At 42.4% G+C, this 57671-nt stretch carries 60 protein-coding genes and 1 pseudogene (1 of these 61 running past the window's edge); 1 reads left to right on the forward strand and 60 read right to left on the reverse strand.

The window, feature by feature from the left end:
* Positions 1-280, forward strand: a pseudogene (locus tag HNR31_RS03455) (ISNCY family transposase); the annotation flags it as partial.
* Positions 281-348: 68 nt separating this feature from the next.
* On the opposite strand, the gene dapA reads toward HNR31_RS03455, so the two are convergent.
* From dapA to fliF, 60 genes are all read right to left on the reverse strand, one after another.
* Positions 349-1221 carry a 4-hydroxy-tetrahydrodipicolinate synthase gene (dapA, locus tag HNR31_RS03460; protein WP_181554877.1) on the reverse strand — a complete coding sequence of 291 codons (873 nt, stop codon included), beginning with the start codon at positions 1219-1221 and terminating at the stop codon, positions 349-351.
* 5 nt (positions 1222-1226) lie between these two features.
* Positions 1227-2474 carry an aspartate kinase gene (dapG, locus tag HNR31_RS03465; RefSeq protein ID WP_181554878.1) on the reverse strand — a complete coding sequence of 416 codons (1248 nt, stop codon included), beginning with the start codon at positions 2472-2474 and terminating at the stop codon, positions 1227-1229.
* Between the two features lie 30 nt (positions 2475-2504).
* Complete coding sequence (gene asd / locus HNR31_RS03470) at positions 2505-3551, reverse strand: aspartate-semialdehyde dehydrogenase (RefSeq protein WP_181554879.1); 1047 nt, start codon at positions 3549-3551, stop codon at positions 2505-2507.
* Positions 3552-3685: 134 nt separating this feature from the next.
* Positions 3686-4285: a dipicolinate synthase subunit B gene (locus HNR31_RS03475; protein WP_181554880.1), complete on the reverse strand. Its 600-nt coding sequence runs from the start codon at positions 4283-4285 to the stop codon at positions 3686-3688.
* A complete protein-coding gene (gene dpaA / locus HNR31_RS03480; RefSeq protein WP_181555234.1) occupies positions 4286-5188 on the reverse strand; it encodes a dipicolinic acid synthetase subunit A in 903 nt (300 codons plus the stop codon).
* Positions 5189-5328: 140 nt separating this feature from the next.
* The gene (locus tag HNR31_RS03485) at positions 5329-5568 is read right to left on the reverse strand and encodes a YlmC/YmxH family sporulation protein (RefSeq protein WP_181555235.1); all 240 of its coding nucleotides are present in this window, start codon (positions 5566-5568) and stop codon (positions 5329-5331) included.
* A gap of 182 nt (positions 5569-5750) precedes the next feature.
* A complete protein-coding gene (locus HNR31_RS03490; RefSeq protein WP_181554881.1) occupies positions 5751-6995 on the reverse strand; it encodes a M16 family metallopeptidase in 1245 nt (414 codons plus the stop codon).
* A 13-nt stretch (positions 6996-7008) separates the two neighbouring features.
* Entirely contained in the window at positions 7009-7932 is a 924-nt protein-coding gene (locus tag HNR31_RS03495; RefSeq protein ID WP_181555236.1) for a polysaccharide deacetylase family protein, read from the reverse strand.
* Positions 7933-8136: 204 nt separating this feature from the next.
* A complete protein-coding gene (gene pnp / locus HNR31_RS03500) occupies positions 8137-10254 on the reverse strand; it encodes a polyribonucleotide nucleotidyltransferase (protein WP_181554882.1) in 2118 nt (705 codons plus the stop codon).
* Positions 10255-10427: 173 nt separating this feature from the next.
* Positions 10428-10697: a 30S ribosomal protein S15 gene (gene rpsO, locus HNR31_RS03505; RefSeq protein ID WP_181554883.1), complete on the reverse strand. Its 270-nt coding sequence runs from the start codon at positions 10695-10697 to the stop codon at positions 10428-10430.
* A gap of 90 nt (positions 10698-10787) precedes the next feature.
* Positions 10788-11771, reverse strand: coding sequence for a bifunctional riboflavin kinase/FAD synthetase (gene ribF, locus HNR31_RS03510; protein WP_181554884.1), 984 nt, complete (start codon positions 11769-11771; stop codon positions 10788-10790).
* Between the two features lie 9 nt (positions 11772-11780).
* Complete coding sequence (gene truB / locus HNR31_RS03515) at positions 11781-12713, reverse strand: tRNA pseudouridine(55) synthase TruB (protein WP_181554885.1); 933 nt, start codon at positions 12711-12713, stop codon at positions 11781-11783.
* A 54-nt stretch (positions 12714-12767) separates the two neighbouring features.
* Positions 12768-13133 (reverse strand): 30S ribosome-binding factor RbfA, encoded by a 366-nt coding sequence (rbfA, locus tag HNR31_RS03520; protein WP_181554886.1) that lies wholly within the window; start codon positions 13131-13133, stop codon positions 12768-12770.
* Positions 13134-13148: 15 nt separating this feature from the next.
* Positions 13149-13427: a DUF503 domain-containing protein gene (locus HNR31_RS03525; protein WP_181554887.1), complete on the reverse strand. Its 279-nt coding sequence runs from the start codon at positions 13425-13427 to the stop codon at positions 13149-13151.
* Positions 13424-15610: a translation initiation factor IF-2 gene (gene infB / locus HNR31_RS03530; RefSeq protein WP_181554888.1), complete on the reverse strand. Its 2187-nt coding sequence runs from the start codon at positions 15608-15610 to the stop codon at positions 13424-13426. The genes HNR31_RS03525 and infB overlap by 4 nt, the downstream gene beginning before the upstream one ends.
* Before the next feature lie 4 nt (positions 15611-15614).
* Complete coding sequence (locus tag HNR31_RS03535; protein ID WP_181554889.1) at positions 15615-15932, reverse strand: YlxQ family RNA-binding protein; 318 nt, start codon at positions 15930-15932, stop codon at positions 15615-15617.
* Entirely contained in the window at positions 15922-16212 is a 291-nt protein-coding gene (rnpM, locus tag HNR31_RS03540; protein ID WP_181554890.1) for an RNase P modulator RnpM, read from the reverse strand. The genes HNR31_RS03535 and rnpM overlap by 11 nt, the downstream gene beginning before the upstream one ends.
* A gap of 13 nt (positions 16213-16225) precedes the next feature.
* Positions 16226-17371 (reverse strand): transcription termination factor NusA, encoded by a 1146-nt coding sequence (gene nusA / locus HNR31_RS03545; RefSeq protein ID WP_181554891.1) that lies wholly within the window; start codon positions 17369-17371, stop codon positions 16226-16228.
* 39 nt (positions 17372-17410) lie between these two features.
* On the reverse strand, positions 17411-17884 hold the full coding sequence (gene rimP, locus HNR31_RS03550) for a ribosome maturation factor RimP (RefSeq protein ID WP_181554892.1): 474 nt from the start codon (positions 17882-17884) through the stop codon (positions 17411-17413).
* A 210-nt stretch (positions 17885-18094) separates the two neighbouring features.
* On the reverse strand, positions 18095-22408 hold the full coding sequence (locus HNR31_RS03555) for a PolC-type DNA polymerase III (RefSeq protein ID WP_181554893.1): 4314 nt from the start codon (positions 22406-22408) through the stop codon (positions 18095-18097).
* 110 nt (positions 22409-22518) lie between these two features.
* Positions 22519-24222, reverse strand: a complete 1704-nt coding sequence (locus HNR31_RS03560) for a proline--tRNA ligase (RefSeq protein WP_181554894.1) — start codon at positions 24220-24222, stop codon at positions 22519-22521.
* Positions 24223-24301: 79 nt separating this feature from the next.
* Positions 24302-25567, reverse strand: a complete 1266-nt coding sequence (rseP, locus tag HNR31_RS03565; RefSeq protein ID WP_181554895.1) for an RIP metalloprotease RseP — start codon at positions 25565-25567, stop codon at positions 24302-24304.
* A 14-nt stretch (positions 25568-25581) separates the two neighbouring features.
* Positions 25582-26730, reverse strand: a complete 1149-nt coding sequence (locus HNR31_RS03570; RefSeq protein WP_181554896.1) for a 1-deoxy-D-xylulose-5-phosphate reductoisomerase — start codon at positions 26728-26730, stop codon at positions 25582-25584.
* A 20-nt stretch (positions 26731-26750) separates the two neighbouring features.
* Positions 26751-27545 carry a phosphatidate cytidylyltransferase gene (locus HNR31_RS03575; protein WP_181554897.1) on the reverse strand — a complete coding sequence of 265 codons (795 nt, stop codon included), beginning with the start codon at positions 27543-27545 and terminating at the stop codon, positions 26751-26753.
* Between the two features lie 5 nt (positions 27546-27550).
* Complete coding sequence (locus HNR31_RS03580; protein WP_181554898.1) at positions 27551-28324, reverse strand: isoprenyl transferase; 774 nt, start codon at positions 28322-28324, stop codon at positions 27551-27553.
* A 159-nt stretch (positions 28325-28483) separates the two neighbouring features.
* Positions 28484-29041, reverse strand: coding sequence for a ribosome recycling factor (gene frr, locus HNR31_RS03585; protein WP_181554899.1), 558 nt, complete (start codon positions 29039-29041; stop codon positions 28484-28486).
* A 2-nt stretch (positions 29042-29043) separates the two neighbouring features.
* The gene (gene pyrH, locus HNR31_RS03590; protein WP_181554900.1) at positions 29044-29766 is read right to left on the reverse strand and encodes a UMP kinase; all 723 of its coding nucleotides are present in this window, start codon (positions 29764-29766) and stop codon (positions 29044-29046) included.
* Positions 29767-29835: 69 nt separating this feature from the next.
* Positions 29836-30717, reverse strand: a complete 882-nt coding sequence (gene tsf, locus HNR31_RS03595; protein ID WP_181554901.1) for a translation elongation factor Ts — start codon at positions 30715-30717, stop codon at positions 29836-29838.
* A gap of 158 nt (positions 30718-30875) precedes the next feature.
* Positions 30876-31583 carry a 30S ribosomal protein S2 gene (gene rpsB / locus HNR31_RS03600; protein ID WP_181554902.1) on the reverse strand — a complete coding sequence of 236 codons (708 nt, stop codon included), beginning with the start codon at positions 31581-31583 and terminating at the stop codon, positions 30876-30878.
* 160 nt (positions 31584-31743) lie between these two features.
* Positions 31744-32289 (reverse strand): hypothetical protein, encoded by a 546-nt coding sequence (locus HNR31_RS03605; protein ID WP_181554903.1) that lies wholly within the window; start codon positions 32287-32289, stop codon positions 31744-31746.
* A gap of 9 nt (positions 32290-32298) precedes the next feature.
* On the reverse strand, positions 32299-32550 hold the full coding sequence (locus HNR31_RS03610; RefSeq protein WP_220129393.1) for a hypothetical protein: 252 nt from the start codon (positions 32548-32550) through the stop codon (positions 32299-32301).
* 384 nt (positions 32551-32934) lie between these two features.
* The gene (locus HNR31_RS03615; RefSeq protein ID WP_181554905.1) at positions 32935-33696 is read right to left on the reverse strand and encodes a FliA/WhiG family RNA polymerase sigma factor; all 762 of its coding nucleotides are present in this window, start codon (positions 33694-33696) and stop codon (positions 32935-32937) included.
* A 38-nt stretch (positions 33697-33734) separates the two neighbouring features.
* Positions 33735-34046 (reverse strand): hypothetical protein, encoded by a 312-nt coding sequence (locus HNR31_RS03620; protein WP_181554906.1) that lies wholly within the window; start codon positions 34044-34046, stop codon positions 33735-33737.
* Positions 34046-34552 (reverse strand): chemotaxis protein CheD, encoded by a 507-nt coding sequence (locus tag HNR31_RS03625; protein ID WP_181554907.1) that lies wholly within the window; start codon positions 34550-34552, stop codon positions 34046-34048. The genes HNR31_RS03620 and HNR31_RS03625 overlap by 1 nt, the downstream gene beginning before the upstream one ends.
* Entirely contained in the window at positions 34545-35180 is a 636-nt protein-coding gene (locus HNR31_RS03630) for a chemotaxis protein CheC (protein ID WP_181554908.1), read from the reverse strand. The genes HNR31_RS03625 and HNR31_RS03630 overlap by 8 nt, the downstream gene beginning before the upstream one ends.
* A 20-nt stretch (positions 35181-35200) precedes the next feature.
* Complete coding sequence (locus HNR31_RS03635) at positions 35201-35644, reverse strand: chemotaxis protein CheW (protein ID WP_181554909.1); 444 nt, start codon at positions 35642-35644, stop codon at positions 35201-35203.
* Between the two features lie 43 nt (positions 35645-35687).
* The gene (locus HNR31_RS03640; RefSeq protein ID WP_181554910.1) at positions 35688-37736 is read right to left on the reverse strand and encodes a chemotaxis protein CheA; all 2049 of its coding nucleotides are present in this window, start codon (positions 37734-37736) and stop codon (positions 35688-35690) included.
* A gap of 5 nt (positions 37737-37741) precedes the next feature.
* On the reverse strand, positions 37742-38839 hold the full coding sequence (locus HNR31_RS03645) for a protein-glutamate methylesterase/protein-glutamine glutaminase (protein WP_181554911.1): 1098 nt from the start codon (positions 38837-38839) through the stop codon (positions 37742-37744).
* 6 nt (positions 38840-38845) lie between these two features.
* Entirely contained in the window at positions 38846-39715 is an 870-nt protein-coding gene (locus HNR31_RS03650) for a MinD/ParA family protein (protein WP_181554912.1), read from the reverse strand.
* Complete coding sequence (flhF, locus tag HNR31_RS03655) at positions 39712-40842, reverse strand: flagellar biosynthesis protein FlhF (protein WP_181554913.1); 1131 nt, start codon at positions 40840-40842, stop codon at positions 39712-39714. The genes HNR31_RS03650 and flhF overlap by 4 nt, the downstream gene beginning before the upstream one ends.
* On the reverse strand, positions 40839-42875 hold the full coding sequence (gene flhA / locus HNR31_RS03660; protein ID WP_181554914.1) for a flagellar biosynthesis protein FlhA: 2037 nt from the start codon (positions 42873-42875) through the stop codon (positions 40839-40841). The genes flhF and flhA overlap by 4 nt, the downstream gene beginning before the upstream one ends.
* A 25-nt stretch (positions 42876-42900) precedes the next feature.
* Positions 42901-43983, reverse strand: coding sequence for a flagellar biosynthesis protein FlhB (flhB, locus tag HNR31_RS03665; RefSeq protein WP_181554915.1), 1083 nt, complete (start codon positions 43981-43983; stop codon positions 42901-42903).
* Positions 43984-44757, reverse strand: coding sequence for a flagellar biosynthetic protein FliR (fliR, locus tag HNR31_RS03670; RefSeq protein ID WP_181554916.1), 774 nt, complete (start codon positions 44755-44757; stop codon positions 43984-43986).
* Between the two features lie 6 nt (positions 44758-44763).
* Entirely contained in the window at positions 44764-45033 is a 270-nt protein-coding gene (gene fliQ / locus HNR31_RS03675) for a flagellar biosynthesis protein FliQ (protein ID WP_181554917.1), read from the reverse strand.
* A 14-nt stretch (positions 45034-45047) separates the two neighbouring features.
* Positions 45048-45716, reverse strand: coding sequence for a flagellar type III secretion system pore protein FliP (gene fliP / locus HNR31_RS03680; protein WP_181554918.1), 669 nt, complete (start codon positions 45714-45716; stop codon positions 45048-45050).
* The gene (fliZ, locus tag HNR31_RS03685; protein WP_181554919.1) at positions 45709-46374 is read right to left on the reverse strand and encodes a flagella biosynthesis regulatory protein FliZ; all 666 of its coding nucleotides are present in this window, start codon (positions 46372-46374) and stop codon (positions 45709-45711) included. The genes fliP and fliZ overlap by 8 nt, the downstream gene beginning before the upstream one ends.
* Positions 46375-46395: 21 nt before the next feature.
* Complete coding sequence (locus HNR31_RS03690) at positions 46396-46755, reverse strand: response regulator (protein ID WP_181554920.1); 360 nt, start codon at positions 46753-46755, stop codon at positions 46396-46398.
* A gap of 22 nt (positions 46756-46777) precedes the next feature.
* On the reverse strand, positions 46778-48019 hold the full coding sequence (fliY, locus tag HNR31_RS03695; protein WP_181554921.1) for a flagellar motor switch phosphatase FliY: 1242 nt from the start codon (positions 48017-48019) through the stop codon (positions 46778-46780).
* Positions 48009-49010, reverse strand: a complete 1002-nt coding sequence (fliM, locus tag HNR31_RS03700) for a flagellar motor switch protein FliM (RefSeq protein WP_181554922.1) — start codon at positions 49008-49010, stop codon at positions 48009-48011. The genes fliY and fliM overlap by 11 nt, the downstream gene beginning before the upstream one ends.
* Positions 49011-49035: 25 nt before the next feature.
* Positions 49036-49458 carry a flagellar basal body-associated protein FliL gene (gene fliL, locus HNR31_RS03705; protein ID WP_181554923.1) on the reverse strand — a complete coding sequence of 141 codons (423 nt, stop codon included), beginning with the start codon at positions 49456-49458 and terminating at the stop codon, positions 49036-49038.
* On the reverse strand, positions 49451-49672 hold the full coding sequence (locus tag HNR31_RS03710) for a flagellar FlbD family protein (RefSeq protein WP_181554924.1): 222 nt from the start codon (positions 49670-49672) through the stop codon (positions 49451-49453). Before HNR31_RS03710 ends, fliL begins: the two co-directional genes overlap by 8 nt.
* 45 nt (positions 49673-49717) lie before the next feature.
* Positions 49718-50515, reverse strand: a complete 798-nt coding sequence (flgG, locus tag HNR31_RS03715; RefSeq protein WP_181554925.1) for a flagellar basal body rod protein FlgG — start codon at positions 50513-50515, stop codon at positions 49718-49720.
* Positions 50516-50546: 31 nt separating this feature from the next.
* The gene (gene flgD / locus HNR31_RS03720) at positions 50547-51005 is read right to left on the reverse strand and encodes a flagellar hook assembly protein FlgD (RefSeq protein WP_181554926.1); all 459 of its coding nucleotides are present in this window, start codon (positions 51003-51005) and stop codon (positions 50547-50549) included.
* A gap of 13 nt (positions 51006-51018) precedes the next feature.
* Positions 51019-52278, reverse strand: a complete 1260-nt coding sequence (locus tag HNR31_RS03725) for a flagellar hook-length control protein FliK (RefSeq protein WP_181554927.1) — start codon at positions 52276-52278, stop codon at positions 51019-51021.
* A 14-nt stretch (positions 52279-52292) separates the two neighbouring features.
* The gene (locus tag HNR31_RS03730) at positions 52293-52916 is read right to left on the reverse strand and encodes a MotE family protein (protein WP_181554928.1); all 624 of its coding nucleotides are present in this window, start codon (positions 52914-52916) and stop codon (positions 52293-52295) included.
* A gap of 5 nt (positions 52917-52921) precedes the next feature.
* A complete protein-coding gene (gene fliJ / locus HNR31_RS03735; RefSeq protein ID WP_181554929.1) occupies positions 52922-53365 on the reverse strand; it encodes a flagellar export protein FliJ in 444 nt (147 codons plus the stop codon).
* A 7-nt stretch (positions 53366-53372) separates the two neighbouring features.
* The gene (gene fliI, locus HNR31_RS03740) at positions 53373-54689 is read right to left on the reverse strand and encodes a flagellar protein export ATPase FliI (protein ID WP_181554930.1); all 1317 of its coding nucleotides are present in this window, start codon (positions 54687-54689) and stop codon (positions 53373-53375) included.
* 4 nt (positions 54690-54693) lie between these two features.
* Positions 54694-55464, reverse strand: coding sequence for a flagellar assembly protein FliH (gene fliH / locus HNR31_RS03745; protein WP_181554931.1), 771 nt, complete (start codon positions 55462-55464; stop codon positions 54694-54696).
* Positions 55448-56461 (reverse strand): flagellar motor switch protein FliG, encoded by a 1014-nt coding sequence (gene fliG / locus HNR31_RS03750; RefSeq protein WP_181554932.1) that lies wholly within the window; start codon positions 56459-56461, stop codon positions 55448-55450. The genes fliH and fliG overlap by 17 nt, the downstream gene beginning before the upstream one ends.
* 12 nt (positions 56462-56473) lie before the next feature.
* Positions 56474-57671: the 3' portion of a flagellar basal-body MS-ring/collar protein FliF gene (fliF, locus tag HNR31_RS03755; protein WP_181554933.1), read on the reverse strand. Its footprint extends 395 nt past the window's final position; the window shows 1198 of its 1593 coding nt (coding positions 396-1593); its start codon lies off the right edge, out of view — the gene reads right to left on this strand; its stop codon occupies positions 56474-56476.

Raw genomic sequence — 57671 nt, forward strand, 5'->3', positions numbered from 1 at the left:
AAAAGTCCGTCAAATGGCGGAACAAACAGGGATCTTTTTCGTTTCACCGATTAATCCTCGAAATGGTGATGAACGAAAAGATGCCTACGGCCGGGGGATTCCTTCGTTTTTGAAAACAGAATTCGGAAAGTGGTTGTTTCGTTTCCGTAACTCGATTGAGCAGACATTCAATCAATTAAAGAATGATGGACTAGAACAGCCACGTTGGTATGGGTTTCATCGCTATTTACTGCATGTACAATTATGCATTATTATGCACGATTTTGAGTTTTTACTCTAGTTTTGCAACACCATCAATCTTTATAAAAAAGACCAATCCGCCTTTGCGAGCGGATTGGTCGCGATCACTTATAGCATGTTTAATAGCTTCATCAATTGCACGCGCTCTTGTTCTGTTAATGGAACAAGCGGCAAACGTACAGAACCAACATCTAATCCTTTTAGTTGTAATGCGGTTTTGACTGGAGCAGGACTAGGTGCAGCAAATAAACCTTTCATAATCGGGAGCAATCTTTGGTGCCATTTTGCTGCTTCAGCAAGGTTCCCTGCTTCAAAAGCCGCCATCATTTCTTGCATTTCATTTCCGATAATATGAGATGCAACAGAGACCACTCCTGCTCCTCCGATTGCCATCACTGGGAGCGTCAAGCCATCGTCGCCGCTATATAGAAGAAAATCGTCATCTGTACGCGCGATAATTTCTGTCATCGCATCTAAATTGCCGCTTGCATCTTTAACGGCAACAATGTTTGGAATTTCTGCTAAGCGAACAATGGTATCCACACTAATGTTAATAACGGCACGGCCAGGAATGTTATACACCATGATCGGAAGTGACGTGCTTTCAGCAATCGCTTTAAAATGCTGGTAAATTCCTTCTTGGTTCGGTTTATTGTAATACGGTGCCACAATCATGACAGCATCAACACCGGCATCTTCTGCCTTTTTTGTCAGCTCAATCGATGCGCGCGTATTGTTGCTTCCCGTCCCTGCAATAACAGGCACTCGACCGTTGACGACAGAAACAACGTGACGGAATAGAGCCACTTTTTCTTCCGTCGTTAACGTTGGCGATTCTCCTGTCGTACCGGCAATAACGAGCGAATCAGTGCCGTTTTCAATTAAATAATTGACAAGCTGTGTCGTTTTCGCAAAATCAATATTGCCTTTATTATCAAAAGGGGTTACCATCGCCGTAGCGATTTTACCGAATGAAACCAATGTTTTCACTCCTCATTCGAATCGTATTTCACAAATTGTTCTTCAGAGAGATGAAACGCATCATGTAATGCGTTGACGGCTTTCTTTAAATCTTCTTCTTTTACTAATACCCAAATCGTTGTATGGCTATCAGCCGATTGTAAAATTTGAATGCCTTGTTCAGAAAGAGCAGTGACGATTTTAGCAGTGACCCCCGGAACACCAGCAATTCCCGCTCCCACTGTTGACACTTTTGCACACCCTCTTGTCACAACGGGCTCATAACCAATGCGGTGAAGGGCGCCAATCGCGCGATCTGTCATTTCACCAGCCACTGTATAGACGACGCCATGCGGAGAAATATTAATAAAATCAACGCTGATGCCTTCGTTTGCCATCGCTTTGAACACATCTGACTGAAGTTCGTAATGCCCTTCTTTTGCTTGTACCTTTATTTGTGTAATATTCGAGACATGAGCGATACCAGTAACAAGGCGTTCTCTTACATCGCTTCCTTTCTTCGATTTAAGCGAAGAGGTAACGAGCGTTCCCGGTGAATCGGAATACGTTGACCGCACACGGAGCGGCACTTTCGCCTGCATCGCAATTTCTACAGCGCGCGGATGAATGACTTTTGCCCCTTGGTACGCCATATTGCAAATTTCTGTATAGGTAACGACATCGAGAGGTCGAGCATTTTCAACAATACGCGGATCGGCTGTCATCACCCCTTCGACATCGGTAAAGATGTCGACATACTCTGCATTTAGGGCTGCACCGAGAGCAGCGGCGGACGTATCGCTACCACCGCGACCAAGCGTCGTAATATCACCATCTTTTGTTGCTCCTTGGAAGCCGGCGACAACGACAACATCGTATTCTTCTAACGTTTCAAGCAATCGTTCACAACGCATTTCAACAATTTTCGCATTTGTATAATCGCTGTTTGTTCGGAAGCCAGCTTGAGCTCCGGTAAACGCAATTGCCTTAATGCCGTGTTTATTTAGCAGATTCGTAAAAACAACGCTTGAAATAATTTCTCCGCAAGACATCAATAAGTCTTGCTCTCGCTTACTGACATAGGTATCCGTTCCACCAATTAAGCTAAGCAAGGTATCCGTCGCATATGGTTCCCCTTTGCGGCCCATCGCTGAGACGACAACAACTACTTTATACCCGTCTTCTAGCGCTTTTTCAATATGTTTTCGTGCAAAATCGCGTCCGTATTCATCACGGACGGAGGTGCCGCCAAATTTTTGAACAATAATTTTCATGTTAACACCTCGATGTTCTTCAATCATTCATTATTTGACAAGACCTAATTTTAGGAGACTTTCTGCAATTTGTACAGAGTTCCATGCAGCTCCTTTTAATAAATTATCAGAGACAATCCATAGGTGGAACGCGTCATCACGATCTAAATCTTTGCGAATTCGGCCGACAAATACGTCATTTTTTCCAACACAATCAGCCGGCATCGGATATAGTTGTTCAGTTGGGTCGTCTTGCAAAATAACACCTGGCGCATTTTTTAATATGTTCTTAATGTCTTCCGCACTTACGCCTTCTTTTTCAATTTCAATGTATACAGATTCAGAATGACCCGTGATCACCGGAATGCGTACGCATGTTGCGGCGATTTGTAATTCAGGCATGTGCATAATTTTTTTCGTTTCGTTCATCATTTTGATTTCTTCAAAGGTAAAGCCATTATCTTGGAATTTATCAATTTGCGGAACTGCATTGAATGCAATTTGATAATGCTTGCGGTCGGATTTTACCGGTAAAATTTCCGGTGTGAACGGTTCACCGTTAAGAATCGCTTTTGATTGGGCTTTTAGTTCTTCGATCGCTTGTGCCCCTGCCCCCGATACAGCTTGGTACGTGGAAACAATCACTTTTTTCAAACCGAATGCTTGGCGAATCGGTTCAAGAGCCACGACCATTTGAATCGTTGAACAATTTGGGTTCGCGATAATGCCATTATGCCATTTTACGTCTTCCTCATTTACTTCAGGCACAACAAGTGGCACGTTTTCGTCCATGCGGAACGCGCTTGTATTGTCAATGACAATGGCACCACGCTTAACCGCTTCTGGGGCGAGCGCTTTTGATACAGAGCCGCCAGCGCTAAACAGCGCAATATCAACCCCTTCAAAGCTCTCTGGTTTCGCTACTTGCACTTCGATCTCTTGACCTTTAAAGGTTGCTTTTTTCCCTGCTGAGCGCTCCGAAGACAACAACGTTAATGTCCCAACAGGAAAGTTTTTATTTTCGAGCGTTTGAATCATTTGCTGACCAACCGCGCCTGTTGCTCCTACGACTGCTACATGAAAACGTCTTTGTTCCATCGCTCATTCTCCTTCCACCTAATCACTCAATCACATTGTATAAACTGATAGTTTTTATTTTAACATATTAGATTGTAAAGGAGAGAAAAATTTTATATGCCTGTATAAATTTTCTTTTGTTTGATTTTTTATTATTAATCCTCATCACGAAACTTTTCGATGATGACCGGTTGCAGTTGTTTTCCTTCTAGAGCGGCGATGACCGTATCGCGCAAGAGCGACATTTTCGCTACCATCGAATTTGGTTTTGTATGTGGGGCGTCTTGACCAAACGGGATAAAATAAATATTTTTCGCAGCCATTAAACGCATTAAGTTAACACCATTTAAACCTAACGCATCGTTCGTGGAAATGCCCACAACAACAGGACGATGATTGCGCATCGTTGCTTTTGCTGCCATCAATACCGGTGAATCAGTCATGGCATTGGCGAACTTGCTCATAGAGTTTCCTGTCAACGGAGCAATGACCATGCAGTCAAGCGGAATTTTCGGACCGAGCGGCTCTGCTTTGACGATCGTATCAATGATTTCATTCCCTGTCATTTCCTCAAGTTTTTTGACCCACTCTTCTCCGTCTCCAAATCTTGTATTTGTCGTTTTTACTGTATGAGTGACAATCGGTAATACTTCCGCTCCTTCTTGCACTAACTTTTCGATTTCTGGCATAACCGCATCATACGTACAATGCGACCCGGTTAACCCAAATCCAATTCGTTTTCCTTTTAAACTCATTTACAAGTTCCCCTTTCTTTTTTGTAAATCGTTAAATAATAATTGAGAAAGAACATTTGCAATGATTTGTCCCGCTGTTTTTGGAGCCACTACTCCCGGCAGCCCCGGGACGAGCAACGCTTTAATTCCGCGTTTTTCTGCATAACGAAAATCGGTTCCCCCCGGCTTAGATGCTAAATCGATAATTAATGTATGGGCAGGCATCTTCGAAATGACACTGGCAGTGACAATGAGATGGGGAATTGTATTAATGCAAATATCAATATCTCTTACTTCTTTTTCTAAATCTTGTAAATAAAATGGTTGAAGTCCCATTTCTGTAATTCGTGCGATATGTTCGGAACGGCGTGCTCCTACTTTTACTTTTGCGCCTAATGCCGCAAACGTGCGGGCAACGGTCATTCCAATACGTCCTAAGCCGAGAACGGCAATACGGGACCCGTGGATCGTAAAATCAGTATGTTGGATGACTATCATAATCGTTCCTTCTGCCGTCGGAATCGAGTTATAAATCGCGACATCATCTCGTTCAAATAACAGCACATGTTTGCGATTAACGGCTTTCATTAAGCTGTCTAAATAACTGTTACTAATGCCGGAATAGACCGTACAATGTTTCGGAGTTTTTAGTAACATTTCTTCCGTAAAAGGGATGGGTTCGTTTGAAAACACAGTATCCACTTTTCCTTCTACATTCGTACCGTGAACGGGCAAAATAATGGCGTCTAAATCAACAAAATCAACTTCATTAATGCTGGCTTTTGTAGCCCCTGTAAAACTATGAGCTAATTGGTCGAAACCAATGAGGGTCAATTTCGCATCCAGTTCCGTTAATTTGCGAATGACTTCTAACTGCCTTGCATCTCCACCAATGATAGCGATATGCATCCCCGTCAACATCATATATAACTCACCTTCTTGTTCGAAAACTCGTTTTGACAACTTCTTTTTCTTTCACATCTTATGAAAGAGGCAGAATATAGGTGAATATCCTAAAAAAGAAAAAGCGGTTGCATCTTGAGATGCAACCGCTTTTTGCACTTCTATTCATCAGGAAAGTCAATGATAATCATATCGGCGCCAACTTTTTTTATATATTTCCATGGAACGCGAATTTCGTTTCCTTCTTTGCGAAAGCCGAACCATTTCCCTGTTGGAATGAGCAACGCTTGAATTTGCCCGGTCTGCTCGTTAATTTCTAAATCGGTTTGGCCTAATACCCCTAGCCGTTCCGCACGTCTAACATCAACGATTTCTTTTCCGCTTAATTCGCTTAGCCTCACCATCTGCTCCTCCTTTGTCCCTTTTTACCATTGTAAGAAAAAAACAATAAAAAAATGCCTGCAAGTTATTCTAGCAGGCATTTTTCCAACATCAAACCGAGCAGTTGTCCTGTTACCAGAAACGGAGGTTCGCCCATATCGGCTCTCCGATCGATAAGAAGAAAATCGCGTAATCATATGTGTTAGCTCTGACGTAGTTCACTTGGCAATTGTCCACTTGGACTAATTAAAGCAAGCGCATAGTCTTCACTAAAAATTTGCTGCGCAAGCTCATTCACTTTTTCTTTCGTCACATTATTAATCTCCTCGATGATTTCATCAAGAGAGCGATGGCGGCCTAGCAACAATTCGTTTTTGCCGTTACGGCTCATGCGGCTGTTTGTGCTTTCTAAGCTTAGCATTAAGCTTCCTTTCATTTGCTCTTTACTATTTTGCAGCTCTTTTTCCGTAATTCCGTCTTCTTTTAATTTGCGAATCGTCTCTTGAATTGTTTCGAATAAAAGATCTAGCTGGTTGTTACCAGTTCCCCCATAAATCGCAAGCAATCCCCCATCTTGATAGGAAGAATGGTAAGAGAACACCGAATACGCTAAGCCCCGCTGTTCGCGAACTTCTTGGAATAGACGGCTGCTCATGCTGCCCCCTAAAATGTTATTTAAAATAATGAGGCTGTAAATATCCGGGTGACCAACTGGCAATCCGTTAAACCCGATACATAAATGGGCCTGTTCGGTATCTTTTTGACGAGCTAATTTTTGCGGCTGAAATATTGGTGCTTGTTCCTGGCGTGTTTGTTGTTTTGCTGTGAAGGCCCCGAAATATTTTTCGATTTGGTTTATAAAGCTTTCCTTCACATTTCCCGCCACCGAAATTACCACTCGATCAGGAGTATAGTAATCTGCCATATATCTGCGGAGTGACTCTCCCGTAAACGTGCGCAATGTTTCTTCTGTTCCTAAAATCGGATAACCAAGCGGATGATTCGCGTAACACGCTTTGCTTAATAAGTCATGAACGATATCATCTGGAGTATCTTCGTACATTTTAATTTCTTCTAATACGACATTTTTTTCTTTTTGCAGTTCTTCATCGACAAACGTAGAATGGAAGAACATATCCGCCAACATTTCCAAAGCGAATTCGGCATGCTCATCTAACACTTTAGCATAATAACATGTATATTCTTTCGATGTAAAAGCGTTTACTTGACCGCCAATACTATCGAATGCTTCAGCAATTTCCCGTGCCGTTCGCGTTTTTGTTCCTTTAAAAAACATATGCTCTAAAAAATGGGAAATTCCATTGTTTTGTTCACTTTCGTTTCGTGAACCTGTTCCGATCCATACGCCAATCGCTACGGATCTTACAGTTGGAATTTGTTCTAGTACAATTCGTACTCCATTTCGACATGTATACTTGTTAATCAAAGCCTTGTTCCTCCTATTTTTTCACAATTCTTTTTTCATCTAATAGCGTAGATACATTGTCGATTTTGTATCCTTTTTGTTGAATCGAAACAATGAGTGGTTCAAGTGCCTCAGCCGTCGATAACGTAGGGTGCATTAAAACCATCGCGCCCGGATGAATTTTAGACATTACCCGTTTCACTATAACAGATGGAGACGGTTTTTGCCAATCAATTGTATCGACGCTCCACATAATTGTTTTCATGTTCAAATCATCGGCAATTTTCACTACATCATCGCGGTAACTGCCGCTTGGAGGAGCGAACCATTTGCATTTGACTCCTGTTGTCGCTTCAATGACTTTATTCGTTTTTTCCAGCTGTTCGCGAATCGCTTGATTGCTCATTGTTTTTAAATCAGGGTGACTGTATGAATGATTGCCAACTTCTTGCCCTGCATCTACAATCATTTTTGCCATATCAGGATGATTTTTTACCCAGCGTCCTTCCAAAAAAAATGTTGCCTTTACGTTATGCTTTTTTAAAATCTCAAGCATTTTCGGGATATATTCATTTCCCCATGCAACATTAATGAGGAAGGTGACCATCGGTTTCTCAGGATGCCCTCGATAAATCGCAGCAGGCGGCAAATCGTCTAGATGAACTTTCGGGGGAACTTGTTCATACACCAGCTTGCTCTTATCAAACGTCCCGTCTTTTTTCATATTTTGGTAAGAGTCGTTAATATTGACCTTTAATCCATTGTAGCCGGGGATGGCTTTCCATACTCTATCAATAACTGCATTTTGCGGAGCAATTTCATATTTTTTTGCTTTTGCTTCAATTTCCATGTATAGCTTATCTTTTGGCTTAGCTGCCTCAACGCTTCTTTCTCGCAACTTTGTAATATATTGATCAATAGCAGGCTGATTGACAATAGACAATGCAAACAAAAGCATAATGAACACCGAAACATATGGAACATATTTTCCTCTCACACCTGTCCCCTCCTTTTCTATTACAAATATGTAAGGCGAGGACAAGATAGAACTATTGCTCCGACAGATATGACAAATAAAAAAGCCGATGATTCCTCCAACTTTACAGCAGGAAGGCTCGGCTTTTTCTCATAACAAAGAAGCCTAGGAAAGTTCCGAGGCTCCTCATTTTATCCGTTCATTCCGTTCTTTTTGTTCGCGCAATACTGCTTTTCGCGACAAGTTGACGCGTCCTTGCTTATCGATTTCCGTTACTTTTACTAAAATTTCATCACCGATTGCGACGACATCTTCCACTTTGCCAATGCGCTCTTCCGCTAACTCGGAAATGTGCACAAGACCATCTTTTCCGTTAAACAATTCCACGAACGCACCAAATTTTTCAATGCGCTTCACTTTTCCTAAATAAATTTGTCCGACTTCGACTTCGCGAACGATATCTTCAATAATCTTTTTCGCTTTTTGGTTCATTTCTTCATTAACGGAGGAAATGAAGATCGTTCCGTCTTGTTCAATATCGATTTTGACGCCCGTCTCTTCGATAATCTTATTAATTTGCTTACCGCTTGGTCCAATGACTTCACGAATTTTATCCGGATTAATTTGCATCGTTAAAATTTTCGGAGCATATTTTGAAAGTTCTTTGCGCGGCTCGCGAATGGTTTGCAACATATGATTTAAAATTTCCATGCGGCCTTTTTTCGCTTGCTGCAGGGCTTCTTCTAAAATTTCGCGCGATAATCCTTTAATTTTAATGTCCATTTGTAAGGCAGTGACCCCTTTAGCCGTTCCCGCTACTTTAAAATCCATGTCGCCAAGATGGTCTTCCATGCCTTGAATGTCCGTTAAAATCGTATAATGGTCTCCATTTTTGACAAGTCCCATGGCAATGCCAGCGACTGGCGCTTTAATTGGCACACCTGCATCCATCATCGCTAGGGTGCTTGCGCAAATACTCGCTTGGGAAGTCGAACCGTTCGATTCCAACACTTCAGAAACAAGACGAATCGTATATGGAAACTCTTTTTCTGATGGAATGACTGGCTCTAACGCACGCTCTCCTAATGCTCCGTGTCCAATTTCGCGACGTCCCGGTCCACGCATCGCTCCCGTTTCACCGACCGAAAATGGCGGGAAGTTGTAATGATGCATAAACCGTTTCGTCTCTTCAATGCCAAGCCCGTCCAAAATTTGCACATCGCCAAGCGCCCCTAACGTACAAACGCTAAGCGCCTGTGTTTGCCCGCGCGTAAACAACCCAGATCCGTGCGTGCGCGGCAAAAGCCCCACTTCGGATGAAAGCGGACGAATTTCATCAATTTTGCGACCGTCTGGACGAATTTTTTCTTCAGTAATGAGGCGGCGCACTTCTTCTTTCACGAGCTTGTGTAAAATTTCATTCACTTGTTTTAACGTTTCTTCATCGGCCTCTTGTTCTTCATATTTGGCAACGACGCTGGCTTTTACTTCATCAATGGCAGCCTCACGCGCTAATTTTTCTGGAACTTGAACAGCGCGCTTAATATCCTCTTCAGCGAGCTGGCGAATATCTGCTTCAAGCTGAGGGTCAAGCTCGTAAAGAACCACTTCCATTTTTTCTTTGCCGACTTGTGCAGCAATTTCTTCTTGGAATGCGATGAGGCGTTTAATTTCTTCATGTCCAAACATAATCGCTTCTAACATGATTTCTTCTGGAACTTCATCGGCCCCAGCTTCAACCATGTTAATGGCATCTTTTGTTCCCGCGACAACAAGATGAATGTCGCTTTTTTCCGATTGTTCGACTGATGGATTAATGACAAATTTTCCATCAACTCGTCCCACTGTTACTCCAGCAATCGGACCTTCAAATGGGATGTCGGAGATCGTTAAGGCAAGCGACGAACCGAACATCGCCGCCATTTCCGGTGAGCAGTCTTGGTCAACACTCATGACCATCGACACAATTTGCACTTCATTGCGAAACCCTTCCGCAAACAATGGACGAATTGGTCGGTCGATGAGGCGGCTGGCTAAAATTGCTTTCTCGCTCGGACGACCTTCGCGCTTAATGAATCCACCGGGAATTTTCCCGACTGCATATAGGCGTTCTTCATAGTTCACAGTTAATGGGAAAAAATCAACATTTTTCGCCTCTTTGGACGCGGTTGCGGTGCTTAAAACCACAGTATCACCGTAGCGGACTAACACCGCCCCGTTCGCTTGTTTTGCTAACTGACCAATTTCCACAACAAGCGGCCGTCCCGCCCAATCTATGGAAAAAACACGTTTTCCTTGCTCCATATAGATGAGTACTCCTCTCTATGTACAAATCAAAAATATCAACGAAGAATTATCATTGGTTTTAGTATGGACGAATGTACAGCAATCTATCAATTATGAGGATGATCACCATTTCTAGAAATTTCTTTATGTAACTAGCAAAAAAGCGGGAATGCTCCCGCTTTTTTCTTACCTTAACGACGTAATCCAAGTTTGTTAATTAATTCACGATAACGTGTAATGTCTTTATTGCGCAAATACGTAAGTAAATTACGGCGCTTACCGACCATTTTTAACAAACCACGACGTGAATGATGGTCTTTTTTATGAACGCGTAAATGTTCATTTAAGTTGTTGATTTGCTCTGTAAGGATAGCGATTTGTACTTCTGGAGAACCTGTGTCGGTCTCATGAATTTTAAACTGATTAATGATTTCGTTTTTGCGTTCTTGTGTTAATGCCATCCTTGTTCACCTCCTCATTATGAAACACCAATTACCGAGCAAGCGTCGGTGACTCGACTTGCCAAGCAATGGTTATTTTACATACATTTATTAGAATACCTCTTTTCGTGACAAAATGCAAGTCTTTTCCGCTATATTCTTAAAATAAGCTTGTGCGTTCGCTTGATCTCTCTTAATTTGTGCAACTAATTGCTCAACACTGGAAAACTTTTGCTCGCTCCGAAGACGCATATGCCATTCAATGGTTACTATTTCTCCATAAATGTCTCTTGCAAAATCAAAAATATGCACTTCGATTGTTGGCCTACCTTCTTGCTTTTCATGGAAGGTTGGCTTATATCCTACATTGCATACCCCTTCAAATGTTTCCGTGCCGATCTTAATTTTGACCGCATATACGCCAAGCGCAGGCAAAAGATAATCATCGGTTAACTCAATGTTAGCGGTGGGAAATCCGATTGTTCTTCCACGCTTTTCTCCGCTAATGACAGTTCCTTCCACTTCATAAAAGCGGCCTAGCAGCTGCGAGAGTTGCTCGACTGCACCGTTTTTTAGAAGCCGGCGAATAGAGGTCGAGCTGATTTTTTCCCCTTTAAGTGTCAATTTCGGGACAATAGTTTGCGTAAATTGCTCGCGGGAGTGAAATGGCAATGTTTCCATTGTCCCTTTGCCAAGTCGTCCGTAAGTAAAGTCGAAGCCCGCGACAACATGTTTCACGTGAAAACCGATAATATATTGATCAACAAATTGTTGTGGAAGCAATTCGGCAAATGAAGATGTAAACTCGACAATATATAAATAATCGACACCTAAATGGGCGATCAGTTGCTCTTTTTGTTTTAATGGTGTAATGCAGTGAATATGTTGTTCTTTTTTTCCTAACACGACGGAAGGATGCGGGTGAAACGTCATCACCGCACTTTTATAGCCTTTTTCAGCAGCGAGGTTCACAGCTGTTCGGATCACTTCCTGATGACCAAGATGGATGCCGTCAAAGTAGCCTAGCGCCATTACCGTCGGTGGGAAGTCTTCTCTTTTCATATGATGAGGATGCGAGATGAATACCGTTTCCATGTTTCTTGTTCACCTTCTGTCTTTCGCTCTTTCCTCAGCAAACACTTTTAACGGTTTGATGAGGTGAGGTTTTGCCGGGTGTTTGATATAGAGAGCTAGCGCTTCTTTCCGTTCATTGATGACTACAATTGGTCCTTCTAACGATTGTAGCAAATGAGGAAGAGGTAAAATAGCTCCGTTTTTTACTTTCCCTGCTACTTTATCATTAATTTGATATTTCGGCAAATAGAAAAGCGCTTTTTCGATTGGTAACAAAATCTTCTCGATTTCGCCGCGCTCAATGTACTGTTCGATTTCTTCAAAGGTGATACAATCTTTTAGAGAGAACGGGCCAGATGCAGTACGAACTAAATGCGACATATGTGCTGGATACCCTAATCGTTCCCCAATCATAACGGCTAACGTACGAATATACGTTCCTTTGCTACATGTGACGCGAAATCGAAACGAAACGGTATCTCCAGAAAATGTTTCTCTTTCATCAAGCAACGTTAATTCATGAATGGTGACGATGCGTGTTGGTCTTTCTACTTCGATTCCAGCGCGTGCATATTCATATAATTTTTTTCCATTCACTTTGACAGCGGAATACATGGGCGGTGTTTGGGCGATTTCCCCCGTTAATTGTTCTAGGACGTGCTCGATTTCGCTTCGCTGAATGATGCGGTCTACTTTTTTCGTCTCGATAACTTCGCCTGAAGCATCTTCCGTTGTGGTGGCTGCTCCTAATGTCACTTCCCCTTCATACGTTTTGCTTGCCCCCGTTAAAAATTCAGCAATTCTTGTTGCTTTGCCAATGCAAATCGGCAATACGCCTGACACATCCGGATCAAGCGTGCCGGTATGACCAACCTTTTTCACCTTTAACAGGCGGCGAATTCGAAACACGCAATCATGCGATGTCATTCCTGCTGGTTTATGTAACAATAGCACCCCGTCCATTCGTGCACCCCTTCTACATACATAATGGAAATGGATAGACGAAATGTCTATCCATCATTCTTCATTTTTTTGTTCCTCTTTTTCTTTAGAAAGTTGCTGAATAAGGGATTCAATGCGATTGCCATAATCGATCGACTCGTCGATTTCAAAATAAATTTCTGGTGTTTTTCGTAAGCGAATGCGCTGACCGATTTCTGAGCGAATAAACCCTTTTGCTTTTGCTAATCCTTTCAATGTATTTTGACGCTGCTCTTCGTCACCTAACACGCTAATATACACTTTTGCTTGCTGTAAATCGCCTGTTACACGCACATCGGTTACGGTAACAAAGCCGATGCGTGGGTCTTTAAGTTTGCGACCGATAATATCGCTTAATTCTTTTTTCATTTGTTCACCAACACGTGTAGCTCGCAAACTCATGTGTTATCACCTCGATTAAAACCACTCAAATGTTGTAACCGTCCGCTCGATTTCCGGAAATGAATCGATCATCTCGAGCGCTCGCTGCAATTCCCGCTCGGTTGTCATTCGATTCGACGTAATGGCCACGATTCCGAGCTTCGTGCGTTGCCACATATCTTGATAATCGATTTCGGCTACTGATATATTATATTTTTGCTTGAGCCGTGTCATTATTCGTTGTAGCACGGCTCTTTTTTCTTTTAATGATTGCGCATCGTAAATGAGGCATTCACAGGCGACGTAGCCGATCATTTACGCTCTACTTCCTGCATAATGTACGCTTCAATGACATCGCCTTCTTTAATGTCATTGAAGTTTTTAATGGTTAAACCGCATTCATAGCCTTGTGCAACTTCTCTTACATCGTCTTTGAAGCGTTTTAATGTGTCAATTTGCCCTTCATAAATGACAACGCCTTGACGGATGAGACGAACACTGCTGTCACGCGTAATTTTACCGTCTGTTACATAGCATCCGGCAATCGTTCCAACCTTAGATACTTTAAATGTTTGACGAACTTCCGCTTGACCGATCACTTTTTCTTCATACTCAGGGTCAAGCATTCCTTTCATCGCTGCTTCGATTTCCTCAATGACTTTGTAAATAATGCGGTGTAAACGAATATCGACTTTTTCAGATTCAGCGACGCGTTTGGCGTTCGCATCAGGGCGAACGTTAAAGCCAATGACAATCGCGTTTGAAGCGGTCGCTAAAATAATATCCGATTCGGTAATTGCGCCGACGCCAGTGTGAATGATTTTCACGCGGACTCCTTCAACCTCAATTTTCTGCAACGCTGCTGCTAACGCCTCGACGGAACCTTGAACGTCAGCTTTCACGATAATATTTAACTCTTTCATTTCGCCTTGTTTGATTTGTTCAAATAAATCATCAAGGCTGACACGAGCTTTCACGCTGCGCTGCTCAAGAAGCTGCTTTTGCGCACGCGCTTCTCCAATTTGCCGCGCTTTTTTCTCATCTTCAAATACCATGAAGCGATCCCCTGCTTGCGGCACTTCATTAAGCCCCGTAATCTCGACAGGAGTTGACGGGCCAGCTTCTTTGACGCGGCGACCTGTATCATTGACCATCGCCCGAACGCGACCGTATGTGCTACCAACAACAATTGGATCGCCGACGTGCAACGTTCCTGCTTGAACAAGCAATGTTGCAACCGGGCCACGACCTTTATCTAATTTTGCTTCGATGACCGTTCCGGTCGCACGGCGATTTGGATTTGCTTTAAACTCCTCTACTTCGCTGACAAGAAGAATCATTTCTAATAAGTTATCGATTCCTTCGCCTGTTTTTGCTGATAATTTACAGAAAATTGTATCGCCGCCCCATTCTTCTGGCACAAGGTTATGTTCCATTAACTCTTGCATAACGCGGTCTGGGTTTGCTTCTGGTTTATCGATTTTGTTGACAGCGACAATAATTGGAACGTTTGCCGCTTTAGCATGGTTGATTGCCTCGACTGTTTGCGGCATGACACCATCGTCTGCGGCAACAACGAGAACAACAATGTCCGTTACTTTGGCACCTCGTGCGCGCATCGTTGTAAACGCTTCGTGTCCTGGAGTGTCAAGGAACGTAATTTTTTTATTGTTCACCACAACCTGATATGCACCGATATGTTGAGTAATCCCGCCTGCTTCTTGCTCGGTTACTTTGGAATTGCGGATCGAGTCTAAAAGCGTTGTTTTTCCATGGTCGACGTGTCCCATAATCGTAACAACTGGAGGACGTTCCACTAAATCAGCTGGATCGTCAACGATTTCTAATGATTCGAATTCCGTTTCGTCAATGACGACTTTTTCTTCGACTTCGACACCGTAGTCGGCGCAAACCAACTCAATGGCGTCTTTATCTAAATCTTGGTTGATTGTTGCCATAATACCGAGCATAAATAATTTTTTAATGATTTCAGATGGCTCCCGGCCAAGTTTTTTCGCTAGCTCTGCGACCGTTAATGAGCCTTCAAACGTAATTTTCTGCGGCAATTCTTTTTCCTTTTTCTTTTGCGGCTCTTGTGGCGCAGGTTGATGAGCTTTTGGTTTTCCTTTATTTTTCTTTTTATTGTGATTAAAAACTTTCTTTTCTTTTTGTTGTGTTTGCAAATCGTGTTTTTTTCCTTCCCGGTTTTTGTTTGCACCTTTTTTGATCGGCACTTTCGTTTCGATGACTTCATCATCATCGTCGAAGTCATCAACATATCCTTTTGGCTTTACAGGTGCTGTCTGCTTTTCTTTCATAACAGGTGGTTGTTTCTGTTCTTTTTTCTTATACGTATGATCCAATTTCTCAACGACTTCCGGTTCTAGCGTAGCCATATGATTAGAAACTTCAATATTCATTTCTTTTAATTTATGAATGATGTCCTTACTAGGTACGTTATTTTTTTTGGCGTACTCATATACACGCATTTTAGACATAGATTCACCCCCACAATGATCCATCGAGCATCGTTATTAATTTTTTGGCAAAGCCTTCTTCAGTGATAGCAACAACCACACGCGCATCTTTGCCAATCGCCTGTCCGAGCATATAGCGATCGGGAACTTTTCGAAGCGGAACGCCGTAGGAAGCGCATTTATCAGAAATTTTTTTCTCCGTATTCACCGATGCGTCTTCCGCCAACAGCACTAATTTCGCTCTTCCGCTGCGAATCTCCTTGATCGCCAGCTCCTCACCAGAAACAACTTTACGTGCTCGATTTGCTAAACCTAATAAAGATGTCCATTGTTTATTGCCCATTCTCTACTTTGTTCTCCTTTTCTGCTAGTTGAAGCAGCTCTTCATATAGTGAGTCAGCAATATCTGCTTTTAAATGATGGGCTAACACGTTTTTCTTTTTTGCAAGCAAAATACAGTCTTTGCTTAACGTAATATAAGCGCCACGACCTGCCTTTTTTCCGGTCGGGTCAATGGAGACGTCCCCATCTTTGGAACGAACAATGCGAATCATTTCTTTTTTCGGCTTCATTTCACCTGTCACAACACACTTGCGTAACGGAATTTTCTTTTGACCGGCCATCTGTGCTCACCTCTCACTCGATTTCTTCCTGTAAATCGAATGTTTGGTTGCTTTCATCTTCATTATTCATGTGTATGTCTTTTGAATCAAGCAAAGTGGATTGGGCGTACGGGTCAATTCCTAATTGCTTTGCCTCTGATTCGCTTTTAATATCGATTTTCCAGTTTGTTAATTTTGCTGCTAAACGGGCATTTTGTCCGCGCTTACCAATGGCTAGCGATAATTGGTAGTCTGGGACAATGACCGTTGTTGCTCTTTCCTCTTCATTGACAATGACGCGTAATACTTTTGCAGGGCTCAACGCGTTAGCAACGAATTCAACCGGGTCCGCTGACCAACGAACGATGTCAATTTTTTCGCCTTTTAGTTCATCCACTACTGCCTGAACACGTTGACCTTTTGGACCGACACAAGCTCCGACAGGATCGACTTCCGGATTGTCAGAGTGAACGGAAATTTTCGAACGGTCACCCGCTTCACGAGCGATTGATTTAATTTCCACCGTTCCGTCATAAATTTCCGGAACTTCAAGCTCAAACAGCCGCTTTAACAGTCCCGGATGGGTGCGCGATACGAAAATTTGCGGTCCTTTTGTCGTTTTTTCTACTTTCGTGATATACACTTTCAGGCGATCATGCGGCTTATAAGTTTCATTTGGCATTTGCTCGCTAGCTGGGAGCAATGCTTCGGCTTTTCCTAAGCTTACGTACGCAAATCTTGGATCCACTCGCTGCACGATTCCTGTCATAATATCTTCTTCGCGGTCGATAAATTCCGCATAAATGACGCCGCGCTCAGCTTCACGCACACGCTGGGTAACGACTTGTTTTGCCGTTTGCGCCGCAATGCGCCCGAAATCTTTTGGCGTCACCTCTAGCTCAACAACATCGCCTACTTGATAATTTGGATTGATGAGACGTGCTTCCTCAAGAGACATTTCCAATCGTGAATCGCTTACTTCTTCGACAACTTCCTTCCGTGCGAAGACGCGAATCGTCCCTGTTTCGATGTTAAAATCGACGCGCACGTTTTGCGCTTGACCGAAATTTCGTTTATAAGCCGACACGATCGCCGCTTCAATCGCTTCGACTAATACTTCTTGGCTAATGCCTTTTTCCCGAACAAGCTCCGCTAAGGCGTCTAATAATTGCGTATTCATGAAACGTAAAATCCCCCTTCTCAAACGTTTGGCTGTCCGTTAAAAAAAGATGACAGCAAGTCTTGCACTCGCAATTTTTTCATACGGAACCTCTACTATTTTTTTACGCGTTTTTTCTTTGACGGTGACAGTAGCGGTTGTTCCATCAAATGCAGTAAGTTCGCCTTCAAACTCTTTTTCTCCTTCAATCGGTTCGTATGTTTTAATATATACATTTTTTCCAACCGCCCGTTCAAAATCAGCTAGTTTTTTTAATGGTCGTTCTGCTCCCGGCGAAGAGACCTCTAGGAAATAGTTATATGGAATCGGATCGACGATATCTAATTTTTCGCTTAATTTTTCGCTTACGACACCGCATTGCTCGATATCGACGCCTTGCTCCGAGTCAATAAATACGCGGAGAAACCAATTTTTCCCCTCTTTGACATATTCGATGTCCACTAATTCGAGGTTCATGTCATTCAGAATGGGTGTAACTAGCTCCTCAACTACTTCTGTCACTTTTTTGCTCATTCTGTCCCTCCTAGAATTCGAGAAAATCGCCTAATCGTTATAATGAGAAAATCCCCTGCAAAACTGCGGGGAAACGATGAAAGCGATCAACATCCAATCAATGCGAAAGAGTGGGTTTCCCCACTCTTTTCCTACACATTATCTTTACCATTTCCACTAAAACTATAACATATTGGGAAATATATTGCAACGAAAAATCGCCATTGGCATCTAGAATAAAGATAGTTGATTATGGTCTGGTAGCGAATCTAAACAGCCGCGGCTTTCTAAATATTCGAGTAACGTCTTTGATAATTTGCCGCGCTGTTGTAAGTCCTCTTTTGATAAAAATTCGCCTTCTTCACGGGCACGAACGATGTTGAGCGCCACGTTCGTCCCAAGACCCGGAATCGCATTAAACGGCGGAATGAGCGAGTTGCCGTCGATGACAAATTCCGTTGCTTGAGAGCGGTACAAGTCAATATTTTTAAACGAAAAGCCGCGTTCGCACATTTCTAATGCAATTTCTAAGACGGTCAACAAGCTTTTTTCTTTTGCTGAGGCGTCCAAACCTTTTGCGTTAATTTCCTCAATACGCTTGCGAATGGCTGCAGAACCTTTAATCATCGCATCTAAATCAAAATCCTCAGCGCGCACGGTAAAGTAAGACGCATAGTATAGCAGCGGATGATGGACCTTAAAGTACGCGATTCTCACTGCCATTAACACGTACGCAGCGGCGTGTGCTTTCGGGAACATGTACTTAATTTTTTTGCATGATTCAATATACCATTCCGGTACGTCATGCTTGCGCATTTCTTCTTCAAACTCAGGGGTTAGCCCTTTTCCTTTCCGAACGGATTCCATAATTTTAAACGCCAAGGACGGCTCCAAACCACGATAAATTAAATACACCATGATGTCGTCACGACAACCGATCACTTCTGATAACGTACAAATTCCGTTTTGAATAAGTTCTTGAGCGTTGCCGAGCCACACGTCCGTTCCGTGCGAGAGCCCGGAAATTTGCACAAGTTCAGAAAACGTTTTTGGCTTTGTATCCTCAAGCATTTGACGAACAAAGCGCGTACCGAATTCCGGAATCCCGAGCGTTCCGACATTACACATAATCTGTTCCGGTGTTACCCCAAGCGATTCAGTACCACTAAAGATTTTCATTACTTCCGGGTCATCGGTTGGAATCGTTTTTGGGTCGATACCGCTCAAATCTTGGAGCATACGAATGACGGTCGGATCATCGTGCCCAAGAATATCCAATTTTAATAAGTTGTCGTGAATGGAATGGAAGTCAAAATGGGTCGTTCTCCATTCGGAACTTGTATCGTCAGCTGGATATTGAATCGGCGTAAAATCATAAATGTCCATGTAATCAGGAACAACAATGATTCCCCCCGGATGTTGCCCGGTTGTTCGCTTGACGCCCGTACATCCTGCCGCAAGCCGGTCAATTTCCGCGCCGCGAAGTTGAAGATTATTGTCACTTGCATATCCTTTGACAAATCCGTACGCAGTTTTATCAGCAACCGTACCGATCGTTCCTGCACGATACACATTGTCCTCGCCAAACAAGACTTTCGTATAGTTATGGGCGCGTGGTTGATACTCCCCGGAAAAGTTCAAGTCAATATCCGGAACTTTATCTCCCTTAAAGCCGAGGAACGTTTCAAACGGAATATCATGCCCGTCTTTTTTATATTTCGTACCGCATTTTGGACAATCTTTATCCGGTAAGTCGAAGCCTGAGCCGACCGAACCGTCATTGAAAAATTCCGAGTGTTTGCAGTTTGGGCAAACATAATGCGGTGGAAGTGGATTTACTTCCGTAATTTCTGTCATTGTCGCTACAAACGAGGAACCAACTGAACCACGTGAACCGACAAGATATCCGTCATCAAGCGATTTTTTCACAAGCTTATGAGAAATTAAATAAATAACCGCAAACCCATGACCGATAATGCTCTTTAGTTCTTTTTCAAGACGTTGTTCGACAATCTCTGGGAGCGGATCGCCGTAAATGCTTTTCGCTCTTCGGTAACTCATTTCGCGAATTTCTTCATCCGCTCCTTCGATACGCGGAGTATAAAGCTCGTCTTTAATCGGTTTGACTTCTTCGATTAAATTGGCGATTTTTTGCGTGTTTGTCACGACGATTTCTTTTGCTTTCTCTTCCCCTAAAAATGAAAAACAATCAAGCATTTCATTCGTCGTCCGAAAATAGACATCCGGCAGTTCATGACGATTAAGCGGATTGGCTCCGGATTGAGAGTGAATTAATATTTTTCGATAAATTTTATCTTCTGGGTGCAGGTAATGAACATTACCAGTAGCAACAACCGGGATATTTAATTTTTCGCCGAGTGAAACAATCTTGCTAATAATTTCTTTGAGCATTTCTTCGTCTTTGACATAGTCCATTTCGATTAACGGTTTGTATACTTCGGGCGGATGGACCTCAAGGAAATCATAAAATTTCGCGATTTCCTCGACTTCTTCCGGCGCTTTTTGAATCATGTTGTCAAATACTTCTCCTTTGTCGCAGCCTGAGCCGACTAAAATGCCTTCGCGATGCTGCTGCAACACGGATCTCGGGATACGCGGAACGCGATAAAAATATTGAACATGGGCAAGAGATACTAGTTTAAATAAGTTTTTAAGACCAACGTCATTTTGGGCAAGCAATGTCACATGAAACGGACGAGAACGTTGATATGATGTTGCTTGGCGTGAGCGCTCATTGAATTCATCGTGATACAAAATCCCTTTTTCTTGCGCATCTTTTAATAGCCGCATAAGCAAATACCCTGTCGCTTCAGCATCGTAAATGGCACGGTGATGCTGCGTTAATTCGATGTCAAATTTTTTACAAAGCGTATTGAGACGGTGATTTTTCAATTCCGGATATAAAAAACGCGCTAGTTCCAATGTATCGATGACGGGATTCGTTACCTTTCCGAGACCGATCTTTTTAAATCCGACATTTAAAAAACCGATGTCAAAGCTTGCGTTATGAGCAACGAGGACGCTGTCACCGATCCATTCATAAAATTGTCGCAACACGTCTTCTACATCCGGAGCATCTTTCACCATATCATCGGTAATACCGGTTAATTCAATGGTCGTAATTGACAGTGGATGGTGCGGATTTGCAAACGATGTAAAACGGTCAATAATTTCGCCGTCTTTCACCTTGACAGCGGCTAACTCAATGATTGTATTGTAAACAGCCGACAATCCAGTAGTTTCCACGTCAAAAACAACATACGTATCTTCCGCTAATAAACGATGCGCTTCATTGTAAGCAATCGGTACCCCGTCATCAACAATATTTGCCTCAACGCCGTACAGAACTTTCATTCCATATTTTTTCGCAGCGCTGTACGCTTCTGGAAATGACTGAACAACAGCATGATCGGTGATCGCAATGGCCGGATGTCCCCATTTTTTCGCCTGTTCAATCAGCTTCGTCACAGAGGTAACCGCATCCATCTGGCTCATCGGTGTATGAAGATGAAGTTCAACTCGCTTTTCTCCTTCCGGAGCAGTATCTTCGCGTTCTTTTGCTTTGATTTCATTAATATCGTTTGCGATGAGAACAAGGTCGCGGACGAACGTGTCGTTTTGCACGCTTCCTCTTACTTTTACCCACATGCCCTTTTTCACGTTGGCCATTAGCGCCACATCTTCTTTGTCGCGCGAGAACATTTTCACAAGAATCGAGTTCGTATAATCGGTGATCTTTAATGTCAATAAGGAGCGCCCGCTTTTTAGCTCTTTTAGCTCAACATCGAACACATAGCCTTGAACGACAACGCGCCGTTCTTCTTCAACGATGCTGTCAAGCGTGCGAATTTCCTCCTCGTCTTTAATTGGATAGCCGATGACAAGTGGTCCTGTCGGTGCCTCGACTGCTTCTTCTGCCGCTGTTTCCTTCTTCATCGTCATTTCCGTTAATGCGGCTAATGCTCGCGCTTCATCTTCTTGTTGTTTTTGTGCTAAAAATTGCTCATAGTCGCTTTCCGATTGTTTCACTTCTGTTTCCAGTTGGAAAAACGGAAAGCCAAACGATTGATATACCTCGGCGATTTTGGCAGCAAAGCGTCTTTTAACAGCAACGGCTTCCGTATCATTGCGCACGGTCACATACAATTTATTGCCTTTGACAACGGGGATCTGCTCATGAAGCAATGTGATCAACGGAGAAGAAATCCCTTGCAACTCTTGTAAACAAAACCGCCAATATCCGTGAACATCCGATTCTGTAAAAGTGGAGTCAACGGTTTGAATCGTATGTTTGACGTTAGCAATGTGTTGAAACGCCTGAACAAGTCTTTGTGCAAATCGCTCGTACACGCTCACAGGTAAAATAGCTGGGAGCAAAAAATAAAAGTGCCAACACTTTTGTTCCTTGTCAATAACAAGTTTTTGAATGCCCGCTTCAGCAAAATACGGAACGAAATCATCCGATGTCAATTGAAGTTGTTGCAACAATACTTGAAACCGCTCTTTTTGCTCGCTCGTTAACATGCGCTCGCTCCTTTCTCCTCTCTCCTTCGATTAGTATATTAGATAATAGGAGAAGGGCTGTCCTGAAACAGGAATCAGCCCTTATTTTTCTGTTTATAAAAGGCTACAGGTTATTGCTCAAGAAGACGTTGAATTGTATCTACAAGTTCGTCAACATGGACTTCCATTGATTCCCCTGTCCGGCGCACTTTCACTTCGACGATTCCTTCTCCGGCGCGTTTCCCAATCGTGACACGAACAGGGATGCCAATTAAGTCACTATCTGCAAATTTCACACCTGGACGTTCTTGACGGTCATCGTACAGCACTTCAAAACCTGCTTGTCCCAATTTTTCGTACCATTCGTCCGCGAGCTGACGCTGTTCATCGTTTTTTGGATTGATAGAAATTATATGCACATGAAACGGAGCAACAGCAGCTGGCCAAACAAGACCGTTTTCATCAGCAAACTGTTCAGCAATCGCCGCCAACAAGCGTGAAACACCAATGCCGTAACATCCCATAATCATCGTTTGCGTCCGGCCATTTTCATCTAAATATGTTGCATTCATCGCTTCGCTATAGCGCGTACCTAGTTTAAAGACGTGGCCAACCTCAATTCCGCGCGCAAAACGAATCGTTCCTTTTCCATCTGGTGATGGGTCACCTTCTTGGATGAAGCGTAAATCTGCATATTGAGAAACAGTGAAATCACGCTCAGGATTTACCCCGATATAGTGATATCCTTCTTCGTTGGCACCGCACACTCCATTGACGATCGCTTGAACGGCGTGATCTGCAACAACCGTGATGGATTCGCTCACGCCAATCGGACCTAATGAGCCGACTGCACATTTCATCACTTGTTTTGTTTCTTCCGGTGAAGCAAGTTCGACGACAGAGGCATCGAACAAGTTTTTCACTTTCACGTCGTTTGCCTCATGGTCGCCGCGGACAAGCACGAGAACGTATTTGTCATCGACTTTAAAGAGCAACGATTTGATACATTTTTCTGCCGGCACGCTCAAAAACGAAGCCACTTCTTCGATCGTTTTTTGTTCTGGTGTATGCACTTTTTCTAGTTCACGAAGCGGTTCATTGCTTTTTTCATATGTCGTAACGACCGGCGCCATTTCAATGTTTGCCGCGTAGTCTGAAGCGTCAGAATACGCGATCGTATCTTCACCGATGTCTGACAGCACCATGAATTCATGTGTATCTTTTCCGCCAATCGCGCCTGAATCGGCGATGACCGCACGGAAATTCAGGCCGCAGCGACGAAATATATTGGAATACGCTTCATACATTTTATTGTACATTTCGTCCAAACTTTCTTTCGATGTATGAAACGAGTACGCATCTTTCATAATGAACTCGCGGCCACGCAACAACCCGAAGCGAGGGCGCTTTTCATCACGAAATTTCGTTTGAATTTGATATAGTGCTAATGGCAGACGCTTATATGTTTTGATTTCATCACGCACTAACGCTGTGATGACTTCCTCATGGGTCGGTCCGAGCGCAAAATCGCGTTCATGACGGTCTTTCAGCCGCATTAATTCCGGGCCATATGAGTACCATCGACCGGATTCCTGCCATAATTCTGCCTGTTGTAACGCCGGCATGAATAACTCGATCGCTCCGGCGCGATTCATTTCTTCGCGAATAATCGTTTCGATTTTTTGTAACACGCGTTTGCCCAGCGGTAAAAACGTATAAACACCGCTTGCGCTTTGACGAATAAATCCTGCGCGCAACAAAAGCTGATGGCTTTTTACCTCTGCATCTGCTGGCACTTCTCGTAACGTTGGAATAAACGATTGACTTTGTCTCATCCTATTGCACCTCTTTATTTCTATATCTCTTTTTCAAAAAGAAGGGAAATAGGCAGCATCCTTTTCCCTTCCGTTATTTTTATTTTGATAGAAAAAACTTTTGAATGTCGTTCCATGTGACGACAAGCATTAACAGCATTAAAAGAGCAAAACCGATAAAGTGAACCATTCCTTCTTTTTGACGGTCGATCGGTTTTCCTCGCAACGCTTCAATTGCAAAAAAGAGCAAACGACCACCGTCAAGAGCTGGGAGAGGCAATAAGTTCACAATTCCAAGGTTAATGCTTAGAAACGCTCCCCATTTCATTAAATAATAAATTCCTGATTGCGCGAATTTGTTTGTCGATACTGCAATTCCTACAGGACCAGAAAGCATATTAAGCGAGAATTGTCCGGTAATTAAATGTCCTAATCCTACGATAATTTCCTTTGTCCAATAATACGTTTCTAATGCTCCCTGTTTCACAGAACCGAGAACCGATTTTTCCATCGGGCCATATACGCCGATTAAGCCAATTGTTTCTCCTTGGACGGTTTTCGCTTTCGGGGTTACAGGAATGTCAAGTACTTTACCGTTTCGTTCTACTTTAAAAATCAATTCCTCTCCCGGATGGGCTCGGATGATATCAACGATTTGTGTCCATGTCGTTACTCGCTCATCGTCGATCGAAAGAACAATATCTCCTTGTTTCAACCCAGCCTCAAGAGCTGCCCCATTTTTTGTCATCTCGCCGATGATCGGCTTATCCACTGGATAGCCCTGCAATAAACCGATGAGGACAAAGACAACAAATGCAAGGACAAAGTTCATGAGCGGTCCAGCAAAAATCGTCATCGCTCGTTGTCCTAACGTCTTAGCGACAAATTGGCGATGATATGGAGCAATTTGAATTTCTTGATGATCGACGACAAAGAACGCTGGTTCATTTATAGAAAAACGCTCTAGTCGCTCTCCATTTTCGTCCTCATAGCCGGCAATGTACATTCCATGTTCTAAATCGGCATGTTCAACTTCAATGATTTTCGCGTTTGGATACTCATCTTTATGATTGATAATGATTTTATTTACCTTTCCATCTTGATCCAATTCAAGCCCGACCACTTGCCCCGGCTTTACTTCGATCATTTCGGGGTCTTCACCCGCCATGCGGACGAAACCGCCTAAAGGCAATAAGCGAATGGTATAAACCGTTTCATTTTTCTTGAATGAAAATACTTTTGGACCAAATCCAATCGCAAATTCGCGACATAAAATTCCTGCGCGCTTTGCAAAAATTAAATGACCAAGCTCATGAAAAAAAACTAGCGCACCGAAAATAACAATAAAAGCAATTACTGTTTCCAATTTTTCAACCACCTTTACGTTAGTAGTGAACGAACATAATGACGCGTATCGGCATCGATTTTGCGAATCTCATCAAGCGTCGGCTCCTTCACCATTTGATGATGTTCCAGCGCTCGTTCAATGTATTCCTCAATCGCTAAAAAAGCAATACGGCCTTGTAAAAATGCCTCGACTGCTTCCTCATTGGCAGCATTGAGCACTGTCGGCAAAGAACCGCCTGCTTTTCCTACCTCATACGCTAATTGTAAACAACGATAACGTGTAAAGTCTACTTTTTGAAAGTGGAGCGTACCGATCTCCGCTAAATTGAGCGGTTTGGCGTTTGACAGTTCCAAGCGGTCCGGATACGTTAACGCATATTGAATCGGTACGCGCATATCTGGTGTACCGAGTTGAGCAATAACGCTGCTATCACGAAATTGAACAAGCGAATGAATAATGCTCTCTCTATGTAGTAAAACATCAATTTGCTCATATGGCAAATGAAATAGCCAATGCGCTTCAATAACTTCGAGCCCTTTGTTCATCATCGTGGCGGAATCAATCGTAATTTTTGCCCCCATCGACCAGTTCGGATGACGCAGTGCTTCCTCCACGGTGACATTTTCCAATTGTTCACGCGTTTTGTCACGAAAGCTGCCGCCTGAAGCGGTTAAAATAATCTTTTCGATATGTTTGGACTGTTCTCCTTGCAAACATTGAAAAATCGCAGAGTGTTCGCTATCGACTGGCAAGAGAGCCACTTCATTCTTTTTAGCTGCTTCCGTTACAATATGGCCAGCAGTCACAAGCGTTTCCTTATTGGCTAAGGCAATCGTTTTTTTTGCTTCGATTGCCTTTAGCGTCGGAACGAGCCCGAGGCTCCCGACAACGGCGTTCACTACTATTGTTGCTTTCGGGTGTGTTGCGACTTCGATTAATCCTTCTTCACCACAAACAATTTTCACTTTTCCCTTGTACTCGCTATGAAGGCGCATACGTGCGCTTTCATCGGCGACGGAAACAAGTTCTGGGGCAAATTCCTCAATAATTGCTCTTCCCACTTCGATATTTTTTCCAATCGCCATGGCGACAAGGCGAAACTCATCTGGGTGCGAACGAATCACATCTAATGTTTGCGTGCCGATTGAACCGCTTGCCCCTAATAAACTAATATATTTCACTACCTTCACTCCTAACTCCCTTACAACGCTACATTTGTGAAAAAGTGTAAAATCGGTAAAATAAACAATAAACTGTCAAATCGGTCTAAAATGCCTCCATGTCCCGGCAAAATGTTTCCTGAATCTTTCACGCCGTAATGTCGCTTAAACGCCGATTCCACCAAATCTCCCATTTGTCCAAATATAGAAAGAATCGCCGTCATCACCAATAAAAGTGGAAAACTTGTAAAAAACCCGGTACATAGTTGGTAAACAGCGGCGACGATAAGGGCGCAAACAATTCCGCCAATCGATCCTTCCACCGTTTTGTTCGGGCTAATTTCCGGCCAAAGCTTTCGTTTTCCCCATGCCCGTCCGATAAAATACGCTCCTGTATCGGTCGCCCATATAATAAATAGCGCATAAAACATATAGTATAGTCCGGTGAAACGGGTTTCCATGAAATAGTAAAAACCAAAACCAACATATAACGTTGACAGTAAAGCAAATCCAGCTTCGTCAAACGTAAATTGATTTTTCGTGATTACTGTATATGTAAGCAATAATAAAACAGCGATAAGAAGCACGTCCGTTTTTGTAACATGAAGTGCGGATAGCCAACCATCATACGGCTCTCGAGTGAGCAATATCCACAAAAAAAGAAAGCTTATAATCCCTTCCATCGAAAAGGCACGAAGATGTTTCATGCGAAACAGTTCAAACAATCCAATCGTTGCTAATACGTATGTTACTATTATAAACGGAACTCCACCAAAAATCACAACCGGTAAAAAAAGTGCGGCGGCGACGACTCCTGTAATGATTCGTTGTTTCATCTCTTTTAAACTCCTCCAAACCGACGACCCCGTTTTTGAAACTCGGCGATCGCCTCTAACAAATGTTGTTCAGTAAAGTCCGGCCAAAGTACATCAGTAAACCAAAACTCCGTGTACGCAAGCTGCCAGAGCATAAAATTGCTTAAACGAATTTCTCCGCTTGTACGAATGAGCAAGTCCGGATCCGCCAAATCTTTGGTCATTAAATATGAAGCGACAAGATCCTCATTGATATCTTCAGGAGATAAAAGGCCTTTCTCCACTTGTTTGGCAATCGACTGAATCGCGTACGTAATTTCAGCACGGCTTCCATAGTTTAAAGCAAAATTCAAAATTAACCCTGTATTTTGTTTCGTCTCGGCAATCGCTTGCTCCACAGCACGTCGTGTATGGTCAGGTAATTGCTCGCGATTACCGATCACGCGAACGTTGACATTTTCCTCGATTAATTCCGGTAGAAATGTCGTTAAAAACTGTTCGGGAAGTTTCATTAAATATTCGACTTCGCTTTTCGGCCTCTTCCAATTTTCTGTCGAAAATGCATATAAAGTAAGCACTTTAATTCCTAACTCGTTCGCAAAGCGAGTAATTTTTCGTACTACTTGCATTCCTTCATAATGTCCAGCTGCACGTGGCAGCGCTCGCTTTTTCGCCCACCGCCCATTGCCGTCCATTATGATCGCCACATGCTCCGGAATGGGGTGGCGCAATATTTCTTCTTTTGTATAGGATAGGGACAAAGGCGATTGTTTTTTATCTTTCCAAATTTTACCAAACATACTAGTCCTCCGCCTTTATGTATTTTACTACTAATGTATCATGAGGCTAGTGAAATCAGAAGTAACGATTTCTCGAAAATGAACAAATATACCTCATTTTGCTTCTCCATTATAACAAAAAAACCCTCCATCAACATAGAGGGTCTTTATTGTTTATAATTACACTTCCATAACTTCTTTTTCTTTCTCTTTTGTAATTGCCTCGATTTTCGCAATGTGTTCATCGGTAATTTTTTGGATATCATCGGTGTAACCGCGCAATTCATCTTCGGTAATTTCACCGTTTTTCTCGAGCTTTTTCAATTCATCATTCGCATCGCGACGAATATTGCGCACAGCAACTTTTGCTTCCTCGGAATATTTTTTTACAAGTTTTACAAGCTCACGACGACGCTCTTCTGTTAATGGAGGAATCGTAATACGAATGACAGAACCGTCGTTAGAAGGCGTTAAGCCTAAATCAGATGCTAAAATTGCTTTTTCGATGTCTTTCAAAATCGACTTGTCATAAGGTTGGATGACAAGTAAGCGCGCTTCTGGTACATTAATGCCTGCTAATTGATTCACTGGTGTAGGTACTCCGTAATAGTCAACAGTGACTTTCTCAAGCAATCCCGGATTTGCTCTTCCGGCACGAATCGTTGCTAATTCACGACTGAATGCTTGAACTGCTTTATCCATTTTTTCTTTTGCTGTTGTGAGCACTTGTTTCGCCATGATTATTTCCCCCTTACAATTGTTCCAATATTTTCACCGAGCACAGCTCGTTTAATATTGCCTTCTTCGGTAATCGAGAAAACAATGAGTGGAATGTTATTATCCATACATAAAGACGAAGCAGTCGAATCCATCACACCAAGCCCTTGTTTGATGACATCAAGGTAGGAAAGCTCATCGTATTTCACCGCGTTTTCATCAACTTTCGGGTCAGCGCTATATACACCATCAACGTTATTTTTTGCCATTAAAATAACATCTGCTTCAATTTCCGCTGCCCGCAGTGCAGCAGTCGTATCTGTCGAGAAATATGGATTTCCTGTTCCTGCCGCAAAAATCACAACGCGTTTTTTCTCGAGATGGCGAATCGCTCTTCTTCTTATGTATGGCTCGGCTACTTGGCGCATTTCAATTGATGTTTGCACACGCGTCTCGACGCCAAGATTTTCAAGGCTATCTTGAAGAGCAAGCGAATTCATGACCGTTGCGAGCATTCCCATATAGTCCGCCGTTGCCCGATCCATTCCCATCTCGCTTCCTGTTTTTCCGCGCCAAATGTTGCCCCCACCAACAACAACCGCTACTTCGACACCTAATTCCGCTACTTCTTTTACTTGTTTAGCGATTGATTGAATAATAGTGGGATTAATTCCAAACCCCTGTTCACCGGCTAACGCTTCGCCACTCAGTTTTAATACGATACGTTTATACTTCGGGTTGCTCATGTTAGACCTCCATGCAGCTAGTCTTTAAAAATAGGGAACACGCAGTGTGTTCCCTATTCGCTCCGGTCATTACTTTCTTACTTGGTTCATGACTTCTTCAGCGAAGTTGTCTTGACGTTTTTCAATTCCTTCGCCTACTTCGTAACGAACGAAGCTTTTTACAGTAGCACCGTTTGATTCAACAAATTGGCGAACTTTCATGTCTGGGTTCTTGACAAATGCTTGCTCTAACAAGCAAATATCTTCGTAAAATTTGTTTAAGCGGCCTTCAACCATTTTTGCCACGATGTTTTCTGGTTTTCCTTCGTTCAATGCTTGTTGCGTTAATACTTCGCGCTCGCGAGCAATTTCTTCTTGTGATACTTGGTCGCGAGACACGTATTTTGGATTTAATGCCGCAATATGCATTGCTACATCTTTAGCTACTTCTTCGTTTGTTGTTCCTTCTAATAATGTTAATACGCCGATGCGACCACCCATGTGCAAGTATGCACCAAACGCAGCATTGTCGCCTTTTTCAACAATTTCAAAGCGACGTAATGTTAACTTTTCACCAATTTTCGCAATTGCTGCATTAATATGGTCTTGAACTGTTGTTCCGTTATCCATTTTTTGCTGAAGCGCTTCTTCTAGCGTAGCTGGTTTATGTTTTAACAAGTGCGCAGCAAGCTCTTTTACAAGCGTTTTGAAGCCTTCGTTTTTCGCTACGAAATCCGTTTCCGAGTTAACTTCTAAAATAACCGCTGTGTTGCCGTCCACTTCAATTAATGTTGTTCCTTCCGCTGCAATGCGATCTGCTTTTTTCGCTGCTTTCGCGATTCCCTTTTCGCGGAGCCAGTCAATTGCTTTTTCCATATCGCCGTTTGTTTCTGTGAGCGCTTTTTTGCAATCCATCATGCCTGCGCCCGTTTTTTCACGTAATTCTTTAACCATTTGAGCTGTAATTGCCATGAATAAAATCCTCCTTTAGTCTTTGCATATATGTATGAACAAAATTCGCAAGGCAAATTTTGTTTTTCTCAGCCATCATTAGTATAGCCAAGAAAAAATGTTTTCTGTCTCAAAAAAAGGTGATAAAAGGCTTTCCCCTCTTATCACCTTTCCAAACATTACTCAGCGGCTACAACTGCTTCTTCGCCTTGTTTTGCTTCTAAAATCGCATCGGCAATTTTAGATGTAAGAAGTTTTACTGCACGAATCGCGTCGTCGTTCGCTGGAATGACGTAGTCGATTTCATCTGGATCGCAGTTTGTATCAACAATACCGATGACCGGAATGTTTAATTTACGCGCTTCTGCTACAGCGATGCGCTCTTTACGTGGGTCGATGACAAACAATGCATCCGGTAGTTGTTTCATTTCTTTAATGCCGCCTAAAAATTTCTCTAAGCGTTCTTGTTCTTTCTTTAAGCGGATGACTTCTTTTTTCGGCAATACATCAAATATGCCGTCTTCTTCCATTTTCTCAATTTCTTTTAAACGCTTAATGCGCTTTTGAATCGTTTCAAAGTTGGTTAACGTACCGCCTAACCAACGTTGGTTTACATAGAACATACCGGAACGTTCTGCTTCTTCTTTAACAGAATCTTGCGCTTGTTTTTTCGTACCAACGAACAAGATTTTTCCGCCGTTAGCTGCTAATTCTTTCACGAAGTTGTATGCTTCCTCGACTTTTTTTACTGTTTTTTGTAAGTCGATGATATAAATGCCGTTGCGCTCTGTGAAAATATATTTTTTCATTTTTGGGTTCCAACGGCGAGTTTGGTGCCCGAAGTGTACACCAGCTTCAAGCAATTGCTTCATAGAAATGACTGACATGCTTTTTCCTCCTACTTGTTTGGTTTTGATTCCTCCGCCCATTTCATCTTTAAGCAAGACTGACTCACTCGTCAGCACCTTTGCTTAAATCGATGAGCGTGTGTATTCACACCATGTAAAAATATATCACAACTAAAAGTGACAATCAAGCTATATTTGACTACCTTTGCCGAAATTTAAGCAACAGCTCAATTTCTGTTTTTCCTTTTTTTAAAATCTTCGCGATTTCTTCGATTGTTTTTCCATTTTTATGTAATTGTATCGCTCGCTCAGCGATGGATGAAGAAGAGCCAATCTCAACTTTGTCGGTGATGGCTTCGATGTTCGGAAGATGCGTTGGCCACTCTTGTTCCACCGGCGCTACCGTTTGCGATGATGAATGAGTGTTTGTCTTCGATGATGGTGTCGCCGTGTTGCTATGCGGCGGAAGACTTTGTTCCGGCTCCGAGCTAGGAGATTTCGATGATGATGTTATCACTTCATCAGCCGGCTGATTGACTGCTTCAGATAACGCATTAAGGAAACGGTCATTTTCTTCCTTCCATTCTACTAAATAGGCGGAAACGGTATGTTCGATGTCTTTGATTAGTTGCGTTTGCCGCTTTTCAACTTCTTTTACTTTTGACCATTGCAAATATAATAAAATGATCACTAAAAACGAAATGGCATGTAATATGAAACTAACGACTAATAAAAACGCTATCATTGAACCCCTCTATCCCTTGACATCAATGTTGTTTCCTTTGTACGGATGCATAGTTTCGCTTTCTTTTTCGCGACGAACGTTTGCACTTGAGCGCTTCTGCGTTACTTGCCGACGCATACGTTCGTCTTGTTTTTGCGTCTCTTGAGTGAGATGTGCTTGCACAAGCTGCGACTGTTGCTGCAGTTCGTCTTGTATTTTTCCAACATCGTACATTCTTGGAAGTGCGATTTGTAACTCAACCAACTTTAAACTCACATTCATCACTTCCTTTACCGAAATACACAGGCAAGGTGTACCTAAGACGAATCAACTTGGACAGTCCTTCACCCTATTAACTTTTCCGACATATACTATATGATAAAACAAGAACTGATGTTTCGTTCTTCTTTAAAAACTGCATAGGTAAGAAATAGCTCAGCCAAACTCTTGTTGAACGTAAAACCTACGAAGCCATTAAGAACAAAATATCAAAACACTAAACCGAATATCAGACATGCTTGATCATAGAGCGCATGTCTACGGAACTATATGCGCTGCCGTGAGAGGGGATACCTCCCCTGAACTTGAGCCATATCCGATGGAAAAATGCCCATCGGTCGAATCACCCAAGAACCTTGCTGTTGTAGCTGTGGGAGTGCCAAGAAACTAAAAAGCTTGTTCAAGAATTTTTCGCAGCTTAAAAATAGCCTTTGAGTGAATTTGTGAAATTCTTGACGTCGAAAGCCCCATGATTTGTCCAATCTCTGTTAAGGTGAGCTCCTCTTTATAAAATAAGCTAATGACGAGCTGCTCTTTTTCGCTTAATTGTTGAATCACTTCAGCCAGCTTTTCATATAGTTCTTGTTTTAACACTATTTCCTCAGGGGAGAGCGCTTGTTCATCACGAATCGCTAACGAACTGTCTTCCTCTTCATTTTCGTTTGGTCGATCGTGAAGCGATAAAACGTTGGCAAAAAATCCTTCATTCACTACGCTATATACTTCTTCTTCGGTCATTCCTAATTCATCCGCCACTTCTTTGGCTGTAACGGTTCGCATATATCGTTGCTCTAGCTTTTCAATCGTTGCTTCAATTTTTTTGGCCTTTTCTCTTGTGCTGCGCGGAAGCCAATCTTCTTTTCTTAATCCGTCCAAAATGGCACCGCGAATACGAAACGAAGCGTAGGTATCGAATTTTAAATCGCGAGAAGGGTCAAATTTTTCGAGCGCGTCGTAAAGACCCATTAAACCAAAACTGATTAACTCTTGATGATTGATATTTTTCGGTAAAGACGCAATCATTCGTTGAACATGATAATGAACGAGTGGCATATATTTTTGTACAAGTTCATCGCCAGCTTGCGGATCGCGATGATATATCCAATTGTTCCAATGTTTCTGTTCTTCGCTCGCTGAGATGTTGGTCATTGTACCCCTCCTCGTTCGCTAGAAACCGACCGATCGTTTTACTGATTTTTGCCATCATTAGGATGATTCGTGATATGGCGAATATAGTCGGCTATTTTTTTCGCTTCGTCTTCCGTCAGCTCTTTCGTCAATGATTGTAATTCTTCTTCATTTAACATAAGGGGAGGCTCTGTTTGATCCTTTCGAATGTAAGCAATCATCCACCGAAAAACATATCCGCTGAAAAAGAAGATAATAAACGCCGTAATGCTTCGGATCACTGTTGTCATTACATTATTCGCGGAAAAAGAAAGGAGGAAGACGATGAGCAATCCGAATAATCCCAATAATAAATTCCACCAACTTGCCATTATATTTCCTTTACCCCTTGGCTGACTGTACGAATCAACAACAGCCCTGTTTTTGGATTAAATTCGATCGTTCGTCCGCTGTTTCCCCCAACATCTTCTGCGATAATCGGAATATGAAAGCGTTGCAATTGTTGTTTGACTGCTTCTACATTTCTCGGTCCAATTCTCATCATATCCGTATTCGCAGAGGTAGACTGAAACTGGAACATTTGCGCTCCCCCAGCCATTTTTGCCTTTAAGACTCCTTTTCTTCCGCCTGCTTGAACAACAAGATGAATCAACGCCTCTATCGCTGTGTCAGCATACTTAGCTACATTGATGTTTTCCGCACGCGCTAACGATGAATCAGGTAACATGACATGCGCTAACCCAGCCACTTCTTTCATATGATCAAAAATCACCACTCCGACACATGACCCTAATCCAGATGTTCGAATGACATTTGGGGCTTTGACAACATTCATATCAGCAATGCCGACTTTGACAACCTGAACAATTTCATTCATGAAGTTCCACACCTAACGCACGAAAAATAGGTGCGAACGAATCTGGATCAGGGAGTAAAAAGAAGTGCCCGTTAACGCTATCTTGTGGTTGTTGTTCTTCATGTAGAGCCGTATCAATGACAATGGCATAATCGCCAACACGCGACAACTCAATCAGCCCATATTGTAAAATAGCCCCAATCATATCAACCGTTAGCGCAGGTACAGACGGATATAGTTTCAAATGAGTAAAGTCCGCCAGCGCGGAAAGGTACGATCCGGCTAATATATTTCCTAACTCTTGGAATGCAGATACCCCTAATTCTGATTGCTGGCCTGTAAATGAAAATTGTGCGTCTCCCGTCATTTGTTGGATAAAATGCTCCGCTTGAGGCAAAGACAGAACGAAAAACATATTGCCCGGAGCGTCCCCTTCAATACGTAGAAAAACAGAAGCTACAACATGCTCGGCCCCGCCGACTAGTTCCATCACTTCATCGAAGGAAACAATTTGCACATTTGGAACCGTCATTTCGATTTTTTTGTTTAGTAATTGGGAAAGGGCTGTCGCCGCATTTCCCGCCCCGATGTTTCCGATTTCTTTTAAGATATCTATATGATCATCATTCAAGCCACTTAAGTACGGCATTTGTATCCCCGCCTAATTTGTTACGAGTGTTTTTCTAATACTTTTTCTAAATCAAGCAAAATGAGGAGTCTTTTGTCAATCTTTGCCACACCGTGAATATAGTCAACTTCTACCGCTTCAATTACTTCAGGAGTAGGCTCAATGCTATGTGCTGGAATGTCTAATACATCATTAGCCGCATCGACAATAAAACCGACTTCCACTTCGTCGACAGCAACAATAATGATGCGTGTCTGTTCAGAAAAAGGCGCTGCCTCGATTCCGAACCGCTCTCGTAAGTCGATAATAGGCGTCACTACTCCCCGTAAATTAATAACCCCTTTTACAAAATGAGGAGTGCGCGGAACGCGGGTAATGTGTTGCACTTTTTCGATGGAACGAACTTGTTGAACAGGAATGGCATACTCCTCATCTTTTAATTGAAACACGATGACTTTTAACTCTGCCTCTTGAACTTCCATCATTTTCGTTTTCTCCTTTCGGAAACAAGGTCGTCGTTTTGTCGTTTTATTTGATTAACGCATTACAATCAATGATTAGCGCTACTTGTCCGTCTCCTAAAATGGTTGCGCCAGAAATGGCGAACACAGATGTTAAGTAGTTTCCTAATGATTTTAATACGACTTCTTGCTGACCGATAAATGAGTCAACAACAAGACCTGCCATTTTTTCTCCTTTGCGAACGATAACAACAGATAACGTATCGCTTTCTTCTTTGGAAACAGGCACTTCAAAAATATCTCTTAAGAATAAAAGAGGGACAACTTTTCCACGGAAATCGATCACTTTTTGATTATGGGCATGTAAAATATCCTCTTTTTTAATCATAGCCGTTTCAATAATCGAAGATAGTGGAATCGCATATTTTTCATCTTGAATTTCGACAAGCATGACCGAAATGATCGACAACGTTAACGGCAATTGAATGGAAAAGATTGAGCCGACTCCTTCTTGAGAATCAATCGTTACTGAACCGCCGAGCGACTCAATCGTACTTTTCACAACATCCAGCCCGACCCCGCGCCCGGAAATATCAGAAATTTTATCAGCAGTAGAAAAGCCAGAAGCAAAAATAAGCTCATATACTTGTTTATCCGTTAGATTTGCTGCATTTTGTTTCGAGATAATTCCTTTATTGATCGCTTTTTGCAGTACTTTTTCACGGTTAATGCCAGCACCGTCGTCTTCGATTTCGATAAATACATGGTTACCGCTGTGATATGCCTTTAACTTTACCGTTCCTTCTTCAGGTTTGCCTTTGGCACGGCGCACATCCGGCGTTTCGATGCCATGGTCTATCGCGTTGCGAAGCAAGTGAACGAGCGGATCACCAATTTCATCAATGACAGTGCGGTCTAATTCTGTTTCTGCTCCGATGATTTCTAAATGGATTTTTTTACCCAAGTCACGCGCCAATTGTCGCACCATTCTCGGAAAGCGATTAAAGACTGTTTCAACCGGCACCATTCGCATATTTAAAATAATGTTTTGCAGATCGCTTGAGATGCGCGACATTCGTTCTACTGTCTCATGAAGTTCTGGGTTATTTAATTCACGAGAAATTTGTTCTAACCGTCCTCTGTCGATGACGAGTTCCTCAAATAAGTTCATTAAAATATCGAGCCGTTCAATATTCACGCGAATCGTTTTATTCACTGCCGTCGTTTGTTTGTGCGTTGTGCTTGTTTCTTGTTCATGTTTTTTTCCCTTTTTTTCTTCCTTTTGCAATGTCGCGGCTACTTCCATTTTTTGTTGATGAACTTCCGACTCTGATATGTCGTGTTCGTTCGTTCCTTTTAGTTCATCTATATCAAATCGGGTCACAGTGACTTCTTCAAGCTCGGAAACTTTCATAACTCGTCGATACAGCTCGTCTTCTGATTCTTTTGAAACGACCGTGACAATAAACTCTTGGTCGAACTGTTCTTCTTCTAATAGCTCCGCAGGCGGATTTGATTTAATGACCTCTCCTACTTGATTCAATGTTTCAAATACCATAAACACACGCGCTGCTTTCAACAAGCAATCCGCACGCAATTTGACGCGAATCTCGTAGGTAAAAAATCCTTGCTCTTTTGATTGTTGCAACACATTGTACTCAAACTCTCCATACGTTTGTGTCAGCGTTGCATTAGAAGAATGCGTTGTTCGCTCAGTTTTCGTCGCAACTGGCGATTCCCCTTGTTCAATACGTTTTAATTGTTCGACAACCTCTTCTACATCTCGTTTGCCGTCCCCACCTTCAGCAATGGAGTTCACCATTGCCTCCAAATCATCAACGGCACGAAAGACGACGTCCAATATTTCCGGAGTAACGGTAATTTTATGGTTACGAATACCGTCTAATACATTTTCCATTTTATGGGTTAAGTTAGCCAAATCTTCAAACCCCATCGTTGCTGACATGCCTTTTAACGTATGCGCCGAGCGGAAAATTTCATTGACGATTGAAATATCGTCAGGACTTTTCTCCAACTCCAACAGTTGCTCATTAATCGTCTGCAAATGCTCTTTGCTTTCATCAACAAACACTTCTAAATATTGGCTCATATCCATGGCTTCTACACCCCTTGCCCGTCTACATATTTCATCATCGTTTCTGCGATTTTTTCTAAAGGAGTAACGTGATCAACGATATTCGCGGCAATCGCCGCTTTTGGCATTCCGAATACGACCGCTGTTTCCTCTGATTCCGCAATCGCCTTTGTATTTCCGCTTTCTTTTAGCTTCCTTAACCCCGCTGTTCCATCGGATCCCATTCCTGTCATAATGACCGCAATTTTTTCATAGTCTGATAGATCGCTGACCGATTCGAATAACACATCGACAGATGGACGATGCCCATTTCGCGGTAGCGATTGTTCCACCCGGGCTACAAGCGCCTCTCCGGAGCGAGCGACTAGCAAATGGAATCCCCCTGGCGCAATGTAAGCCGTGCCATTTTGTAATACTTCCCCATCTTCTGCCTCTTTTACATGAATGCGAGAGAGGGAATCGAGGCGCTGCGCTAACGATTTCGTAAATCCCTTTGGCATATGTTGAACAATAACGATGGGAGCGGCTATATGTTTTGGCAGTTGTGTTAACACTTGTTGCAGGGCACGCGGTCCCCCCGTCGATGTACCGATACAAACAATTTTTTTCTGACGTGCAGTTGAAGAAATCGGTCGCGACGGCTTTAGTTCTATTTTACTATATGACTGAAGAAGCGGACTAGTTGTTGTTTCTATGCGCGCCTGCTTTTCCATCGTGCGCAAGTTCGCGCGGCTGGCCAAAATAACTTTATGAATGAGTTCTTCTTTTACCTTGTGCAAATCAAGCGAAATCGTTCCGGACGGCTTCGTGACAAAATCAATCGCTCCGTACTGCATCGCTAAAATTGTGTTTTCCGCTCCCTCTTTCGTCGTGCTCGACAACATCACCACCGGAAGCGGATGCTCGTGCATGATTTGTTTTAACGCCTCTAATCCGTTCATCACCGGCATCTCGACATCTAATGTGACAACATCTGGCCTCAGAGACGAAATTTTTTCGAGAGCATCTTTGCCGTTTCGTGCCGTTCCAATCACCTTGATTTGCGGGTGTTCAGATAAAAAATCGGTAATAACTTTTCGCATAAAGGCAGAGTCATCAACAACTAATACATGAATGGTTTTCATGAGTCCCTACCTTTCTAACAATAATTTCCTAATTCTAGTAAAAAAGTTGGATGAACGAGAGAGCAATTCTTCATCCGCCGTCCGGTTCGCTAAATATCGGTCTGTAAGCCGGAACATCGCACGGCTTACTTTTGTTGTCGGATCAAAAAGTACAAATGGAGTTTGTTTCGTTACCGCCCTTAGTACAGCGCGGTCTTCCGGCAAAACACCGAGTTTTGTTACCTCTTTTCCAAGAAAATGTTTCATAGCATTGGTTAACCTTTGCAGCGTTTCCCGACCTTCTTGATCAGTGAGTGCTCGGTTAACAACTAAATAAAAAGGAATGTTTTTGTCTAGCATATGAATATATTTCATTGCGGCATAAGCGTCGGTAATAGCTGTTGGCTCTGGTGTCGTAATCACAAAAATTTCATGGACAGATCTTAGCAATTGCAGCCGGTCTTCGGAAATACCAGCCCCCATATCAAAAATAAAGTAGTCATATTGTGCGGAAACGGATTGCAATTCGTTTAGAAAATAATGGACTTTTTCCTCATCCATCGTAAAAATTTTCGTTAATCCTGTTCCACCAGCGATAAATGATAGGTTTTCTGGTCCTTTTTTGATAAGATCGTGAATCGAAAGGTGCTGATGAAACAAATCGATTATCGTTGTATGGGACGGTTGACCTAGTAAAATATCAATATTTGCCATACCGATATCCATGTCAAACAACAATACGTTAAAGCCTTGTTTGGATAGACTAAGAGAAAAATTTAAGGAAAAATTCGATTTCCCGACACCGCCTTTTCCGCTCATGACCGCAATGGCTTTTGTTTCTTTTTTTTGATTCATCTGACTTAATCGCAACCGTAAACTTTCTGCTTGATCTCTCATCTTCGCTCGACCCCAAACAATATATTCGCCACCATTTCTGGGGATGCCTCAATAATGTCATCAGGAACATTTTGACCATTCGTCAAATACGCCGCACCAATTTTCGAATCGACCATTAATCGAAGCATCGCCCCATAATGGCTTGTTTCATCCAATTTCGTGAAAATGAATCGATCGATGTGAATAGCAGCAAACTGTTCGTATATCGCTTTCATATCGATCCATTTTGCCGTTAAAGCGAGGACAAGGAACGTTTCCATTTCTTCATTAAAATCAATGATTTTCTGTAGATCGTTCACATATTGTGGGTTACGAAAATTTCGTCCGGCTGTATCGATAAAGACAATGTCATAGTGTTCTAGCTTTTTCTTAGCCTCCCGAAAATCTTCCATATTATAACAAACTTCCAGTGGCACATCTAAAATTTTGGCATATGTTTTTAATTGATCAATCGCGGCAATCCGATACGTATCCGTTGTCATAAATGCGACTTTTTTTCGATGCTTTAAGACACATTCAGCCGCCATTTTCGCCAATGTTGTCGTTTTGCCTACTCCCGTCGGTCCGACGACATTTACGTATTTCTTATTAAACGAAATTCCGCCAAAAGCAAGTCCTTCTAACTGTTTTCCTACTACTTCCTTTGCCCACATGAACAATTGCTCTTTAGTAGCATTGGCATGGTGCAAATACCAGCGCTCTAACAGATGTGCCATAATGTCTTGACGCAGATCGCTTGAAACTTCTTGCTCCACAAGCAAGTCGTTTAGTTCATTTAGCGGTTGAGGATATTGGGCAAACTCGGTTGTCACATTGGTAGACAGCTGCTTGATCATTGTCTTTAATTCATGTAACTCATGCAACAATGCCGCATCTTCCAGCGGCTTTTTTTCCTCTACCAAAGAGGTGAACGAGCGAGAGGCATCCCTTTTCTCCGCCACCGCCGAACGTGCTGGTTTTGGGTCAACAGCTGCAATGACTTCAATATTTTTCTTTGTAAACAGCCCGAAAAAACCGCCTTTATGGACGACTTTCGAATTTAAAATGACCGCGTCACTTCCTAATTCGGCACGAATCATTTTCATGGCTTCCGGCATGGAAGGCGCAACAAACTTTTTCACTTTCATTCAATATCCACCATCCCAACGCTTTGAACTTCAACGTTTGCCTCTAGTTCGTTATAGGATAATACAGGAACATTCGGAAAATATCTCTCCGTTAATTGGCGAACATACATCCGAACAGCAGGCGAACAAAGTAAAATCGGCGTCTGATTTTGAAGCGAATGTTGTTCAAGCTGAGATGCCACCGCTTCTATAATTGCTTGTGATACAGCCGGATCTAATGATAAGTAATTTCCGTGTTCTGTCTGATGAACTCCCTCCGCAATCGCTTTTTCCACTTTTCCAGACAACGTAATGACTCGTAACGGTTCCCCCGCTACAACATATTGACTTGTGATTTGTCGCGCTAATGCTTGGCGTACATATTCTGTCAATACATCGGTATCGCTCGTCATTCGGGCAAAATCGGCTAATGTCTCGAAAATGACCGGCAAATTGCGAATGGATACTTTTTCTTTTAATAATTTGGCTAGCACCTTTTGAACGTCACCAATCGAAAGCGGGGTTGGTGTGACTTCTTCGACTAATATCGGATACGACTCTTTCAGATGGTCAACTAATTGTTTTGTTTCTTGTCGTCCTAACAGCTCATGGGCATGCGCCTTCAGTACTTCCGTAATATGCGTCGAGACAACCGATGGCGGATCGACAACGGTATAGCCCAACATTTCTGCTTGTTCCTTCATGTCCTCCGAAATCCATTTTGCCGGCAGCCCAAACGCCGGTTCAACAGTATCAATTCCCTCGATCGAATCATCTTCTACGCCGGGACTCATCGCCAAATAATGGTCAAGCAGCAGTTCTCCTCGTGCCACTTCGTCCCCTTTAATTTTGAGACGATATTCGTTTGGCTGCAGCTGAATATTGTCGCGAATTCGAACAACGGGGATCACTAAGCCTAGCTCTAATGCTAATTGCCGGCGAATCATAACAATGCGATCGAGCAAATCACCGCCTTGATTCGCATCAGCAAGTGGAATCAGCGCGTATCCAAATTCAAACTCAATCGGATCAACACTTAATAGGTTGACAACACTTTCCGGACTTTTCATTTGATCCATCTCTGCTTCTTCTTGCTCTTCTACAGACATCTCTTCTTCTTTCATCGGCTTAGCAGAGAAATGATATCCCCCAAGCGCAAGCAATCCAGCAATCGGAATCGTTAATACATCATTAATCGGCGTCAACAATCCTAATAGAAAAATAGTGCCTGCTGTCACATAAAGCATTTTTGGAAACGCAAAAAGCTGCCTCATAATATCAGCACCAAGGTTGCTATCTGATGCTGCGCGGGTCACAACAATACCAGTCGCAGTTGAAATAAGCAACGCCGGAATTTGGCTGACAATGCCGTCCCCAACGGTCAATAACGTATACCGTTGCGCCGCTTCAGCGACATCAAGCCCTTGCTGAACAACCCCAACGACCATTCCAAACAGCATATTAATCACAACGATGATAATGCCGGCAATAGCGTCTCCTTTTACGAATTTGCTTGCACCGTCCATTGCTCCATAAAAATCGGCTTCCTGCGCCACTTTTTCGCGGCGTTCACGCGCTTGTTGCTCTGAAATCATCCCTGCGTTCAAATCAGCATCAATGCTCATTTGTTTTCCCGGCATCGCATCTAATGTAAAACGTGCCGCTACTTCCGATACGCGCTCTGCCCCTTTCGTAATGACGACAAATTGAATGATAATTAAAATTAAGAAAACAACGAAGCCGACAACGACGTTTCCACCAACTACGAATGTGCCAAATGTTTCGACGACACCGCCAGCTTCCCCTTTACTTAAAATTGAGCGCGTGGTTGACACGTTAAGCCCTAAGCGAAACAACGTCAGCAACAGCAATAAAGAAGGAAAAATCGAAAATTGTAACGGTTCACGCATATTCATGGAAGTAAGGAGAACTAAAAGCGCAAGAGAAATATTGATAATAATGAGAACGCTAAGCAGCCACGACGGCAGCGGAATAATCAGCATCGCTACAATTAATACAACCATCAATAATACCGATAAATCTCTTGCTGGCATGAAATTTCTCTCCTTGAATGTTCTACTAAACTTTTCGTTTTAGACGATATACGTACGCTAAAATTTCAGCAACCGCCTTGAAAAATTGCTCTGGTATCATATCGCCAATCTCTGTCTGATGATAGAGCGCTTGAGCAAGCGGACGATTTTCCACGGTGACGACATCATGCTCTTTTGCTAGTTGTTTAATCTTTAACGCTATATAGTCAACACCTTTTGCCACTACAACCGGCGCGTCCATCTTTCCGTCTTCGTACTTCAGTGCGATCGCATAGTGCGTAGGGTTGGTGATGACGACATCCGCTTTCGGCACTTCTTGCATCATTCGCTTCATCGCCATTTCCCGTTGTTTTTGCTTAATTTTTGATTTGATTAGGGGATCGCCTTCTGTTTTCTTATACTCATCTTTAATGTCTTGCTTGGACATGCGGATATTTTTTTCAAAATCAAAACGTTGATATAAATAATCGAAAAAAGCAAGGAACAATAAAGCAGCGGAAGCATAAAGCCCCATTTTCACCGCTAAACTAGCTAACGAGCTTAATGTCGTATCAAGCGATTGCGTTGTTAACGATAAAATATGATCAAGCTCAAACCATAAAACAGAAAAGGTGACGACTCCAATAACCGTTATTTTCAAAATCGACTTTAATAATTCTACGATGGATCGCAACGACACAATTCGTTTGAATCCTTGAATTGGATCGAGTTTGCTTAACTTTATTTGCAGCGGTTCTGTCGTAAACAAGAAGCCCACTTGTAAAAAGTTAGCAAAAAATGCCCCGGCGATGGCTGCGCAAAAAATCGGTGCAATCGTTCCTGCGATGTCTTTGAGGATGCGGATAAACACCGCATGAACGGAATCGATGGTTATGTCGGTAAACATATATTGTTCCAACGACTGACGCAATAGACGTAAAAATACATCTTTGTACAAATGACCAGAAAATAGTAGAACGATAAAGACAACAAGCAACACAACAGCGGTATTGACATCGGCACTTTTGGCGACTTGTCCTTTTTCGCGCACTTCTTGGCGTTTTCGCGGCGTCGCTTTCTCTGTCTTTTCTCCGGCAAAAAACTGCAAATCCAGGCGCAATCTATTCATTTATTTGCCCCCTAGCAAACTCATAAACTCCCGCATCGATACAAACATCGTTTCAAACAAATGCTGGACAGCGACAAACATGGTTGTCATCGTCACCATTAACAAGATAAAGGTAACAACAATTTTCACCGGCAATCCCACGACAAAAATATTTAATTGCGGTACTGTTCTTGCAACAATTCCTAAAGCTACATCGACTAAAAATAAGCAACCAACAATCGGTACCGACATTTGGAAGGCGATCACAAACATTTGACTAAATGCTTTAATGACATACTCAATGGCATGTCCTTGATCAAACAAAGCCCAACGATGAAGCGGGATGAATCGGTAACTATAAAATACTCCATCTAATAGCACGTGATGCCCGTTCACCGCCAACAATAACAATAAAGCAAAGGTATAAAAATACTGTCCCATTAACGGACTTTGGGCACCTGTTTGCGGGTCGATGACGTTCGCAATCGCAAATCCCATCTGAAAATCGATGAGTCCACCGACGATTTGAATCGCTGAAACAATCATGTACGCAAACAATCCAATGCAAAGGCCGACAAGCACCTCTTTAATTACAAGTAGTACATACGTCTCATCAAGAGCAATTTGTTCTTTTGGAATCGTAAAAAACATAATCCAACTGATAAAGAACGATAATCCGATTTTATGAGCAGCGGGAATCGTTCGGTACGAAAATAGCGGCAATGTGGCAAAAAAGGAAGCCACTCGAGCAAATACTAATAAAAACGCTGGGAAATTTGAAAACAGCTGTTCCATCTTTCATCAGCCTATAAATCTCGTTAAATTATTAAAAATATCATACGCGTACGAAACCATTCTAGAAAGCATCCACGGTCCAAAAAAAACGAGACCAAGTAAAACAGCGACAATTTTCGGCACAAACGCGAGCGTTTGCTCTTGAATTTGCGTCGTCGCTTGAAAAATGCTAATAATCAACCCTACGGCAAGGGCTAGTAACAGCAGCGGACCACAAACGATTAAAGTCGTATATACGCCGCGTTCCGCCATATGAATCACAAAATCAGCACTCACGTATGTCACCTACTTTATTGAAAACTTTCAAGCAATGATTTCACAACTAAATACCAGCCATCTACAAGCACAAACAGTAAAATTTTAAATGGCAGCGAAATCATTACCGGCGGAAGCATCATCATTCCCATGGACATCAGCACGCTTGCCACCACCATATCGATGACGAGAAACGGAATGAAAATCATAAATCCCATTTGAAATGCTGTCTTAATTTCGCTAATCGCAAACGCAGGAACAAGTGCCGTCAACGGAATATCTTTCACGCTTTTCGGTTTTTCGACGCCGCTGTATGATAAAAATAAGGCTAAATCTTTTTGACGAGTCTGCTTGCTCATAAACTCTTTAATCGGCACCGAAGCGCGTTCATACGCTTGCTCTAGATTAATTTTTTCAGAAAACAGCGGCTGAAGCGCTTGGTCATTAATCTCCTTAAACGTAGGGGCCATAATGAAAAACGTTAAAAATAGAGCCAGACCGATTAATACTTGGTTTGGAGGCATTTGCTGTGTTCCAAGCGACGTACGAACAAACGACAACACAATAATAATGCGTGTAAAGCAAGTCATCATAATTAAAATGCCCGGTGCAATAGATAATACCGTCAATAACAGCAACAATTTTACAGACATTGAGACATGTTCAGGAGCAACTTGGTTAAAAAATTGCATAAATTCACTCATCAGACGCTGTTCCCCTCTGTTCAATCTGCTTTAACAATTCATTGCGTTTATTCGATAGCTCCTGCATTTGCTTCGCAAAGATGTCGCGAAACGGGATTTCCTCGCTGGCAGGCTCTTTCCTCTGCGTAAAGGGCGCTTGCAAAGAGGAAATCCAGCGATTCGGCTCCAACATTTGTTGCAGCTTTTCGTTATGCATAGATAAGATTTCATTGATTTCTTCCTCATCGTCAATTTCCCGCAACAGTTGAATCGACTCCCCGACCCCGATGACCAAAATGCGGTTTCCTACTTTCAATAGCTGTACAGATCGGTTCGTACCAACACTCGTACCGCCAAGGTGTTCAATAATTCCGCGCTTTCCTGAAAGCAAACGTCCACGCTGATTCATAAACCGCAACAAGCCATAAATCAATAGAAGAACGAAGGCAGTCGCACCAATGAGTTTCACGATATCCCAAACCGAAAAAGAAGGGGCCGCCTGCACCGCCGAAGAATGGGAGTCACTTTTCGTTGCGGTCGACTGATCTTGACATGTGTCTGGATGTTGTAAACACTCTTTCACAGTAGGAGATTGCTCCGCAAAAACAGGAAACCCTGTTTGCGAAGCAATAAACATCACGATACATAAAAACAAAGAAATGATTCGCAAACGAAACAAACTTGTTCCACCTCTTATTGTTTATCCAAGTGTTTTGTTAATGGCCTCAAGAACACGATCAGCTTGGAATGGCTTAACGATAAAGTCTTTTGCTCCCGCTTGAATGGCGTCAATTACCATCGCTTGCTGCCCCATTGCTGAACACATAATGATTTTGGCGTTGCTATCAAACTTTTTAATTTCTTTCAATGCTGTAATGCCGTCCATCTCCGGCATCGTAATATCCATCGTAACTAAATCGGGACGCGTTTCTTTATACTTTTCTACTGCTTGCAAGCCATCAGCTGCTTCCGCCACAACTTCATGCCCGTTTTTCGTTAAAATATCCTTGATCATCATTCGCATAAATGCTGCATCATCCACGATTAGTATTCTTGCCATTTGCAACAAACCTCCTAAACAACTATTTTAATTTTTTCAAGCGGTCACTTTGACTAATAATATCGGTGACGCGGACACCGAAATTTTCGTCAATGACCACAACTTCTCCTTTTGCAATTAGCTTATTATTGACTAATATATCGACTGGCTCTCCAGCTAGCTTATCTAGTTCGATAATCGAGCCTGACGACAAATTTAAAATATCTTGGACAGAGCGTCTCGTGCGACCTAGCTCTACCGTTACTTGTAATGGAATATCAAGGAGCATCGTCAAGTTTTTCGCCTCGGTCTCAGCTAAGGAAACAGGTTCGAAGCTTGCAAAATCAACCGGTTGAACGTGATGCTGCCCCATTCCTACATGCGTTCCAAAATGATTTGGTCCTTGCGGCTGTTGATACGCTGCCTGATAAGGTGCATCCCCTCCATGGGAAACATATGGTGCTGCTGTCGGTTGCGGTTCATGAACAAGGTGAGCTTTGTCACCTGCTGATACAGCTGTTTCATGATGAGAGCTTTCCAAAAGAGAAGCCTCTTCTTTTCCTGCGTTACTCTGTCCTCCATCCATTGTATCGGAAGAAGATTCATTTGCACTAGATGAACCTAATAAATTTTGCACAAGCTCTTTTGCAAAATCGACCGGCAACAGCTGCATAATATTAGAATCAATCAAGTCACCAATTTTTAAGTGAAACGAAACTTTCACAAATATATCTTCATCTGGCAAATATTCGAGTCCTTCTCCTTCCTTGATATCCAGCAAATGAATGCTTGGGGGAGAAATATCGACTCTTTTTCCAAAAACCGTTGACATCGAAGTAGCTGCTGATCCCATCATTTGATTCATCGCTTCTTGCACAGCGCTCAGTTGAATTTCCCCTAATAACTCGGCCGGATTTTTTCCGTCTCCACCTAGCATTAGATCAGCAATAATTGCAGCATCTTCTTGTTTAATGACAAGCAAGTTGGTTCCTAAAAACCCCTCTGTGTAGTTCACTTGGATTGCGACATATGGAAACGGAAATTCATCGACAACGTTTTTTCGCTGGATGATTGATACATTTGGTGTTGTAATTTCCACTTTTTGATTTAATAACATCGACAGCGCTGTTGCTGAGCTTCCAAATGAAATATTACCAATTTCTCCTAAAGTATCTTGCTCGAGCGTAGACAGCACATCATCAATGGATGGGGTGTCATCAAAATCACTCTCTCCACGCAACAACGCATCAATTTCTTCTTGGGATAACATATCATCACTCATCATCGTTGTCTTCTCCCCCCTTGAGCTTGTCTAAAATTTGTACAGCCAGTCGTTTGTTCATTTTTCCCGGCTGACCTACAAATTTAGGAATGTCACCAATTTTCACAATAAGTGGTTGTTGAATCGATTGGTCAAGTTGAATGACATCACCGACATCAAGCTGTAGAAATTCCTGAATCGTAATCGTTGCTGTACCGAGTTCCGCGATAATCGGCAGTTTGGCTAGCTTGATTCGTTTTTCTAGCGCTTCTGTTTCCTCTGGCGCCCGCTCCTTTTTCTGCGTCTGCATCCAATAATGAACGGAAAGTCTCGGTATAATCGGTTCAAGTACGACATGTGGGATACAAATATTAATCATTCCGCTTGTTTCGGCAATTTGTGTATTTAACGAAATGACAACAACGGTATCATTCGGTGAAACCATCTGTAAAAACTGCGGATTCACCTCAAATTCAGCTAAAATCGGGTCGATCTCCGCAATCGATTCCCATGCATCGCGCAAATTATGAAACGCCTTTTCAAATAAATTGGACATAATCCGCATTTCAATTTCCGTTAAATTGTCCACTTTATTAAAGCTTGATCCCCGTCCGCCCATCACGCGATCCAGCATCGCATAAGCGATATTTGGGTTCACTTCCATTAAAATACGTCCATCGAGCGGTGGAACTTCAAATACATTCAAAACAGTCATTTTCGGGATCGAGCGAATAAATTCTTCATACGGAATTTGATCTGCCGTTGCTACTGATATTTGTACATATGTTCGTAACTGCGCCGAGAAAAAAGTCGTTAATAATCTTGCAAAGTTTTCATGGATGCGCGTTAAACTGCGGATTTGATCTTTTGAAAAGCGGAGCGCCCGCTTGAAATCATAAACTTTCACTCGCTTATCTTCTTCTTCCTTCATTAACTCCTCGGCGCTCATTTCCCCGGTTGACAGCGCAGCTAATAGCGCGTCAATTTCACTTTGGGATAATACTTCACCCGTCATATGTTTCACCCCCTAGCTTTGCAGGTTATTGGAGGATGAAGGAGGTAATATAGACTTGCTCCACTTTTCCTTCTTGCATCACTTGATTAATTTGCTGTTTGAGGCGATTTTCAAGATTAATCATTCCTTGTTTTCCTTTAAAATCTTGCGGCTTCATTTCCGACAATTCTTCAATAATAATATTTTTAATTTGAAAATCGCGCTTTTCCGCCTCCGCTTTTGCATCTTCACTATTCGTTTGAATTTTAAAAGACACTTTTATAAAACTGCCATCTACTAAATTGGTCATAATTTCTGGAATGTCAACAGAGCTTTCCACAATTTCGTCCGCACTTGGCTTTTTATTCTCTTCATGACCGGTTAATTTCATGACAACAAATAAGGCGACAGCACCAATAAGCGCGATGACAACTAATACCATGATCATTGTTTTGACTAGTCTATTCATGTTCCAGTCCCCCTAAGCCATCGGGCAAGCGTAGTACCGAAATTTGCCGATAGAAGTCTGTAATCAGATCGATGACCTCTTGAACAGACTCTTGCACAACAAATTTTTTTCCATTTGTTAATGTAATCGTTGTATCAGGAAATGCTTCTACTTGTTCTATGTAAATCGCATTCAATGTAAATGTTTTTCCATTGAGTCGCGTTACTGTAATCATCTATGTATAAGGGACTAGGCGGCACCTAGCCCCCTCCCTCCTTTATTATTTCTTCAAGTTGACAAGCTCTTGTAAAATTTCATCTGATGTTGTAATAATCCGCGTATTCGCCTGGAATCCGCGTTGAGCGACAATCATTTCCGTAAACTCTTCGGCAAGGTCAACGTTGGACATTTCAAGAGCACCTGCAACGATCGTGCCAGTTCCATTATTCCCTGGAGTGTATAACGATTCCGCACCAGAGTTCGCTGTTGAACGGAAAAGATTGTCTCCAACTTTCTCTAATCCATCGTTATTTGCAAATTTCGCCAATTCAATTTGACCAGCAACCTGTAAAGCTCCGGTATCATCGACATAGTTCACTGTGCCGTCCGAACCAATACTCATGCTTTGCGCTGTTAACGGGATTTGAATGCGCGTGTTACCGTTGCCAAGCAAATAGCGTCCATCAGCGCTAACAATATAACCTTGAGAATCAAGATAGAAATTTCCTGCTCTTGTGTATAGACGGTTATTTCCAGAGGCGTCTCCTAAAACAAAGAACCCATCTCCAGAAATTGCTAAATCTAGTACGCGTCCCGTCGGTTGCAAACTTCCTTGGGTCTGAACAGTATCGATGGCCGCTAATTGTGCTCCCAGACCAACTTGTTTCGGGTTAACACCACCGCGATTTCCTGTCGGAGCGCTAGCCCCTGCGATTAGCTGACTCACTAAATCTTTAAAAATCGTTCTTCCTTTTTTAAACCCATACGTATTAACGTTGGCGATGTTGTTTCCAATAACGTCTAATTTCACTTGGAAGTTTTTCATTCCGCTAATTCCAGAATACATAGAACGAAGCATGTTGATCCCTCTCCCTTTTTCCTATATTTTCTTAGCGTATCTCTTCCGTTGGAGTTTCTACCTTGATAATTTGCTTGCCGGAAATCATCTTTCCGTCTTCCAACTCTAAAAAGATTTCGTTGTTTTTCTGCAACACGGATTTTACAATACCGCTTGTTGGAGTGTCTGATGTATCTGTTTCGTCGCTATCTTCTTCCCAGTACACTTTTTTGCCAATCATTTCACTATAACGCAATATGGCATTTTCATTTTGCAATTGAATAAATTGCTCCAGCTCTGTTGCCATATTGGTGATTTGTTCCAACGTAGAGAAACTCGCCATTTGCGCAATAAACTCTTTGTCTTCCATCGGATTTAACGGATCTTGGTTTTGCAACTGCACAAGTAAAATCTTTAAAAAATCGTCTTTTCCAAGAATTTGGTTTCCTGTCTGACGCTCCGGTGGTTTATAGTTGCTTAATAATAAGCTTGAGTCAATCGTATTTGCCATGTTCGAACGCTCCCTATACTTCGAAGTTGACTAATTCGTTCGTTAACGAATCTTGGAAATGAAGGTCGCTTTCCTGTTTTAGTTGTTGGCGTTGTTCGCGCTGTTGTTGCTCATCACGGCTGCCGCGCTGTTCTCCAAACGGCTGCTCGTAAGTTGGCATTGGCTCATGGGTAAACACATCAAATTTTTCAATTGTAATATGTTGTGCTGGAATTACATGACGAATTTGCTGAATGTTTGCTTCAATAAGCTCCTTTGCTGAAGTACTTGAAGCGATTATTTTGGCCATCAGTTCACCATTTTCTTGAACAAGCTTAACTGTTAACGTACCTAAATGTTCGGGGTGCAACCGAATCACCAGCTGCGATTGTCCGTTCCCTAACTGCGTGAATTTCCCCGATTTTATAATTTCTGTTAGTTGTTGAACGAACTGCTGATTCATACTTTCCTTTGATGCCGTTTCATGTAAAGAAATGACCGGCATTTTTTCTTGTGGAAACACCATTGAATTGAACCCGTTCACAAAAAGTTGAGGCGCTGCTTCGTCATGTGCTTGCTTTTGTATTGGAATTTCCACAGTTTGCATCAATGAATGGTTTGTTAAAGCTGCTGGAATCTTATCGGATTGAACAGGCATGGCGTGTGTTAAGACAAATGGCCGATTTACGTGATTATCGCTACTCATGAGCGGAATTCCGCTACGATTCACAAACGTTGTGAAAAGAGTATTTGTTTCTTGTGTCTGGCGTTTCTTTAACATTGTTAAGAGCGGCCCTACATCAAGTGCTTCATTGCTCCCGTCATCGTTTCGCTGAAACATTGCCGGTAAATCAAGATGTTGTACCATTGTTTCAGCTGTTTCAGCTCCATCACGCTGAAGCAATGCCATAAATTCTGTAACTATTTGTTCTATTTCTGACGTTCCGCGTTGTTCTATCAATTGTTGAACCGAAGATGGATCTGTCTCGAGCCGCTCACGAATGGCTTGTGCTATATCATTCGGCAACAATTGAAGAAGGAAGCTCAGCCACTCAATACTTGCTATGTCATTATTAGATACATCATTATCCATTTTTGAATGAGATACTGACTTCTCTTCTACAGGCGATGATAGCTGCCCGTTTTTAACATTAGAGTTATTGAGCTGTTCTGCCATTAACAACTGCTGAAATACATTCATTCCTTCATGCTTTTGTTCCGCCGTTTTTGCTGTTTGTTTAATTTGACTAGTTACATTTTTCATAGGTACTTGATCATAAACCCCAATTTTCATCGCTTCACCCCCCTTCATTCAGATGTGCTCGCTTCCGCTCGTTTTGTCAGTAGCGCTGTATATTTTGCTGCGTTGGCAGGAGTCATTTTTTCGAGAATGGCCGCTGCTTTGTCACTGCTTAAAGACGATAAAATGTTAATCGCATCTCCGTCAGACATTTCAGAGATAATCGCAGCGGCGTTTTTAGGAGACATCGTTTCATACATTTTCGAAATATCTTGAACGGTCTGCTTTGCTTCATTTGATGACGATTGCGCCTCTTCTTCTTGCTTTGCTGATAGTTCGGCGTTTAGCCGCTCGATTTCTTGCTTTAATGAGTCGATTTGCTTTTGCTTATTTTCTGCTTCTTTTTCTAACTCTTTAATCTTCATCTTTTGTTCTTCGATAGTCGCTTTTTGTTCAACAATGTTTTTTTTCAATACTTGTTCTGAAGTCGTTTTAGTTTCGCCGACAAGTTGTGAAACGCCCGGTACTTTCGCTCCGTACTTTTTCGCTACGTCGAATACATTGACCCCTGCAATCGTTGTAATGACAAGTGTTAAAGCGATAGCAAACAATAGTGGAATGACAATCACAAACAAAAACCATTGAAGTTTATTCACTTTTTCTTCCTTTTCAATTTCTTGGTCTTTCATCATCTCACCTAATTTCTACGATTGGCAAATTGTTGTATAGAAATTTCGTCCATCCATTTATTTTCGTTTGCGCGTATCGTCTGTAACACTGTTTGCACATGTTTTTCTTTCATCTTTTCATATTTCTTGACTTCGATATTTAATTCCGCTAACTTCGCTTGTTTTGCTTGCATTTGCTCCCGCGCTTGGATCACAAGATGTTGATAATGGTGAATCGTTCGTTCCAGATTCGTCATAAATTGCTGAAAATAGCGAATGTCTTGAATTGATAATCCTAATTGCAATTTTTGTTTATGGATCTGTTCATAATCTTCTTTTTGTTTTAAGCATCGATAGAGTTTTTCCGCAACGTCTTCAAACCTCTTCAGCGCTTCATTGTACTCGCTGATCGCCGTCTCTTTTTCCTTTTCTTTCATTGCTAGCACTTTATCAAATTTAAACGCATATACCATGATCGATTCACCCTGAATGTACGAGATTCATTAACATGTCAATGCTTTCGTCTTTCGTAAACTTGTCGTGTATATCTTGTTTTAAAAAAGAAATGATTTTCGGATAGTAGCGAATCGCTTCATCAATTTCTTTGGAAGAACCTCGTTTGTACGCCCCTATATTAATTAAGTCTTCCGAATTAATATAAGTGGAAAGGAGATGGCGCAGTTTTTCTGCCGCCGCCTTATGCTCCGGCGTGATAATGTGGTTCATCACGCGACTAATGCTTTTTAACACATTAATCGCTGGATACTGCCCTTGATTGGCTAAATTTCGTTCGAGTACAAAATGTCCGTCTAAAATGCCGCGGACAGTATCGGCGATAGGTTCGTTCATATCATCGCCATCTACTAGCACCGTATAAAAAGCGGTAATCGTCCCATGTTCGTTTGTTCCTGTACGCTCTAACAATTTTGGCAATATCGCAAATACGGATGGCGTATATCCTTTGGTTGTCGGCGGTTCACCGATGGCTAATCCGACTTCCCGCTGTGCCATCGCTACGCGAGTAACGGAATCCATCATGAACATGACGTTCATGCCTTTGTCGCGAAAATATTCCGCAATCGCAGTAGCAGTGTATGCGCCTTTAATCCGCATAAGGGCCGGTTGATCAGAAGTAGCGACAACGACGACAGAGCGGGCGAGACCCTCTGGCCCAAGATCACGTTCAATGAATTCGCGAACTTCACGGCCGCGTTCACCGATAAGGGCAATGACATTGATATCGGCGTTCGTATTGCGGGCAATCATCCCCATTAATGTGCTTTTTCCCACACCAGAGCCGGCAAATATACCAACGCGTTGCCCTTTTCCTACAGTTAGTAAACTATCAATCAGGCGAACACCGACTTCGATCGGTTCTGTAATCGGCGGCCTTGCAAGTGGGTTGGGCGGCTCTTGCTCGATCGAAATGGCGTGTAATCCTTTAGGTAACACGCCCCCATTCAACGGTTTCCCGAGCGAATCAAGCACTTGGCCGATTAACTCCGCCCCTACTTTGATCTCAAGCGGTTTCCCGGTGGCTTCGACAATGCAGCCCGGCGAGATGTCTTGAACCGTTGAAAAAGGCATAAGAAGGACGTTTTGTTCACGAAATCCGACTACTTCAGCGGCAATTTTCTGCTTGTGTTTCCCGCTGCCGACATGAATGTAACAAACGTCACCAACCGAGCTTTCCGGGCCTTTTGATTCAATCATTAAACCAATCACTCTCGTTACTTTTCCAAACCGTTTGTATGAATCGATCGTTTCAATTTCTTGAAGAAGGGTTTGCCAGTTCAAACAGTTATTCCTCCCCGAGCCGTTCGAGCAGTTTTTCTTTTATTTTCTGTAATTGAGTGTCGACGCTGGCGTCAATTCGCCCGAATGGTGTCTCGATCATACATCCATTTTCTTCTAATTGTTCATCAGGATAAATAAACATATCAACTTCTTGGTTAAAAATAGATCTCAACTCGTCTTTTTGTTGCACGACCATTTCATAATAAAGCGGGTGCACATAAATTTTCACTTCCGATTGATCGCGGACTTCTTTGATCGCGCGTTTTACAAGGGACAGAAAATGGACGTCATTTTCAGCAAACTTTTCGCCGATGATTCGTTCAGCTACCTTTAATCCAATGAGAAGAATCGTTTCGTCAGCAGCTTCAACTTGCTTGTAAAACTGCTCATTCGCGGCTTCAACAACGCGCTGTGCTTCATGGATGAGCTCACGATAATGATTCAGCGCCTCTTCCTTTCCTTGGGCGAATCCCGATTTATATCCTTCTTCTTTCGCCATGTCAATAAGCTGTTGTTTTTCGATATTCCAATTTTCTCGTTCTTGAAACAGTTGCTGCTTAACGGATTCGTAATAGTGCTCCGCCTCTTGTTTAATGAATTGGGCTTCGCGTTCTGCTTGTTCTATCGTCATTTGGGCATAAGTATGTTCGCTCATATCAACAGTTGCTGACAAATCATGTTGTTTCAAAAAATAGTTTTTAATTTCAATGAGTTTTTTGCGACTATGATCGGTTTTCGTAAACGGAGCTTTAATCACATTAGACAATAATATCATCTCCTCCACCGCGTGCAACAACGATTTCGCCCGCTTCTTCGAGGCGACGAATCACTGACACAATACGTGATTGTGCTTCCTCCACATCGCGCAGACGAACCGGTCCCATAAACTCCATCTCTTCTTTGAACGTTTCGGCCATGCGTGTCGACATGTTGCGAAAGACAACTTCTTTGACCTCGTCGCTCGATACTTTCAGTGCCAGCATTAAATCGTTGTTGTCTACTTCGCGAATGACACGTTGAATCGCGCGATTGTCAAGAGTAACGATATCTTCGAATACAAACATCCGCTTTTTAATTTCTTCAGCCAATTCCGGATCTTGAATTTCAAGTGCATCAAGAATCGTTCGTTCCGTGCTGCGGTCAACGCCGTTTAGCACTTCAACGACCGCCTCAATACCGCCCGTTTGCGTATAATCTTGTACAAAGGTCGCTGATAGCTTGCGTTCTAAAATTTGTTCGACCTCGTTAATGATTTCCGGAGATGTACTATCCATTAATGCGATTCTTCGCGCAATATCAGCCTGCATTTCTTGAGGCAATGCCGATAAAATTTGTCCGGCTTGCGTCGGTTCGAGATAAGATAGTACAAGAGCAATTGTTTGTGGGTGCTCATTCTGAATAAAGTTTAATATTTGCGCTGGGTCAGCTTTGCGAGCAAAATCAAATGGTCTCACCATCAACGCAGATGTTAAACGGTTAATAATGTTCATCGCTTTGTCCGAGCCAAGCGCTTTTTCCAATACTTCTTTTGCGTAAGCAATTCCACCTTGCGAAATGTAATCTTGCGCTAATGCGATTTGATGAAATTCCTCTAACACTTCCTCTTTTTCCTGAGCTTCCACTTGACGAACGTTCGAAATCTCTAATGTTAGTTTTTCAATTTCTTCTTCCGATAAGTGCTTATAAACAGAAGCGGATACGTCTGGCCCAAGAGAAATGAGGAGTATGGCAGCTTTTTGCCTTCCCGTTAATTCGCTTTTTTTCTTTGCCATTCTTCATTCCCCCTAGTCTTCCGCCAACCAAGCTCTTAGTAGCTTTGCAAATTCATCCGGCTTTTCTTTTGCTAGTTTTTCAAGCTGCTTGCGGCGCAGTGTTGACTCTGTTTCTCGTTCTTGATGAATATCTGGAATTTCAGGAACAACTGGCTGTTCAATTAATTCATCCAGCTCTTCTTCATCATCTTGTTTACGCTTGCGCCATAGGAAAAAGACAATCAGACCGATTAAAATTGCAGCAACAATTCCACCGGCAATATATGCCCATGTTGGAATCGCCGATTTTGGCTCAGTAAATTTCATTTTTCCGTTAAATGGCTGAACAGAAACGACAATTCGGTTTTGAATGTCCGCATCGGTTAATTGTTGTCCGTTGTCCTTGGAAATCGATGTACGGACAATCGTTCCCAAGATTTTTTGAATATCATCGACCGTTTGTTGTGGCAAGGAGTTTGGATCTTTCGGATTTGGTGGTTCCACCATGACTTGAATTCCTAAATCGCGAACTTTATACGGGCTTTCGACAATATGTTTTTTTATTCTGTTAACTTCGTTATTAATTGTTTCTTCTGTTCGCTCATAATCTCCGTTTGTATCGCCCGTTGTTGTTTGATAGCTTGGAACTTCGTTTTCTCCTGTACCAGCTACTCCTCCCGGTTGCGCTCCTTTTCCTGAATAAGTTTCTTTAATCCGCTGAACGCTAACAGCAATACCTTGTTTATTTTGTTCATCTACAGGAGTCACCAAGTTTTCTTCGCGATTTTCTTGAGTAAAATCGACATCTGCAGTAACAGATACAACCACTTTATCCTGTCCCATCATCGTGCCAAGCATTTGCTGGACTTGACGTTGAATGTCCCGCTCGATTTGCTTCTTCACTTCTTGTTGCGTAGCAAATGCCGTACCTGTCGATAAATTTTTGTCATTATTTTTTAAGTCAAAATACTCAAAATATTGATTCATAATGACGATATTATCAGTAGGAAGGTTCGGAACGCTTTTGGACACGAGATGATATAATGCCTTAATTTGTTCATCGCTAAATTGATAGCCTGGTTTGGTTTTTAACACGACCGAAGCCGATGCTTCTCCCTGATCGTCTGAAACAAATACGCTCTGCTGTGGAAGGCTAATCATGACTTTCGCGTCTTCCACTCCATCAATGCTTTTGATTAAATTGGCAAGTTCTGTTTGCATTGCTTCTAGT

This window comes from Thermaerobacillus caldiproteolyticus (assembly GCF_013761245.1).
GTDB lineage: Bacteria > Bacillota > Bacilli > Bacillales > Anoxybacillaceae > Thermaerobacillus > Thermaerobacillus caldiproteolyticus.

Excerpts from the sequence above, each read along its gene's own strand:
- dapG (WP_181554878.1), bottom strand. The coding sequence starts at position 2,474 with ATGAAAATTATTGTTCAAAAATTTGGCGGCACCTCCGTCCGTGATGAA.
- asd (WP_181554879.1), bottom strand. The coding sequence starts at position 3,551 with ATGGAACAAAGACGTTTTCATGTAGCAGTCGTAGGAGCAACAGGCGCG.
- HNR31_RS03475 (WP_181554880.1), bottom strand. The coding sequence starts at position 4,285 with ATGAGTTTAAAAGGAAAACGAATTGGATTTGGGTTAACCGGGTCGCAT.
- dpaA (WP_181555234.1), bottom strand. The coding sequence starts at position 5,188 with ATGATGTTGACGGGGATGCATATCGCTATCATTGGTGGAGATGCAAGG.
- HNR31_RS03495 (WP_181555236.1), bottom strand. The coding sequence starts at position 7,932 with ATGCTTTTGTTTGCATTGTCTATTGTCAATCAGCCTGCTATTGATCAA.
- pnp (WP_181554882.1), bottom strand. The coding sequence starts at position 10,254 with ATGGAGCAAGGAAAACGTGTTTTTTCCATAGATTGGGCGGGACGGCCG.
- rpsO (WP_181554883.1), bottom strand. The coding sequence starts at position 10,697 with ATGGCATTAACACAAGAACGCAAAAACGAAATCATTAATCAGTTTAAA.
- ribF (WP_181554884.1), bottom strand. The coding sequence starts at position 11,771 with ATGGAAACGGTATTCATCTCGCATCCTCATCATATGAAAAGAGAAGAC.
- truB (WP_181554885.1), bottom strand. The coding sequence starts at position 12,713 with ATGGACGGGGTGCTATTGTTACATAAACCAGCAGGAATGACATCGCAT.
- rbfA (WP_181554886.1), bottom strand. The coding sequence starts at position 13,133 with ATGAGTTTGCGAGCTACACGTGTTGGTGAACAAATGAAAAAAGAATTA.
- HNR31_RS03525 (WP_181554887.1), bottom strand. The coding sequence starts at position 13,427 with ATGATCGGCTACGTCGCCTGTGAATGCCTCATTTACGATGCGCAATCA.
- infB (WP_181554888.1), bottom strand. The coding sequence starts at position 15,610 with ATGTCTAAAATGCGTGTATATGAGTACGCCAAAAAAAATAACGTACCT.
- HNR31_RS03535 (WP_181554889.1), bottom strand. The coding sequence starts at position 15,932 with ATGGGCAATAAACAATGGACATCTTTATTAGGTTTAGCAAATCGAGCA.
- rnpM (WP_181554890.1), bottom strand. The coding sequence starts at position 16,212 with ATGGCCGGTCAAAAGAAAATTCCGTTACGCAAGTGTGTTGTGACAGGT.
- nusA (WP_181554891.1), bottom strand. The coding sequence starts at position 17,371 with ATGAATACGCAATTATTAGACGCCTTAGCGGAGCTTGTTCGGGAAAAA.
- rimP (WP_181554892.1), bottom strand. The coding sequence starts at position 17,884 with ATGAGCAAAAAAGTGACAGAAGTAGTTGAGGAGCTAGTTACACCCATT.
- HNR31_RS03555 (WP_181554893.1), bottom strand. The coding sequence starts at position 22,408 with ATGTTAACGAGCGAGCAAAAAGAGCGGTTTCAAGTATTGTTGCAACAA.
- HNR31_RS03560 (WP_181554894.1), bottom strand. The coding sequence starts at position 24,222 with ATGAGACAAAGTCAATCGTTTATTCCAACGTTACGAGAAGTGCCAGCA.
- HNR31_RS03575 (WP_181554897.1), bottom strand. The coding sequence starts at position 27,545 with ATGAAACAACGAATCATTACAGGAGTCGTCGCCGCCGCACTTTTTTTA.
- HNR31_RS03580 (WP_181554898.1), bottom strand. The coding sequence starts at position 28,324 with ATGTTTGGTAAAATTTGGAAAGATAAAAAACAATCGCCTTTGTCCCTA.
- frr (WP_181554899.1), bottom strand. The coding sequence starts at position 29,041 with ATGGCGAAACAAGTGCTCACAACAGCAAAAGAAAAAATGGATAAAGCA.
- pyrH (WP_181554900.1), bottom strand. The coding sequence starts at position 29,766 with ATGAGCAACCCGAAGTATAAACGTATCGTATTAAAACTGAGTGGCGAA.
- tsf (WP_181554901.1), bottom strand. The coding sequence starts at position 30,717 with ATGGCAATTACAGCTCAAATGGTTAAAGAATTACGTGAAAAAACGGGC.
- rpsB (WP_181554902.1), bottom strand. The coding sequence starts at position 31,583 with ATGTCAGTCATTTCTATGAAGCAATTGCTTGAAGCTGGTGTACACTTC.
- HNR31_RS03605 (WP_181554903.1), bottom strand. The coding sequence starts at position 32,289 with ATGATAGCGTTTTTATTAGTCGTTAGTTTCATATTACATGCCATTTCG.
- HNR31_RS03610 (WP_220129393.1), bottom strand. The coding sequence starts at position 32,550 with ATGAATGTGAGTTTAAAGTTGGTTGAGTTACAAATCGCACTTCCAAGA.
- HNR31_RS03615 (WP_181554905.1), bottom strand. The coding sequence starts at position 33,696 with ATGACCAACATCTCAGCGAGCGAAGAACAGAAACATTGGAACAATTGG.
- HNR31_RS03620 (WP_181554906.1), bottom strand. The coding sequence starts at position 34,046 with ATGGCAAGTTGGTGGAATTTATTATTGGGATTATTCGGATTGCTCATC.
- HNR31_RS03625 (WP_181554907.1), bottom strand. The coding sequence starts at position 34,552 with ATGAATGAAATTGTTCAGGTTGTCAAAGTCGGCATTGCTGATATGAAT.
- HNR31_RS03630 (WP_181554908.1), bottom strand. The coding sequence starts at position 35,180 with ATGCCGTACTTAAGTGGCTTGAATGATGATCATATAGATATCTTAAAA.
- HNR31_RS03635 (WP_181554909.1), bottom strand. The coding sequence starts at position 35,644 with ATGATGGAAGTTCAAGAGGCAGAGTTAAAAGTCATCGTGTTTCAATTA.
- HNR31_RS03640 (WP_181554910.1), bottom strand. The coding sequence starts at position 37,736 with ATGGATATGAGCCAATATTTAGAAGTGTTTGTTGATGAAAGCAAAGAG.
- HNR31_RS03645 (WP_181554911.1), bottom strand. The coding sequence starts at position 38,839 with ATGAAAACCATTCATGTATTAGTTGTTGATGACTCTGCCTTTATGCGA.
- HNR31_RS03650 (WP_181554912.1), bottom strand. The coding sequence starts at position 39,715 with ATGAGAGATCAAGCAGAAAGTTTACGGTTGCGATTAAGTCAGATGAAT.
- flhF (WP_181554913.1), bottom strand. The coding sequence starts at position 40,842 with ATGAAAGTGAAAAAGTTTGTTGCGCCTTCCATGCCGGAAGCCATGAAA.
- flhA (WP_181554914.1), bottom strand. The coding sequence starts at position 42,875 with ATGCCAGCAAGAGATTTATCGGTATTATTGATGGTTGTATTAATTGTA.
- flhB (WP_181554915.1), bottom strand. The coding sequence starts at position 43,983 with ATGAATAGATTGCGCCTGGATTTGCAGTTTTTTGCCGGAGAAAAGACA.
- fliR (WP_181554916.1), bottom strand. The coding sequence starts at position 44,757 with ATGGAACAGCTGTTTTCAAATTTCCCAGCGTTTTTATTAGTATTTGCT.
- fliP (WP_181554918.1), bottom strand. The coding sequence starts at position 45,716 with ATGAGTGAATTTATGCAATTTTTTAACCAAGTTGCTCCTGAACATGTC.
- HNR31_RS03690 (WP_181554920.1), bottom strand. The coding sequence starts at position 46,755 with ATGGCAAGAATACTAATCGTGGATGATGCAGCATTTATGCGAATGATG.
- fliY (WP_181554921.1), bottom strand. The coding sequence starts at position 48,019 with ATGATGAGTGATGATATGTTATCCCAAGAAGAAATTGATGCGTTGTTG.
- fliM (WP_181554922.1), bottom strand. The coding sequence starts at position 49,010 with ATGACGGGTGAAGTATTATCCCAAAGTGAAATTGACGCGCTATTAGCT.
- fliL (WP_181554923.1), bottom strand. The coding sequence starts at position 49,458 with ATGAATAGACTAGTCAAAACAATGATCATGGTATTAGTTGTCATCGCG.
- HNR31_RS03710 (WP_181554924.1), bottom strand. The coding sequence starts at position 49,672 with ATGATTACAGTAACGCGACTCAATGGAAAAACATTTACATTGAATGCG.
- flgG (WP_181554925.1), bottom strand. The coding sequence starts at position 50,515 with ATGCTTCGTTCTATGTATTCTGGAATTAGCGGAATGAAAAACTTCCAA.
- flgD (WP_181554926.1), bottom strand. The coding sequence starts at position 51,005 with ATGGCAAATACGATTGACTCAAGCTTATTATTAAGCAACTATAAACCA.
- HNR31_RS03725 (WP_181554927.1), bottom strand. The coding sequence starts at position 52,278 with ATGAAAATTGGGGTTTATGATCAAGTACCTATGAAAAATGTAACTAGT.
- HNR31_RS03730 (WP_181554928.1), bottom strand. The coding sequence starts at position 52,916 with ATGATGAAAGACCAAGAAATTGAAAAGGAAGAAAAAGTGAATAAACTT.
- fliJ (WP_181554929.1), bottom strand. The coding sequence starts at position 53,365 with ATGGTATATGCGTTTAAATTTGATAAAGTGCTAGCAATGAAAGAAAAG.
- fliH (WP_181554931.1), bottom strand. The coding sequence starts at position 55,464 with ATGATATTATTGTCTAATGTGATTAAAGCTCCGTTTACGAAAACCGAT.
- fliG (WP_181554932.1), bottom strand. The coding sequence starts at position 56,461 with ATGGCAAAGAAAAAAAGCGAATTAACGGGAAGGCAAAAAGCTGCCATA.